The following is a 57671-nucleotide window of genomic DNA, read 5'->3' as shown; positions in this document are numbered from 1 at the left end:
ACAGCAAAATGATTTCACCGAAATTGTTTTGGAAGCTTCGGGAATAGATCATTTCGTTGTTTGTCAAGTGAAAAAAATTAAAGACGAATATTACTGCCAAGTTTCGATGCCTCTACCCAAAAAGATCGAGCAGCAGTCAATCAACTATGATGGCGACGAAATAAACCTGGTGATTGTGAGGTATCAAGATTTCTTTCACATCGTGATTGAAGTAGAACAGGTCAGTGAGGCGGTAAGAAAACGTGCGCAATCCTTAGCCAAGCTGCTTGGAGTAACTGTAGGGGTGAGTTTAATCGGGGTGCTATTGTATCAGCCAGCTTCGAATGAATTGGCTCCCCTTATCTTTGTTCCGTCTTTAGATAGCATGATCTGGGAAAGCGGCTGTGGGTCAGGTACTGCTTCACTTGGGGCCTATCTGGCTTGGAAAAAGCAAGGCGATATCGTTGCTCCCATCAGGCAACCGGGAGGCACGATTCAAGTAACGGCCAATTGGCAAAAAGAAAAAGTAACAAGTCTCAAAATTGAGGGGGCAGTCAGAATCGTGGCACAAGGCAAAGCATTCATCGAGATTCAAGATAGCAAGGGGAGAACGGAATGAATAGACGCGAACAATTGCATCAACAGTTGACTGCATTTCTAGAAAGGTTCACCCATTTCGCAGATCGATATGACGGTACCATCCATCACAGCTCGGAGTTAGAGAAGATCATCGATGAGTATTCTACTTTCATAACGGATGAAAGAAACAAAGAAGCCTGGGAGCAGATAGAACAGCCAATCGGAAACCAATTGAACCAGCTTGTGGAGAATGTAAGGAAATCCTCGGCGATTTGCGTTGCGATTATGGAGAAATATCGTGCGTTGAAGCTGCTAAAAGGGATTGACGATAAGACCGACTACTTTCAAAACATAGAATCTTGTATTGAAAAAGAATTTGGGAGTTTTCAAGTTACTGTTGATTCAAAGGTGTTGATGGTAGGCTCAGGTTCCTTTCCCATGACGCCATTATTGATTGCGAAGCGGACGGGAGCAGAAGTAGTTGGTATCGACATTGATGAGGAGGCCATCGAACTAGGGCGGAGTGTTGTAGAAAGGCTGGGAAGTGGATTGTCTATCCGCTTGGAGAAAGAGTTTGTGGAACGACTTGTTGTGACGAAGGATGCAACCCATATCATCTTTAGTTCAACGGTTGCAAATAAGTATGATCTGCTGGAACAATTACATCCATTGACAAATAACCAAGTGATCGTGGCGATGCGATACGGCAATCAAATGAAATCCCTTTTTAACTACCCCATGAGAGAGGTAGATGAGCGGAAATGGAGACTGATTGAAACCATCTTGCGTCCCGACCATGTATTTGATATCGCGTTGTACAAAAAAGCATCGGCTGCATGCTGATCTTAAAAGGAGGTTTCTATGGGTGATATGAAACGAATTTTGCTATTGGGAACAGGTCCTGCTTCCATTCAAATGGCTGTCATGTTTAAAAAACATTGGAATTGTTGCGTCGGGGTCGTTGGGCGTGAGTCTGTTCGTTCCACATCATTCTTTACTGCACTTAAGCAAAGCAATCAGCAAATTCGGGCAGATATTCAAAATGAAAAGCATCAAAAGATGGAAGGAGAATGCCAATTCGATCATGTATTCCATGGATACGGGAGCGTTACAGGGGAATGGGATACCTTCATATTATCTGTCACAACAGATGCATATACAGAGGTTTTACAACAAATAAATGATCAGGTTTTACAACAAATAAAGTGCATGGTTTTGGTTTCCCCGACCCTTGGTTCCAACAGTTTACTACGCCATTATTTAAACAGGATTGGTTCGAATGCGGAGATTATCAGTTTTTCTACATACCTTGGCGATACTCGCTGGTTCCATGATCAGCCATCAAATCGAGTGATTACGACAGGGGTTAAGAAAAAGCTTTACATCGGCTCGACGCGCGCACCCTCCCCGAATGTAAAAAGACTTTGTGAGTTATTTGAGCAAGTAGGTATTCATTTGGAAGTCATGGACTCTCCGATCGAAGCGGAAACGCGAAACATATCACTATACGTGCATCCGCCACTGTTTATGAATGCTTTCTCCCTTCGTGTGATATTTGGAGAGGAACCAATCAAAAAGTACGTATACAAAATGTTTCCGGAGGGCCCCATCACGCAATATCTCATACGCGATATGCTGGCTCAATGGAAAGAGATTACCAAAGTGGTGGAAAAGCTCAATATAAAAGGGCTCAATTTGCTAAAGTTCATGACGGATGACAATTATCCGGTGAGGCTGGAAAGTCTATCACGTGATGATATCGAAAACTTCGTTCATTATGAAACGATTCATCAAGAGTATTTATTGTTCATTCGATATACCTCACTATTGATTGATCCTTTTTCGGAGCCAGATTCAGATGGAAGATACTTCGATTTTTCTGCTGTCCCCATCCGGAAAATATTTATCAATAGAGAAGGGTATTGGGATATCCCGCGCATGCCAAAGGAAGATTACTATCGGATAAAAATAATTCAGGGCATTGCAAGATACATAGATTGCAGTTGCCCGACGATCGATACATTCATTGAAACGTACGAGAGTAAAATATCGGAAGCTGCGCAAACACGTAAGGGTGAACAGTTATCGGATGCGTTCGTTGTGCAAAGCTTTGCGGAAGATTTGAAAATGATATGTAGTGAGATTGAAAAGGGTATCGGATCAAAGAAGCCACACTAACACGTATTTTCTGGAGGAAATGGTATGACAAGAAGAATGGGATCTTTATTAAGGACGTTCATGGTCTCCGTCGTTCTGCTGGTTGGCTGCAGTAACGGTGATACGGAAAAAACGGAGTTAACCAATAAAGGGAAAGAGATCGTGTATGCCACTTCGAAAGATATTAACGATATGAACCCGCACTTTTATTCCGGCTCCATGCCAGCTCAAGGGATGGTGTACGAATCGTTGTTGGAAAATACAGAAGATGGGATCAAACCTTTGTTAGCTGAATCTTGGGAAGTTTCCGAAGACGGGAAGGTGTACACGTTTTATTTGAGAAAAAACGTGACGTTTCATGATGGAGAGCTGTTTAATGCGGAAGCAGTGAAAAAGAATATCGAAGCGGTGCAAAGCAATGCAAGCAAGCATTCCTGGATCAAGTTATCAACAAAGATCGTGGCCTGCAATGTACTCGATGAGTATACGGTTGAACTGGTCTTATCCGAACCGTACTACCCGACGCTGGTCGAATTGTCGATGACAAGACCTTATGTATTCATCTCGCCAAAAAATTTTGTGAACGGGGGAACCAAAGATGGCGTTAGTGGTTATAACGGAACTGGTCCCTATAAGCTCACTGAGCATAAAGTAGATCAGTATGCCGTATTTGAAGCGAATGAAAATTATTGGGGTGGCGCGCCTAAAGTAAAGAAAATCACAGCCAAAGTACTTCCCGCAGGAGAAACTACTTTCTTGGCATTGCAAAAGGGAGAAGTCAACTTTGTATTTACGGATGATCGAGGGGCTAATAGTCTCGATGTGGCAGCCATGAATCAATTTGTTGAATCAGGAGAACACCAAATCATTCGCAGTCACCCAATGAACACAGGCATAATTGTCGCCAATAGCAGCAAAACAGAGAGCCCTGTATATGAAAAGGCTGTACGCGAAGCGTTTTGGTATGCGATTGACAGAGAGACCATCAGCAAACAAATATTTGAAGGCACTGAACAACCAGCTAATACCCTTTTCTCTTCGAATGTTCATTACGCCAACGTGAAATTAGAGAAGCGGGGATACGATTTGGAAAAAGCGATGAAGATTTTGGAGGAGGCGGGCTGGGGTATCGGGAATACGGGCGAATTCAGATCGAAAAACGGAAAGCCATTAGCCATGAAGCTTTATTATGATGTAAATTCGTCCACGCAAAAAATGCAGGCTGAATTGATTCAACATACGGTAAAAAGGATTGGGGTCCAACTGGAGATTATTGGCGAGGAGTCTTCTTCGATTGCGAACAGAAGATCTACAGGTGACTATGACCTGCTTTTTAATCAAACGTGGGGACTCGCGTATGATCCGCAGAGCACAATCGCTGCTTTTACTTCCAAGTCTTCCTATTACCATACGACAAGAGGCATCGCGCAAGCTGATGAGCTCTATAAAAAATTGGAAGAAGTCATGGTGTCGACGAATGAGGAACATAGAAAATCGCTATATGCTGATATTTTGACCATTGTCCATGAGGAAGCCGTATTTATTCCGATTACGAATGGAAGAGTCACGATCCTGGCTCCCAAAAACCTGCAGGGAATCTCGTTTAAGCAAACACAATTCGAGCTTCCATTTGAGCGGATGTACTTTGAATAAATACGGAAAAAAGGAGCGTGCTATGGGTAGCTATATCATCAAAAGGTTCATGCTATCGATTCCTTTGGTCCTGATCGTATCGTTTGTAACGTTTTCTTTCATTCATCTATCTCCTATGGATCCTGCCGAAGTGGTGCTGCATTCGCAAGGCATCCCCACAATAACGGATGAGTTACTTGTTCAAACCAGAGCGAAACTTGGGATGGACCAACCCTTTTTGACCCGGTACCTAAGCTGGGTTGCTTCATGCTTGCAGCTTGATTTTGGAGATTCATACATAACGGGAAAACCCGTGTGGTCTATGCTAGGACCAGCCTTTTTCCATACAGTAAAGCTGACGTTAGTTTCGACATTTGCCATAGTTTCGCTGTCCATCGTTTTGGGAGTGGCATGCGCATTGAACGCAGGCAAATGGGTTGACAAATCAGTCAGAGGCGTTTCATTTTTCCTGACATCGATGCCGTCCTATTGGCTCGCCGCTCTGTTGATCTGGTATTTTTCCGTCAAGCTGGATTTGCTTCCGACAAGCGGAATGGAGTCGTACAAAAGCTATGTATTGCCCGTTGTTGTGATTACAATCAGCTATGCTGGCATCTATTTTCGAATCATCAGAAGTTCCATGTTAAGCAACATGAATGAAGACTATGTTCTCTATGCAAGGGCATGCGGCTTACCGGAGAAAAAGATCACGATGCACATTCTCAGAAATTCATTGCAGGTGGCCATTTCCGTATTTTGCATGGCAATTCCCATCATTTTGGGAAGCACAGTTGTCGTGGAAAACATCTTTGCTTGGCCGGGACTCGGTACGCTAAGCGTCAAATCCATTTTAAGCAGGGATTTTCCGATCATTCAAGCCTATGTCCTTGTGTTGGCAGTCGCTTTTATTCTGTTCAACACCGTTTCCGACATCATCAATGCGGCATTGAAACCCAAAATAAGGGATGGTCTCTAGATGAATCGATTACAACATGTGTGGAAAGACAAGGTTGCTGTCCTATCCTTATCCATTATCTCGCTTACAACTATGGCTGGAATATTTGCACCTTTCGTTGCACCGCATGATCCCGCAGAAGTACATATGGAGCTTCGATTTGCATCCGCATCATGGGAGTATCTCTTGGGCAACGACCACTTAGGGCGATGCGTTTTATCCAGACTCATTTACGCTATTCGTCCCAGCATGCTATGGGTCTTCGCTGCGCTGCTCCTATCTGTATTGATTGGGTCAATTGTAGGGGTTCTTGCGGGTTACTTGCGTGGAAAAACTGATGCCTTCTTGATGCGTGTTTGCGATGTGATCCTTTGTTTTCCGGGATATGTCATGACCCTGGCGATTATCGGCATTTTGGGAGTAGGTTTTGAAAATGTAATCATCGCCTTTGTATTGATGAAATGGGCGTGGTTTGCTCGAATCATCAGAGCGTCAGTCATGCAATATGCGGAATCCGACTATGTAAAATTCTCAAAGGCAATCGGCGCAAGCAATTTGGGAATTATGATCAGGCACATTATTCCGGTTGCATTGCCCGACATTGCTGTCATTTCAAGCAGCTCCTTCGGTTCGATGATTTTGCAAATATCAGGATTCTCTTTCCTCGGTTTAGGCATTCAAGCACCGGAAGCAGAGTGGGGCATGATGTTGAATGAAGCGAGAGAGGTCATGTTTTCCCGCCCGGAATTCATGCTAGCTCCCGGTTTGACCATCGTGATCGTCGTATCGGCCATTAACTATTTGTCTGATACGCTTCAAGTGGCTTTCGATCCCAAATTGATGACTTCTACATATAAGCAGCAAGGGTTAGTAAGACCCTCTGCCGTGAAGCTCGAAGGAAAAGGGGTGGCATAACCGGAAGATGAACATTTTGGAGGTAAATAACCTGAAAATCTGGGACAGCCGCAATGATCGAGTGATCGTTCCAAACAGTTCATTTCATGTGAAGCAGGGAAGCTGTCTGGCCATTGTTGGAGAAAGCGGAAGCGGGAAGTCGGTTACATGCAAGGCCATCATGAGATTGAATAAAGCCGGGATTCACCAAGCGGGAGACATTCTATTACGAGGAGAAAACCTCATGGAGCTCTCCGAACAGGAGATGAGGAAAAAGAGGGGAAAGCAGCTTTGCATGATTTTACAGAATGGCATGCGTGCCTTTGATCCCTCTTGCGTGGTGGGTGTTCATTTAAAGGAGACGCTAGTGGAGCATTTTGGATGGAGCCGTGACGAAATCACAACCAAAATGAAAAATGCCATGGAAAGCGTCATGCTGAAAGACCCGAAAGAGGTAATGAATAAGTATCCCCACCAGCTGTCGGGTGGAACGCTACAGCGGGTCATGATTGCGCTGGCTATCGTATTGGAGCCTGACATTCTGATTGCTGATGAACCCACGACAGCACTCGATACAATCTCGCAGTTCGAAGTGGTTGAACAGTTCCTGCAATTGCGCGATCGAATGGGCTGCTCCATGATCTTCATCTCTCACGATTTAGGGATTGTCAAATTAATGGCAGATGAGGTTCTCGTCATGAAAGAAGGAGAAATTGTTGAAAACGGGACGACCCAAGCCATCTTCTCTGAACCGCAGCATACCTATACCCGTTACTTGCTCTCCACGAAGCTGCCGATGAATGAACATTTTAAGAGGGTCATGGGAGGAGTTAGTATTGCTGAGCGTTGAGTGTGTAGAGAAATCATACAGAAGAGGTGGATTGTTCTCAAGGGAAAGAGAGCAAGTGTTGAGTAACATTAGCTTCGAATGCAAATCTGGGGAGTGTTTCGGCATCATCGGAGAAAGCGGAAGTGGTAAATCGACATTGGGAAGATTGCTCATGGGGATAGAAAAGCCTGATCGAGGTACCGTCTTGTTTGAGGGCAAAAAAGTAGAGGATCGAAAAGTAAGAACAGGGAATATCAGCGCTGTATTTCAAGATTACACTTCTTCGATCAATCCATTATATACAGTTGAGGACGCCATTCGGGAGCCTTTGCAAATAAAAAGACGGGGACGAAAAGATGTTCGAAGCGAGATTGACCATTTATTAAGTCAAGTAGGGTTGGATCCTTCCTATCGAAAGAAATTTCCTCATGAGCTATCAGGGGGGGAGGCTCAGAGGGTATGCATAGCGAGAGCCATTTCAACGGAACCGAGATGCATTCTATTCGATGAAGCAATCAGTTCATTGGATGGGTCTGTGCAAATGCAAGTGCTTGATTTACTAAAAGACTTGAGAAAACGTTACAAGATTGGCTATATCTTCATCACCCATGATATACAGGCTGCCGCCTATATTTGCGACAGAGTCATGGTCATACGAAATGGTGAGATCGAAGAGATTGTGAGGGTTGAAGAATTAAAAGATGTTCAATCCGCTTATACGAAGAAACTGCTGCAAATGACTATTGCGTAAAGGAATTGGCAATGAGAGTAAGCAGAGGATCAGAGGAAGGAGCAAGAGCTATGAGAGGGGCTCTGTCTTGGCCATTTTTACGATTATACATATTGACTCTTTTGTATTTTAGTGCGAACTCTATTCTGAATGTCATTATTCCGTTAAAGGGTGCAGAGTTGGGTGCGACCAATGCAACAATTGGAGTCGTTATGGGAGCGTATCTGTTTACAACCATGTTTTTTCGGCCGTGGGCAGGCCATATCATCCAAAAACATGGACCAATCAAGGTGCTCCGCACGATTCTTATTTTCAATGGAGCGGCTCTCATTTTATATACGTTTACTGAATTAGAGGGTTTTATTGTTGCCCGTATTCTGCAAGGGATGTGTACCGCTTTTTTCTCCATGGCCTTACAGCTAGGGATTATTGATGCGTTGCCGGACGAGGATCGTTCACAAGGGATCTCCCTGTATTCCTTATGTGCTTATTTGCCTGGTATTTTTGGCCCTCTACTCGCTTTAGGCATCTGGCAAGCGGGGGATAGCTCTTATTTTACAGTTGCCATGGTCACCATTGCGATCCTTACAGGAGTGGTGGGTTATAGCGCCAGCATCGACAAAAAAGTAGCTGAGACTGCTCCGGATCAGACAGAACAGGGAGCAACCATGCTTGGTTCTGTGAGCCAATTAGTCAAAAACCCGTATTTATGTAAATGCAGCGTCCTGATGCTGGCGGCATCCATTATATTTGGAGCTGTGACAACCTTTATACCGCTGTACGCTGTACAAATCAACTACGGGAATGCGGGAATTTTCCTGATGCTTCAAGCGGGTACCATCGTATTATCGCGGTTTGTGTTGAGAAAGAAAATTCCGTCAGACGGTAAGTGGCGTTCCTCTTTTATGATGGGAATTATGCTCATTCTTGCAGTAGCGGCGTTAAGTGTAAGCTTTTCTAGCGTGGGTGGAGCAGCCTTTCTCTACGTAGGGGCCATATTAATGGGAATTGCTCAAGCCCTTCTCTATCCTACGTTAACGACGTATTTGACATTTGTTCTGCCAAAGACGGATCGCAATGTGTTAATCGGGTTATTCATAGCTATGGCCGATTTGGGTGTTTCTCTGGGAGGAGTCATCTTGGGGCCAGTCGCTGATCATTTCTCTTATTCCTTTATGTATATGATTTGTGCAATCTTAGGCGTGACGATGATCATTTTTGCCTATGAACGAAGCAAAAAAAGTTCTGTTGGATTACGATAAGACCGATGATGTTCATTGCTAAAGCTCAATGTTAAAGGAAGAAAACGGTTATCCGTAGATCGTCGTTGGACACGGAGGAAAATATTCAGGTGGCAAGCCGAGTACATGTTAGGAGATGACACCTAGCGTTTACTCGGCTTTTTCATACGCAGATGCGAATCAAAACACAGTATCTATTTGACCATCATTTAGCGTCACAAAAGATAGGGGAAGGTACCTATTTGAAAGGTGCTCCCCGTCTTTTACGATTGGGTCATAGGGGAAATGATCTCAATATCTTTCAGTATGGAGGACCTATGATGGATCAAAGTCTGACTTATTTTGAACGCTATGGTGAAGAAGGAAAAGCGATGGATAACGGGTATCTGAAGCAAATCTTCGATCACTTGCAGGACGGGATTATTCTCATGGATCAGGAACGAAAAATTATGGTGATGAACCCATCCGCAGAGAAAATGACGGGTTGGATACGAGGAGAAAAGGTCCCGTTCTGCTCCTACTGCCAAAACAGAGAGTTGGAACCGGGAGAAGAACGATGTTATTTGCTCGCCAAACGGGAGGTTCCCTATTTTCTCTCTGCGATGCCTACCTATGAAGGACGGTACGTAGACATGGAGATGAGCACGGCTGTCATCTATGAAAATGGTGAACAAAACATGCAGGATGTCCTTTTGGTCTTAAAAGATATGACGGTCAAGAAAAAAGAAGAGGAGGTCAGAATCTCCAAGCAGGTGCTGCAAAAAACGCTAGAAGCTCAAGAAAATGAACACAAGCGCCTGGCCCGGGAACTGCACGACGGCGTAGGTCAATCCTTGTATTCTGTTTCAGTAGGTATTCAGGCAATTCAAGCACGCCTCAACGAGAGGGGACAATTCCGGGAATTCATGCAAGAGATTGTGAATGAGCTGGAAAAAGCGATACAAGATGTCAAGCTGTATTCTCTACAGCTGCGTCCGCATAGTCTCGATCAGCTGGGGCTGATTCCTACCGTACAGCATCTTGTTTCTAGCTTGAACAAAGCACATCAGGATGTTTCCATTACCTTTTCTTACAGCAATGTTAGTGATCATTTTCAGCCAAACTTGGAAATCAATCTGTACCGTGTTATCCAAGAATCCTTACATAACGCACTGAAATACGCGAAGGCCACACTCATTGAAGTCATCTTGTACAAGGAAGACGACCTACTGACTCTGCTGATTCAGGACAACGGAATCGGATTTGTGCGCGATCAGGTTCAGGTTGGTCTGGGCCTCAAACATATGGAAGAACGAGTGGATCAGATGGAGGGGACTCTTCAGATTCAATCCGTCCTCCTCGAAGGTACATCGATCAAGGTAACGGTAGCAGGACAAGGAGGGAGAGTAGAGTGATACGAGTGCTTTTGGTTGATGATCACACGATGATTCGGAAGGGATTGCGTGTGCTTCTCGAAAGTTACTCTCAAATTAAAATTGTCGGAGAGAGTCATACAGGCAATGATGCGATCCTGAAAGCCAATCAGCTGACACCCGATGTGGTGCTGATGGATTTGTCATTGCCGAACGGGTTGGATGGGTTTACCGCGAGCAAAGAGATTCGCAAGTCGAATCCTTTGGTGAAAATCGTCATATTGACCATGCATGACGAGGAGATTTTCGTCCAGGAGGCCATCACGGTCGGAGCCCATGGCTACATTTTAAAAAACAGCCATGGAGAACTGCTGTTTCAAGCCATTGTGGAGGTTTACAGAGGCAAGTGCTTTTACAAGACTTCTGTATCGCAAGAAATCATCAATCTATGGCTGAGATCGGATGCCAAGACGTTGCCTTCTGTTTTAACGCTGCGAGAAAAGGAGCTTGTCAGACTCATTGTGCTCGGCTATACCAATAAGGAAATGGCGGATAAGCTGTTGATCAGCGTCAAAACCGTGGAGAACCACAAAACGAATATCATGCAGAAACTAGGATTGGATTCCAAGCATCAATTGATCCAATACGCCATAAAAAATAGATATCTCGATCTGGCGTTTTAATGGTTTGAATCCAAAAGTAGGGGACTTCCCCTATATGGAAAAAATGTCAGCGGAATAAACTGAATAGAGAGACTGCATCTTATGAACGAACATCGTATGATTGGAAACCAAATGGTCGTCGAAGGAGGAGCTATGGCAAAACAAGTTCATTATACGGTTGTGATCGTGGGAGCAGGCTCAGCAGGTATCTCTGTTGCTGCCCGTCTCGTCCGTGCTTCCAAAAGGCTCATGGGACAAGTCGCCATCATCGATCCCGCATCCAAGCATTATTATCAGCCTTTGTGGACATTAGTCGGAGGTGGTGCCGCGAAAAAGGAGGAATCCGAGCGAGACCTCTCCTCTCTGATTCCCACAGGCGTCGACTGGATTTGCGATGCGGTCACCATGTTTCAACCGGAACAACACACGCTTAGTACGAAGCAGGGGGCCGTCATTACCTATGATTACCTCGTTGTTGCTGCCGGTCTGCAACTGGATTGGGAGGGGGTAAAGGGTTTGAAGGATGCCGTTGGGAAGAACGGCGTTTGCAGCAACTACGCATACCAAACGGTAGAAAGTACATGGGAAGCCATCCGGAGTTTTAAAGGCGGCACTGCTATTTTTACTCATCCGAATTCACCCGTAAAATGCGGCGGAGCCCCTCAGAAAATCATGTATCTGGCCGATGATTACTTTCGCAAGCTACAGGTTCGCAACGAGTCAGCGATCATTTTTGCATCAGCGAAAGGAAGTATTTTTGACGTTCCCACGTATGCCACTACCCTTAATAAGGTCATTCGTCGCAAGAACATCGAAACGAGATACAAGCATAACCTACTGGAGGTACGGGCGGATACCAAAGAAGCCGTCTTCGAGAATCTGGACACAAAAGAGCAGGTAGTATGGAAGTATGACATGCTTCATGTGACCCCTCCCATGAAAGCGCCCGATTTCATTGCAAACAGCGCATTGGCAGACACAGGAGGCTGGGTCGATGTTGATCCATTTACGCTTTTGCACAAGAGATTTCCCACTATTTTTGGCATTGGCGATTGTACGAATCTTCCCACATCAAAAACTGGAGCTGCTATCCGCAAACAGGCGCCTGTGGTCGAGAAAAACCTGCTCGCGCTGATCAGTGGGAACCCATTGACTGCCAAGTATGACGGTTATACATCCTGCCCACTCGTAACAGGGTACAACAAGCTGGTACTCGCCGAATTTGATTACAACCTGAAGCCGTGCGAAACCTTTCCTTTTGACCAATCCAAAGAAAGATTCAGTATGTACCTGATGAAAAAAGAACTGCTTCCCATCCTTTATTGGAACGGCATGCTAAAAGGATTGATGTGAGGCAGTTTTCGAAAGAAGGGGGGACATCCATTTTGCCGAACTGGAATCACTCCGGTTTCTGCTTGAGTTACTCGCGGAAAAATCAAACAAATAAATGACAGGTTAAGGGAGGAATACACGATGTTATTGCGTTACTTTTATGATGAGAAGCTGGCCCATGCATCTTATCTGGTCGGCTGCCAAAAAACCGGGGAGGCGATTGTGATCGATCCCGCCCGTAATCTGGCTCCTTATTTTCAAGTCGCCAAAGCAGAGGGAGTAACCATTGTAGCCGCCACCGAAACCCACATTCACGCCGATTTTGTATCTGGTGCCAGGGAACTGGGCGCAGTTCATCAAGCGAAGCTGTTTTTATCCAATGAGGGCGATGAAGATTGGAAATATCAATACGTGAATGGCTTGAACCATCAGCTTGTGCACGATGGGGATCGCTTTTTTATCGGAAACTTGTTATTTGAAGTCATGCATACCCCTGGCCATACGCCTGAGAGTATCTCCTTCCTTTTGACAGACCTTGGAGGGAATGCAGATCGCCCCATTGGGATCTTCACGGGAGATTTCGTCTTTGTCGGCGATATCGGCAGACCGGACTTGCTCGAAAAAGCGGCGGGAATGAAGGGGACGTCCGAGTTAGGTGCAAGAGCCATGTTCCAGTCCCTCCAAAAATTCAAGCAACTGCCGGATTATATGCAGGTATGGCCAGCTCATGGCGCAGGAAGTGCTTGCGGGAAAGCACTGGGGGCCGTGCCGTCTTCTACCGTCGGCTATGAAAAGCTCTTTAACTGGGCGATGTCACACACGAGTGAAGAGGAATTCGTTCAGGCGCTCCTGGATGGACAACCAGAGCCGCCAACGTATTTTGCCGTGATGAAACGCGTGAATAAGGAAGGCCCTGCCTTGCTAAAGGAGCTTCCTGTTGTTCAAGAGTTCTACTCGCTAGAAGCGGTAAAGGAATCACTGGAAAACGGACAGATAATTGATACGCGACCTTTCCACAAATTTGCGAAGGGTTATCTGGCGGGAACACTTCATATTCCCTTTAACAAGTCATTTGCCAGCTGGGCTGGCTGGATTGTCGATTACGATCGCTCCGTTCACATCCTGACCACCCCAGATGAGCTGGACGAGATTTTGCAAGCCTTGCGTGCTGTAGGGATTGATCATGTCACAGGCTTTATCGACAGCACCAAACTACTGGAAAGTGAAGTGTCTTCGCTCGAGACAATAGAAGAGGTAACACCGCTAGAGATTGCAGAGCGCGTGGAAAAGAGAGAGGTTCACGTAGTAGATGTACGTAATCTGGCTGAGTGGAAGGAAGGACACATTCCAGATGCACAGCACATCATGCTCGGTTCACTCGCCATGCGGCTAGATGAGATTCCTCACGATAAACCGCTTCTCGTACAATGCCGTTCCGGTGCCCGATCTGCCATTGGCGCAAGCATTCTTAAAGCAAACGGATTCAAGGATGTAATGAATTTGAGCGGCGGTATCTTACAATGGCAAATAGACGGCTTGGCAGTAGTACAACGAGGATAAAACGAAATCAAAGCGAGTCGCTGCAAAGGGTGAGCCTATGACTATCGACCTAGTGATCACACTGTTTGTTATCGGTTTCGTGGGATCGTTCATTTCTGGTCTCGTTGGAATCGGGGGCTCCATCATCAAGTATCCGATGCTTCTGTACATTCCGCCCGCCCTTGGATTTGTTGCTTACACAGCTCACGAAGTATCCGGAATAAGTGCCGTCCAAGTATTTTTTGCCACCCTAGCCGCTGTTTGGACTCTGCGCAAAGATAAGCTTATTCATTACCAGCTCGTTGTGTACATGGGAAGTGCCATTATTGTCGGGAGCTTGCTTGGAGGATATGGAGGAAAATTTCTTTCGGCAAATGCCGTCAATATCGTTTACGCCACCCTGGCCACGATTGCTGTAGTCTTGATGTTCCTACCAAAAAAGCGAGTGTACGAACGTGAACAGACGACAGAGGTTATCTTTCATAAACCAACAGCTGTCTTATCTGCTTTGATGGTCGGAGGTGCCTCCGGAATTGTCGGGGCAGCCGGCGCTTTTATTTTGGTTCCCATCATGTTGATCATCCTCAAGATACCGACAAGAGTTGCGATTGCGTCCTCTCTTGCCATCACTTTTCTATCTTCCATTGGATCGACGATAGGGAAATGGATGGCAGGGGACATATTGCTGTGGCCATCCGTGATCATGGTAATCGCCAGCATCATGGCAGCGCCGCTCGGTACGAAGGTCAGCAAACGTTTGGGCACGCGGATTCTCCAATCCATTCTTGCCTTGTTGATCCTAGCCACCACGATTAAGATTTGGGCTGACATCCTCCTATTCATACGTGTATGAAGATTTACTTTTTTCACAAATAAAATAAAGAAAAATCAATTGTCATGGAACAGCATTGACATATCCGAGTAAAATGATAAGATAAAAAAGAATTTTACAATGAAATTAAATTTCATAGAACATTCTTATCGAGAGTGGTGGAGGGACTGGCCCGATGAAACCCGGCAACCTTGGTCTGATTGACCTTACGGTGCTAATTCCTGCGGAGTTATTCTGCGAGATGAGAAGGTGGGAAACGTGCAATCGCCCCTCTTCTTTTCGGAGAGGGGTTTTCTATATTTATAATCCATAGTATTTATATCGATTTACTTTGTATTATTTAAAGGAGGAAACAACGTGCTTTATTATGCAGTCAAGCGTGGCTTTCTCATGATCGTTACGCTGTGGATGATTGTCACTGTAACGTTCGTGACGATGCACCTGATTCCAGGTGATCCATTCGCGTCAGATGCCAAAATGCTTCCAGAAGAAGTGGTGAAGAACATGCGAGCGGAGTACAACCTGGATCAGCCAATCACGGTACAGTACCTGCTCTATGTAAAAGGATTGCTGCAATTTGACTTGGGGCCCTCTATTCAGTCGAAGACGAGGGATGTGAACACACTGATTGCAGAGGGATTTCCCGCATCGGCTGTTTTGGGACTCCAGTCGTTTGTTGTCGCGCTGGCAGGTGGAATCACACTGGGAATCGTAGCGGCACTCTATCACAATCGGACCTTGGATTTCTTGTCTATGTTTGCTGCCATCATCGGGATCTCCGTCCCCAGTTTTATTCTCGCGCCACTGTTGATCAAGTACTTAGCGGTCAAATGGGAGCTTTTACCCGTCGCTGCATGGGGGAGCTGGGAGCACTCGATTCTTCCAACACTTGCGCTCGCTATCGGTCCGCTCGCCATCATCGCCCGCTTTGTACGAGCCAGCATGCTTGAGGTTTGGCAACAGGAATACATAAGCACGGCAGAGGCCAAAGGGCTTGGCACCTTTTCCATTGTCGTTAGACACGGGATGCGCAATGCCATCCTGCCTGTTCTTACCTTTATCGGTCCGCTGTTTGCCAACCTGATGACCGGAACCTTTGTGGTGGAAAAGATTTTCGCCATTCCCGGGCTCGGCAAATACTTCGTGGAAAGCATTTTTAACCGCGATTATCCCGTTATTTTGGGAACGACTGTGTTTTACAGCTTTGTGCTCATTTTTACTTTGTACATCATCGACCTGCTGTATCGGGTGATTGACCCGCGCATCAGATTAACGAGTGGAGGGAAGTAGCGTTATGGCCAATCAGGCAACACAACTGGATTCCCAGTTTCGACCAGTCGACCGAAACCGGCTTTCAGAGGAAATTCGGGAGCGCCCGAGTCTTGGGTATTGGCAGGAGGTTTTGCAGCGGGTATCCAGTAACAAGCTGGCAATGCTCGGGTTCTTCCTGCTCACAGCAGTAGTGACCCTCTCCATCATCGGTCCGGTGCTCGTTCCCCACAGCCCACATGAACAGTCTTTGACGAAAGGAAATCTGCCACTGTCGGGCGAGCACTGGTTTGGAACCGATGACTTGGGGCGGGACATGTGGGCACGTACCTGGGCAGGCGGACAAATCTCTTTGTTTATTGGTGTGGCGGCAGCAGCCATCGACCTCGTGATTGGAGTATGCATCGGGGGGATATCCGGTTACATGGCAGGGAGGAACAAGCTGGGCGACCGTGTAGACAACATCCTGATGCGGTTGGCTGAAATTCTGTACAGCATACCGTATCTGCTGGTGGTAATCCTGCTGATGGTGGTTCTGGAGCCTGGACTCGCAACAATCATTATTGCCCTATCTCTGACCGGCTGGGTGGGAATGGCCCGCCTGGTCAGAGGACAAATCATGCAGATCAAGCGGCAGGAGTTTGTGCTGGCCGCAGAAAAGCTGGGTACCTCTCATACCAAAATCATCATCAAACATCTGCTGCCGAATACGATCGGCGTCATCATCGTCAACCTGACCTTTACGATTCCGCACGCGATTTTCGCCGAATCATTTCTCAGCTTTCTTGGGCTGGGTGTGCAAGCGCCAATAGCCAGCTGGGGAACCATGGCCAACGACGCGCTAGCGGTTATGCTGAGCGGACAGTGGTGGCGGCTGTTTTTTCCGGGATTCATGATTTCGCTTACGATGTTCGCTTGCAATGCACTCGGGGACGGTTTGCAGGATGCACTGGACCCACGGATCAGGAAATGAGGGGGAGTACATCATGAAGCCTTTATTGGAAGTAGATCAGCTACGCGTCTCCTTTCGCACATACGGTGGAGAGGTGCAGGCAGTAAGAGGGGTTTCCTTATCTGTGAAGGAGGGAGAGACGCTGGCGATTGTGGGGGAAAGCGGCTGCGGAAAAAGTGTGACAGCTCGGGCATTGATGGGGATGATTCCACCGCGATCTGGTCAGGTGAAAGGTGGCAGCATTCGGTTTCGCGGGCGTGAACTGACTGGGCTGACGAAGCTGGAATGGCAGCAGGTTCGCGGCTCGCAGATCGGTATGATCTTTCAGGACCCGATGACCTCGCTGAACCCCACGATGAAAATTGGTCAACAGATTGCGGAAGGGCTGATCAAACATCGAAAGCAAACGAAGACGGAAGCAAACGAAGAGACGCTGAAACTGCTGGAGAGGGTAGGTATTCCTGAGGCGGCGAGGAGATTTGAACAATATCCGCACGAGCTAAGTGGAGGAATGCGGCAGCGTGTCGGAATCGCTATGGCGCTAGCCTGCCAACCGCAGTTGGTTATCGCGGATGAACCGACGACGGCGCTCGACGTGACCATTCAGGCACAGATACTTCGTCTGATGAAGGAATTGCAGGAGCAGTTGCAGACGTCGATCATTTTGATCACCCACGATCTGGGCGTAGTCGCAGAGGTGGCCGATCATGTAGCGGTCATGTACGCAGGCGTCGTGGTGGAGAGCGGCCCGGTGGGAGAGATTTTTGACAATCCGCGCCATCCATACACACAAGGGCTGTTGCAGTCTGTGCCACGTCTCGATGCAGGTAAAAAAGAACGACTGATCCCCATCGAAGGGACACCCCCGGATTTGTTTCGTCCGCCTGTTGGTTGCCCGTTCGCTGACCGATGCCAGTTTGCCATGGAAATTTGCCTGGAGCATATGCCGCAATCAAATTCGTTTTTCAATCAGCATGAGGCGAGCTGCTGGCTGAACGACCCGCGTGCCCGGGGAGCAGAAGCGTGGATGGTAGCAGGGAGGGAGACACATGGGTGACAACTTAGTAGAAGTTGAGAATCTCGCCAAATCGTTTGAGATTGGCAAAGGCCAACGGGTTAGAGCTGTTGACCGCGTCTCTTTTGAAATCAGGCGAGGGGAGACGCTCGGAATTGTTGGGGAAAGCGGCTGCGGCAAGTCTACGCTGGGCAGGACGATCGTAGGCCTGTACCCGGCTACTGCAGGGCGCATCCTGTTTCAAGGCAAAGACATCGCCAGGATGGATCGACGTGAGCGACGGGAAGCGAACCGCCACATGCAGCTGATCTTCCAGGATCCGCAGGCCTCACTTAATCCGCGGTTGCGGGTAGGCGACATCATCGCCGAAGGAATCGACTCCTATGGATTGGCAAAAGGAAAAGAACGAGAAGAACGCATCTATCGGCTGCTGGAGCTAGTAGGATTGCACCCAAGCCACGCAAAACGCTTTCCGCATGAGTTTAGCGGCGGACAACGACAGCGTATCGGAATCGCCCGTGCGCTTGCGGTGGAGCCCAGCTTTATCGTGGCAGACGAGTCCATCTCAGCACTGGATGTGTCCATTCAGGCGCAAATCGTCAATCTTTTAGCTGATCTTCAGGCAGAGCGGTCTATCACCTATCTGTTTATCGCCCATGACCTGTCGATGGTGAAGCATATCAGCGACCGGATTGGCGTGATGTACCTGGGGCAGATGATGGAGCTTGCACCGAGCGAGGAGTTGTTTGCCACGCCGCTACATCCTTACACGCAAGCCTTGATCTCGGCTATGCCCGTCTCCCATCCAGCACAGCGCGAAGAACGGGAGCAGATTGTACTGACTGGAGAACCACCCAGCCCGATTCATCCGCCAAGCGGTTGTCCGTTTCGCACCAGATGTCCGGTTGCCCAAGGCGTTTGCTCCGAAACAGCACCGGATTGGAAGGAGGTGAGGCACGGACACTGGATCGCTTGCCATCTTGTACAGTAGACAGAGGAGAACAAGGAGGAAATCATCATGAAAAAGGGATTGCTTACTTTTGTTGCATTGCTAGCTCTCGCTGTGCCTGCGCTTTCTGCGTGCGGCAGCGATAAATCAGCTGCATCTTCCGATCAACAGACGGGGACAGCCATCAAACAAGTCATGACCGCTAACCTGCGGGGCGAACCGTACACATTAGACCCGGCATTTGCTTCCGATACCACATCGTACTGGGTGATCGATCATCTGTATGAAGGATTGTACCGATACAGCCAAAATGGGGACATCAGCGAAGGAGCAGCCGAAAAGATGGAAGTCTCCCCGGACGGCAAAACCTACACGTTTACTCTGCGCCCCGAGATGAAATGGTCGAACGGCGATCCGGTGACGGCGCATGACTACGAATACTCTTGGAAGCGTGTGTTGAATCCACAGACTGCCGCCTATGAACCATCCGCACTCTACTACATACAAGGCGCGGAGGCATACAACACGGGCAAAAGCAGCGTGGAGGACGTTCAGATCAAGGCAAAGGATGACCGAACACTCATCGTTGGACTGAAAGATCCGATCACCTATTTCTCGAAAATCATGATGAGTCGGGCCTATCTGCCAGTGAACAAAAAAGTTGTGGATGCAGACAAAAACTGGGCGGCCGAAGCGAAAGGCATCGTAACCAATGGCCCGTATACCGTGGAGAGCTGGGACCACAATAGCCAATTGACGATCGCCAAAAGCCAGAGCTATTGGGAGAAAGAAAAAGTAACGATGGACACCATCCACTTCAAGATGGTAAATGAAGCGACCACCTACTACCAGATGTTCAAAACAGGAGCGCTTGATCTGATTGATTCCCTGCCGATCGACGTGATTGAACAGGAAAAAGAAATAGAAGAGTACAAATCATTCCCGGACTACAGCATTTATACGTACACGTTTAACGTAGAGGAAAAGCCGTTTACGAATGCGAAAATTCGTCAGGCCTTTTCCTACGCGATCGACCGGGACATCCTGACGAAAAACGTGACCAAGGGAGGTCAGCTTCCAGCGTACGGCTATACGCCATTTGGGGTGAAAACTCCTTCGGGTAAGGACTTCCGAGAAGAAGTAGCGCCTTACTATCAGTTTGATCCCGCCAAGGCGAAGCAGCTCCTGGCTGAAGGCTTAAAGGAAGAAGGCTGGACAGAGCTGCCGCCGATTACACTGAAATACAGCACCGCGGAAAACCACAAGAAGATCGCCGAAGCACTGCAAGAAATGTTCAAGCAAAATTTGGGCGTGCCAGTGAAGCTGGAGAATCAGGAGTGGAAAACATACATCGATACGTTCAAGCAGAAAAACTTCCAGATTGCCCGCATGGGTTGGGGCGGCGATTACCTTGATCCGCTCGCGATGCTGGAGCTATATACAGGGAAAAGCTCCCGCAATTTCACGAACTGGGCCAATCCGAAGTTTGATGAGCTGATCGAAAAAGCAAAGGTCGAGCAAAACGAGGAAGCACGCATGAAGCTTTTGCACGACGCTGAAACCATTTTGATGCAGGACATGCCAGTCATCCCGGTTTATTTCAATAACGAAAACTACCTCAACAGCAAAAAAATCGAAGGCATCCGCTTCAGTGTAACCGGGACACCGGACCTGCGTTGGGCGAAAAGAGTGGCAGAGTAACGTTTCATAAAATGCGGTCGCAGTCTACGATAACAAGGAGCAGTTTGCCTAGAGCAACTGCTCTTTGTTGAAACTCGTTTCCCAAATGATGAAAGTATCCTACAATAAGAAGAAACTCACGAACGAGGGGGTATAAAACAAATGACAGGAACCTTACATTCAATAGAGTTCATCAATCGCCGTCAAAAACTCGCGGAAAAAATGCCTGACCACAGCGCAATTGTCCTATTTTCGGGGGTTGTCAAGACACGCAGCAATGACGATAAATACCTGTTTTCACCGAACCGCAACTTCTATTATTTAACCGGCATTGCGCGCAGCAACCTCATTCTCATGATCACGAAACGCGCTGGCATCGTGAACGAAACGCTATTTCTTCAGCGCCCAAATGAACTGGAAGCGAAATGGACAGGGGCCGTCTTATCGGATCAAGAGGCGAAAGAGCAGTCTGGTATCGAACACTTCGACTATCTCGACGAGTGGCTGGAGTCATTTGGAACCTTTATGAGACGCTGCGAAGGCAAGTGCTCGCTCTATCTCGACCTGTATCGCTATCAATGGAGCGACGAGCTGACCCCCGCAGAGATTTTTGCCGAAGACGCGCAGAAGAAATATCGGACCCTGCAGATTCACGATGCGGGCCCATGGCTGAAAGAACTGCGTATGTTGAAAAGTCCAGCAGAGATCGGAGAAATCAGACGTGCGATTGCGATCACGGATGAAGCAATCCGTCGCATGTGGTCGCATGCACGTCCGGGAATCATGGAATACGAGCTAGAGGCGTACTATGATTTCACGTTGAAATCGCATGGTGTTCGCGAGCTTCCTTATTTACCTATCATTGGAAGCGGTATCAATGCCACGATCTTGCACTATGAAGCGAATAATCAGCGTGCAGAAGATGGTGATTTGGTCCTCCTCGACCTCGGAGCAGTATCGAATTACTATGCCGCTGATATTTCACGAACGTTTCCCGTGAACGGTCGCTTTACAGAACGTCAGAAAGCGATCTATCAGCTCGTGCTCGAAGCAGAAATCAAGACCATAGAAGCAGTCAAGCCTGGTGTCACACTTACACAACTCAATGATGTGACGAAACAAGTCCTGACAGATGGCCTGCTACGTCTCGGTCTCATCCAAGACAGCAGTGAGCTGTCCAAATACTACTATCATTCCGTGTCCCATCACCTTGGACTGGATACGCATGATGTCTCGGATTACAGTGCTACTTTGCAACCCGGTATGGTGATCACGATTGAACCAGGTCTGTACATAGAGGAAGAAGCGATTGGCATTCGGATTGAAGATAATGTGTTAGTAACAGCAGACGGATACGAGGTGCTCTCATCGCAGATCCCGAAGGAAATCGAGGAAGTGGAATTTTTGATTGGGAAAAAGGAATAGCGAACGTTTAAAAGAAGCGGTACGATGAACGCTATAAAGCTCCGGGGTTCCCCTCGGAGCTTTATAGCGTTCATTCTGGTATTTTCAGCTCCAACTGCTTGTTGTATCATTCATGTAGAATTGGAACGTAATGTTATAACGGTCTTTCACCATTCCGAAGCAGGGACTAAATTCAGTTTTTTGCAACGGGAACAACACTTGCCCTTTTTCGCTCAATTTATTAAACATTTCTTCAATCTCGCTTTGTTGCGTCGCTGTTATACAAATATTCACCTGATTTCCGATTACATAAGGTTGCCCCGGAAAAAGATCAGCAACCATCATATCATTTTCTCCAGTTTGCAACACGGCATGGGCAATACGCGTTTTCCCTTCTTCAGGCAAACTATCGGCATTCTTGCCTTCCCCGTACGTAGTTTTGAACAGTAATTTCGAGTTCAACGCTTCTTGGTAAAACTCAATCGCTTCCGTAGCTTTTCCATCCAGCATAATGAACGACGTTGTGCGCATTGACATGTAATCAATCTCCTTTTAAATGAAATGGTCCAATTTTTGCTATTTTGGACTTCATTAGCATCGTAACGTACAATAGTGACAATATTTGTCGTAATAAATAAAAAGGAGTTTATCATGGCAAAATCCAAAAGACTGATCGAGATTATGATGGCCGTCAACAAAAAGAAGTCTTTCAACGCCAAACAGCTTGCCAGTGAATTTGGAGTTTCCACGCGGACGATTATGCGGGATATGCAGGAGTTGAGCGCACTAGGGGTTCCTTTTTATTCGGAAGTCGGTCCGAATGGGGGATATAAGATGCTGAACGAGAGAATGCTGCCCCCGGTCGCTTTTACGGAAGGCGAAGCGCTTGCTGTCTTTTTTGCCAGCCATGCATTGAGGCACTACGCGAATCTTCCGTTTGAGGCGGAAACAGATTCAGTGTTGCGCAAATTTTATTCTTATATGTCAGAAGATATTCGGGACCGTATCGACCGGATGCGGGAACGATTTGATCTGGTTACGCCGATGAGACATGCAAGCACGCCATATTTGAACTTGTTGCTGGATGCTGCGATCGATCAAAAAGTGGTGCGCATGGAGTACGAATCGAAACAGGATAAGCGGTTAAGAGATGTTCAGCCGATCGGAATATATGCCAGCAACGGTTTTTGGTATTGTCCGGCCTATTGCTTTCACCGCCGCGATTTTCGCTTGTTTCGCTGTGACCGGGTTAGATCTGTTGAACTGATCGAACGGAAAGCGGTCGATTTGACGCAAGTGCATACAGGAAACTGGGACTCTTACCTTGAAGAGGAGAGTCCGGCTATGGAACTTTATGTTGAGCTTACTGCAACAGGGGTGCAGAGATGTGAATCCGAACTGTGGCCGGCGCACAAAATGCAAATTCATGTTCGAGAAGACGGCACGGGATGGCTGGGCAATCGAATCCCCACGAGCAGCCTTCCATTTTTCGGCCATTTTTTTATTGGATTGGGTACGGATGCAAAGGTAAAAGCGCCAGACGAGTTGATTCATGTTATGAGAGAAATGCTAGACAAACTAATGGCGCAATATCAGTAAAGACTGTCCAACACGAAGGCTGCTTGATTGGTCACGTTTTTGGGGTGACACGGCCCGAAAGTTCCCGTTAGCGCGAGAGTAAAAGCCCGGCTTGCACGAATGCTGGGCTTTTGCTGTCAGATCAGTAAAGATTGATAATTGAGTCTAAAACTAACTACTTTTTTTATCTTCGGACATGAAAATGATAAAGATATATCTTATGCATCTTCCAAAAATAACCATTTGATTGTAAAATAAAGCAAAACTAAAAGGGTGATCCATTATGGGGGGACTGCTAGGGACATTGCACCAGTCGCTGCGGTCAGAAATCGAACAACATCGGAGAGCACGCGGTTATACATTGAGCAAACTAGGGGATTTAACTGGTATTAATCCGGGGACATTGAGCGAGATTCTAAATGGGAAGCCGCCTCGGGCTATTACGATAAGTCAATTAGACGCGCTCGCTGAGGTGTTTGGCTACGAGCCAGGCTGGATGTATGAACTTTATCCCGATGAATGTTTATATGAAGGGAAAATTTCGCGCCCCCGATTGATACCTTACTTGATTCGAAGCGCTGAGAATGGGCGAAAGGATTGCATCGAAGCTGTTGCCTCCCAATTATTGGAGAATCCCAAAAATATCTCTATCCTTTTTACTGTGGCAGAGCAATTATATGAGGATGGAAAACTGGGAAAGGCGGTGCCATTCTATGAGTACGTAATTGAGAACGAGAAAGATAGCTACTCTACCCAGTTTGTGATGAGTCACTACCGATTATTTCAGGCAATTCTCGGGACAAATGCGGATGAAAATGAGAAGGCTGTTATTCGCTTTTCGCCATATCGAAAGCGATTACCCGAAACGGATCAATTAGATGCTTTGTTAAATTTGTCGAAGGTTTGTTTCACTTTGCAAAAATGGAGTGAAGCAGAAACCTACGCAGATGAGCTACGAGGGCTTTCCAAAATTATTTATCAAGATAAGCTGCAAAAATGCAGAAAAAATCGAACGACAGAGTTGATAAAAACAGAACGGCCGCTTGTCTACTACTACGGAATGGGTTATTTATATAAAGGATTAGTCCTACAGATGCAAGGCGCTTATTCCCAATCCAAAGAATATGTACAAGCATACGCCGATTTACATTGGTTTGAACTTCTGGACGATGAAGGGATTAGAATCGTTGAGCGGTTTACTGTCTTTGCGAGAGCGAATTTTTACACACTGGAAGTATTAATGGGGAATGAAAAAATTATTAAGGAATATACCGACTATCTAGCGGAGCAGCCTGTTGAAATACTTCCGGGTCTCGTTACGATTATGGAAGCAGCAAATAAATATCATTTTTGTGTGGATGAGGTTTTATTACGCCTCTCTGGCGATATTGCTAGATTCCATGAACGAACAATGTTGGTGAATATGGTTCAGCACCTCCAATATCGATATCAGAAAGCAAAATATGATTTTACAAAGGGACGCATTGAAAGTGGAATCAATGAAACTCTGCACTGTTTCGTTCTATCGGATTTGATGAATCGACATTATGATGCTCTGCAATGTGTACAGTTGTTTGAAAAATATCGCCATCTTGCCTCGCCATCACAAATCCTCCAATATCAAGCCATTGTAATTGGAGAGAAGAAGGCTGAAGCTACATGTATAGACGAGTACGAGTTGTAGGACGATGTATCAACAATCACAAAAAAGATGATGAGTAGAGAGGATGAAAAAGAATGAAACATGTATTCCTAGCACTTCTTCTAACGTTTGGGTTAAGCAGCGGCATCGTGTACGAACCACAAAAGTCTGACACAGCACACGTCATTAATTATCAGCATGGTGCAGATTTTTAGAAAATAGTTGATAAGATACACACAAAAAAACATCCTTTCGATAGGATGTTTTTTTCTATTCCATTTTTCCTTAGTTGGTGATTTCTTGCATATTCATTTATAGTTATTAATGTCATATTTTGTAAATCATAGGAGGTGCTTAACATAAAAGCTCTTGTAAGTTCATTAGAAAGGGACGTCTCTGTGCACCGAGGAACATCCCCGAAAAGCAAGTGCACGATCTGGGGCGCGGGAATAGAAGCAAGTCGCCACCACTTGGATCTAGAAACAAGCATCGAACAACTTCGACAGCAAATGATTGAATTGGCCGGAAAACATGGCCTTACAAGTGACGTAGTTTTGGGGGTAAGCCAGCAATTAGACAAATACATTGTGATGGCGCAAAACAACCATAAAACGGAGAGCATCTGGTAAAAGGATACACTAGCGACCTACTAAAAAATGATTGCGAAAGAGGAACCACCGAAGGATGAAAAATCCAGTACGGTGGTTCTTTTTTTATCTCGTCTCCCATGCCATCATTATAGACGGGGGCGATGAAGGATGTTCCAGGATTTCAGACTTGTTGGTGACCGTCCAGTCGCGATACAAGTGAAAGAATACGTCAAACGCTTAATAATCAAGGGTGCGCTTCAAGCAGATCAAAAGCTGCCCTCCACAAGAGAAATGAGCAGTCTGCTAAAGGTGAGCCGCAATACAGTCATTGCTGCCTACGAAGGCCTTGAGGATGACGGATTTACGTATGCGATTCCAGGAAAAGGCAGCTATGTAACTACTATGGTGGGCCATTTGGCTGCAAATAACGGAGATACGGAAGGCTCTGCCGCATGGCAAATCGACTGGAAGGCACGAATGAACGAATATGCTGTATCCGCTGTAGAACTGGACATGATGAAACAGGGCATACGCGGCAAAAAAGCAACCATTTCATTCACAAGCATCGCGCCGGATGAGCGTTTGTTTGATTTGGGGGATGTAAGGCGGGCCTTTATGGATCGGATGGCAATCGAAGGGCAGGTGCTGCTCAACTACGGCTATGCCAAGGGCTACAAGCCACTGATCGATTACTTGATGCGCTATATGGAGAATAAAGGCGTCGATGTAAGCGGTAAGGACATGCTGATTACAAGCGGGTTTACAGAAGGTTTCGACATCGTGTTGTCGGCACTTCGTCCTACTTCGCGCCGTGGAGCAGCTATTTGTGAAAATCCGACTCATCATACAGCGATCAAGAATTTGCAGCTGCAAGGATTTGAGATAACCGGCATTCCGATGGAGAGTGATGGTATTGATGTGGAGCAGCTTGAGGCGGTATTGCAGAAGCAGACAAACAGCTTCGATTTGGCCTATTTGACTCCTTCCTATCACAATCCGACAGGCATAGTCATGTCGCCGGCGAAGCGCAGTGCTGTTATGAAATTACTGATGCACTATGACATTCCGGTGATCGAGGATGGATTCAATGAGGAACTGCGCTACTCGGGAGCGCATGTTGCGCCATTAATCGCAACAGCAGGGCAAGGGAACGGAGTCATCTATATTGGTAGCTTCTCCAAGGTACTGTTCCCTGGATTGCGAGTGGGCTGGGTGCTCGGAGATAAGGCATTGCTCGACCATTTGGAAAGCATGAAGCGGGCACGCACCATTCATACCTCAACCATCGATCAATCGATACTCTATCAATATTTGCTGAATGGAAATTTCGATAAATATATCAAAAAAGCACGCATGGAATACAAGCGCAAATATGAACTGACAAAAGCCTGCTGTGAAGCACATCTCCCTGAGGCGCAGCTATCTGGCGACGGGGGCTTGCATTTGTTTCTTACCTTTCCGTCAGTCGTAAATACACGCAAGCTTCTAGAAGCTTGCACAGAACAGGGTGTCATTTTTACACCGGGGGACAAATTTTTTATTCAAGAAGGTACAGGGACGAATACCTTGCGACTCGGTTTTTCACGAGTAACGGATGAAAATATCGAGCGGGGTATTCGGATAATCGGCAAACAGGCGCGTCGCTTTCTTGAGACATAACGATTACAGACCGCACAATCATTTGGAAGAAAAATGAGGTGTCATCATGAAGATAGGCGTTATTATGGGTGGTATTTCTTCGGAGCGTGAGGTTTCTCTGAGGACTGGTCAAGAGATGATCAATCATTTGGATCGCAGTCGCTATGAGGCAGTTCCTATTGTCGTTACGCAGCGAGCGGATTTAATCACGCAGGTTCAGCAGGCAGGCATCGATTTCGCGCTGTTGGCACTGCATGGCCAATATGGTGAGGATGGCACAGTGCAGGGAGCGCTGGAGACACTCGGTATCCCCTATACAGGAAGCGGTGTACTGGCAAGCAGCCTATGTATGAATAAGCAACTGTCCAAGATGCTGCTGAAGACGGCGGGCATTCAAACGCCTGCAGGTCTTTACTGGAAGGACGTTTATGATCCACAGGCGGTGGAGCAATTGGGCTACCCGGTGATTGTGAAGCCAAATTTGGGGGGATCCAGCATTGGTGTCCAGCTCGTGCAAAATGAGAAGGAGCTGCTGTCGGCTGTTCAGGAAGCCAGTTATTTGGATCAGGGGATCTTGATTGAGCCCTATTTGAAAGGGACGGAGCTAACCTGCGCGATTCTTGATGGCGAGGTGCTCCCGATTATCGGCATTCGTTCGGCGCATTCAGAGTGGTTCGACTACCGAGCGAAATATGAGGATGGCGGCGCGGAGGAGAAGGTGATCGAGCTTCCTCCCGTTATCCAGCAGCGAGTGCGAGAGGCGGCCCTCGCCAGCTACCAACTGCTGCAGTGCAAAGTCTATGCAAGGGTCGATATGATTTTGTGTCAGGATATGCCTTATGTACTAGAAGTAAACACCTTGCCGGGGATGACCGCCAACAGTCTGTTTCCAAAGAGTGCAGCAGCGGCAGGTATGACCTTTACACAGTTGCTGGACCGTATTATTGCGAGCTCGCTACATGAGCGGAAACGGGAATGGGGGGACTCTGCAAACGGATAGCATCTATCTAGTGATCTAACACCAATAGAAGAGAAACCCTGCATGTAGTGGGGTTTCTCTTTGCTTTCATTGACTGGAGTAGTGAATGATTACCGAACACTTTACGATACGATCTCCGTTGTTTTGATAAATGTGTGGCCTGTCCGCTTTGAAAATTAGCGTATCTTCTGGCTCAACGACATAAATTTGTTCATTGACAACAACCTCTAGCGTGCCTTCGTTTACGAGAATAAATTCTTCAACCCCCGTTGTATGCGGTTCTGCGATATGCTCGCATCCTGGTTCAAGGGTTACTGAAAAAATCTCAAACTGTTGTTCAGGATTATAGGGGACAAGTGGATACACACGATATTGACCGTCATTTTCAATAATGGGGTTTACTTCCTTCTTTTTTACAATCGTAACATTCGGCTTGTATTGACTAATGAGTGAAGAGAAGGATAAGCGCAACCCACTAGCTATTTTCCAAAGGGTTGTGATGGTTGGAGCAGATTTACCTCTTTCAATTTGTCCTAACATCGTTTTGCTAACCCCTGTTATTTCAGAAGTTTTATCCAAGCTCAAGTTTCTTTCCTTCCGAATACGCTTTATGTTCTCTCCGATATTTGTGTGGAACTCTTCCATAAATGCCCTCCATTGAATTCGGACGTTATCTTACACGTATGTACGTTTGATTTCTAGAAATAAACTGTATATAGTTCGGAACAGACACTATATAGTCCAAAATATACGAAAAGAGATGCTATGTCTACGGAAAACACGATTTTTGAAAAGGTATGCCTTAATTCAAATGAAAGAGACAGATCAATACCATGTTTGGGATCGATACAAACAGGTAATCAGTTGTGATTATATTGCAGAAAAACTCCTGATCGATGACGATGGCGTCTTTCTATCTGGTACCCCATATCATGTGTCTTCTATTCAACAATGGCGTCATTGGGTACCTTCTACGGAAGAGTATTTCTTTCGCAGGATCTGGGGACCTCACCTACCAGTCGGTACACAGAAAGTCATTCCGATCAATAATATTTCTCTCTCGAAACGAAAGAATATTCCCCTCTACAAAGACAGTGTAGAACTATTCGGACAACTAGACCAACCTGTCTTACTTAAATCCAACCATAATCTTGTAGGAAACCAGAAACATTATCAGGTTGCTATGGAAGCGGGGTTAAAATTGGTCCCTGTTGCTTTTAATTAATGGAATGAAATCTTTAAGGAGGCTATTTCTTTGGAAAACCTATCATTTGCATATGATAATACCTTTAACATCCACACAGATGATGAGCGCGGAGTATTTCATACTTCTTATCGAAAAGAATACCAACTCGTAACAGGTAATATTTGCTGTAATGTCGAAGATCAAAATACCGTCATTGGAGAGGTTGAGCTGTAACTTATCGATGAAAAATGGCTTGAATCAAATGTATCTCATCTAGCTGAAAAGGTTGATCCACGGCTGTTAAAAGCAATTCGATCCGTACGTTTCCAGAATACATCAAACAGACTGCGTCGAGATCCGGATACATGCCTCGTGTATGGTCGTATTGCTGTACTTACTCATACTCAATTACAAATCTTTGAACAATATCAAAGTAAGGGCTTAGAAAACCATTCGCTGGATCAAATTATCGAGTATTTGTCTCAGGTGCTGCAAGTGTCATTTATTATTGCTCCTTCAGATAAGGAGAACAGCCAAGAAGAACACGACGCTTACAGCCAATTATTTTTAGACGCAGGTTTTGAGTACACTTGCGGAGATAAAATTCCACATCTATGCAAGAAAGTGCATTAGTTATGATGAAGTAAAGGAATTGAGAAAATGAAGCTAAAATGCAAAGACGTCATCTATGACTTGTCCAAATTAACGGAAGAGGCACGAACAAAGCAATTTGCTATTTGGCATCAGATGAATAAAAAAGACAAGCTAGAAATCTTCTGCTGCTGTAATGAGATGGCAAGCATCTATCCCCCTATGCATGTTCGATACTTGTCGCAAACAGATAAGTACATCATCGCTAATCACAGCCTAAAACAAGAAGACGATCGAGAATTGCATGATTGCTCGTGTCCATATAACATTACCTATAGAAAAACGATTAAAAACATTGGAATCAATTACGACGAACAGAAAGATATGTTCTCCGTCAATCTTTCTACCCAGAGAGATAAGGATACCAATATCAGTGAGTCGGGTACCACATCATCGGGTTATCGTACAGGTACGGGCGCCATACGTAATTTGCCTCTCAATGATCCTGTAAACCGATTGTATTACCTATTTTTAACCATGCTGGAATATCGTCGAGTGGAGATCTATCATCCTGGAGGGAGTCGAAACCTGAAGGGAAGGATATGGAACGCAGCTGAACATGTACTAGTCAATCGAAAGCTGCTAAAAGATATGCTATATATTGCTGGAACAGATGAGAGAAAGATCAACAAGAAGATTCAGCTTGTTGTAGGTTGAGGAAACAAAGGTACACATGAGCCCTTTCCAGATAAAGAACGCTCTCATCTCATTCGGATTCCCTTGCTGGCTCTTGATAAGAAGGACCATCTATCTCTTGAGGTTACGATTTCGAAAGCTGTTTACGACAAGGGGGTTCTGTTCGAACATCTTGATGTAGAGACAGGGTATTGGCTGATTTGGAAAGAAGCAACATCTCTCGGTGATTGGCCAAAGGAGAAGGAGATTGTCTTCGTTCCTGCTGATGAAACGACAGGGATTCCTGTTGAATCCGGTTTAGAACTAAAAATGCTTGCCCATCTAGTCGAAAAACAGAAGTCATTTAAAAAGCCGCTTACGCAAAATGTCATCGAATTGGACCTCGAACTTCGTCCGGATATGGTCGTGTATGGGAAAAATGATAAGATCGCACTCATAGAAGTTGCTGGTTTTGAAGATGACGTTTACCGAGAAAAGCTGGAATCGAAGCGCAAGAAATACCTAGAGAAGGGTTATCAGTATCTTCAATGGGAAGGTAAGGAGTCTCTTGAGGATTGGAATGAACTGAATAACCTATAGAAGGGCTAGCTAACAAGGAGTCTCTACAAGGTTGTCAGCTCTCTCCCGGGATGGTTCTCTTCAAACTCTGATATTTACATATCGAGATGGATCTATTTCACTTTTTGTTGTCATGATACCTGAAAGGTTTCAGGATGAAATGAGTAAAGGCCAGTTGGCTTAGAATGTAGCTCTTTGCTATGTTCCAGCCAACTGGCCTGTTTTATCAGCCGTACAAATGAAATACGCAGGAAGAGGCAGGATTTTACTCTAAGGGAATGGTTAAAGAAAGGAGAACTCGGTAGAATAGGGAGGTGAGGTGGGATTCCATGAGGCAGTTTGCATTGGTCATGTTACACGAACATTTTGGCTTATAGATGATCTATGATCGAAAGAGAAAGGTAGTTAGTAATCCGTTTACGGAGGAATCTATAAAGAAAGAAATTGGTCTAAAGATTGATGATGTTCAGAACCTAACGGTGTCGAAGTGGTCAAAAAACTTGGAGCAGCTCATTGATGATAACAATGAGGAAAAGTATGTAGTCATTTATCAATGGGGACCTAGCCTCTAACGGTAACTTCATTCCAGGACATGGGAAACAAGGTGACCTGATTTTTGAGGGTCACCTTGTCACTACACCCGAGCTCAACTCGGCTATGAGTTCAAGATAATTTATAGTCCTCTGGAAATGGATTGCTCTGCAAGAGATACGAGGCGTTTCGTGATTTCACCACCAACTGAACCGTTTTGACGTGAGCTGGTATCTGGGCCAAGTTGTACGCCAAATTCAGCAGCGATCTCGTATTTGAGTTGATCCAGTACGTTTCTTGCAGATGGATTTAAAATGCGATTGTTGTTTCTGCTAGTGTTCATGAACGATCACCTCCTTGTGTTGAGGATAATATTTACAGTGAAATCGATCTTTATACACTTCGAGATAGTATTATGTCCATAGAATAGAAAAAAGTGAGTTACCTTTTTAACAATGGTTACTAGCTTAGTCTCTTGTTGGGATATTATCGGGTTGAAGTGCGTTACAAAGTGATGCTGGCCTGCTTCCGTCACAGAGTGAGAGTTCCAATCCGATAACGAAGATTACACAGAAAACAAGTTCGATACAAGTTAAGGACGAAAATCAGCCTGTTACTATTAAAGGTACTTGGGGTACTGTCTCGAAAGTTAGTGATGGATTTACAATTGAAGTGAAATTCTTAGAAAACCAGAAAGAAGTGCTCATGAAAAGAAGAAGGCTGGTTTGCGTAAGTTCCCATTAGGGGGCTTCTATTTAAGTGATACGGAAGCTCACTTCGTTTAGATCCTTTATGTTGGTTACTACAATTTGAATTACTTTATATGTATAATATGGAATATCACATACAGCAAGTGGAACTGTCGTTTCGAAAGTTGACAATCAAAAGTCCAAAGATAAGAAAAAATAATAAGGTGTGATTTCCATATGGAGAAACTGAATCAGTACATAAAGGATATAACGAATGCTTCAGAGAATGGAAAACTAGTGTTCTTTGTAGGGGCAGGGCTTTCAACGCTTTCCGAGTACCCTCAGTGGTGGGAACTGGTCGAAAAATACCATATAGGGCTGTATGGAAAACCGAAGGATAGTAATTATTCTTCTGATGAGTATCTGAGAATTCCGCAAATTTTCTATGATGTGAAAGGTGAAGATGAGTTCGATAGAATCCTAAAGGATGTATTTTCGGTTGAGAAACCTACTAATCCGATACACGATAAAATCCTTACCATGAATCCGGTACATATCATAACAACTAACTACGATAGCTTGATTGACAAGACGTGCTCGAAACGGGGACGTTATTTCAGCGTTATTAGCGCTGAAGAGGATGTTGCAAGCGCCACTTCTCCAAGATATTTGCTGAAAGTGCATGGTGACTTTAGACGCGGTTTTAAAGGCAAACATGTGGTGTTGAAGGAAAGTGACTATGTTAATTATGAACAAGAGTACCCATTAATAAGCAACATCATGAAGACAATTATGGCAACCCATACAATTGTTTTCATAGGCTACGGCTTAGGGGACTATAACATCAATCTTTTGCTGAATTGGGTGAAAAAATTACAAAAGGACGGTTACAAAAGGCCATTTTTTATTAGTACAGCACCTGAGCCAATTGAACATAATACGGCGGTATATTATGAGAGCAAGGGACTTCGAATAATTGATGCGGCCAGACTCGTAGAGAGCGATGGGAAGGATTATATGAAGCGATACAATGCTGTCATGGATCTTCTCATTGACTCAAGAGAAAATAATCATCTTTCAGAAGATGATAAGATAATTGAGTACATACATGAAAAGCTCAGTCCTCTGTTTGTACTTCCTTGTGTTAGGAAGATTGATCTTAAGTTTGTTTTCGAATATGACTATCATTTCGAAGTTAATGGAAAAGTTGTTCCAAACAAAAACAGAGGATTTCCATATATGGAGAGGTTCTTCGAGTTACACGAGGGTGATATTAGTAATATCTCCGAGGAATCAAAGCAAAGGTTCGAAGATATCTCAGAGTTTTTCAAGAGAAATGGCATTCTTTGTATGATAAAAAGTGTAGGTAAAAGAACCAAAACACCCTCCTTCGAGATTGTAAGTCCGGCATACAATAGCAACTATGGAGAAATGGAAAAATATATAGATACTTCTTCTAGCAATCTGGAAGATGATTATAGAAACGCTTTCTTCTTGGCATGTCTTGGTAGATGGGAAGAAGCATACATCCTCTACTCTGATCTCCTTCTAAGGTCGATAGACGAATCAAATTGGTGGATACACTATCTCTCACAAATAAACAGGTATCGGTTGTATCAGTCCATCACTCAAGTAGTCAGGAACCTTAATGGGATCGGTATTCTAGTCTTTGGTAAGCAACATAAGCCATTCTCGGATGAATTCCTTACTCTTATTGATAGGGAAATGAAAAGATTCGATATCAATGATGTATTCGATGGAATGCCATATGAGTTCCAGAGTAAATACCAAATTCTTGAATTCCTTAGTGACAACGAGTATTTATACGATGATACAGTGAAGCTATTTGAGTTGACTAACAAGGTACACTCCGAAATGAACAAAGGTAGCTATTCATTTGGTTTAACATCTGAAAATGAAGTACAGTATCGTCTTAACGAGAACGTTCGTTTCCTATATGAAAACCACCTGTGGTTGGTTTCATTCAAGGAGTTCAAGCAATACGTGCGGAACTCATTAATGCTTTTGTTTGAAAAGGCGGAATATGAGCAGACTCGTGAAGTCGATGAGTTCGGGCGTGCTTTCGGAGCTGGAAGCTCAGGTTTTTGTTTGGATTACTACGACTTTGTTAATGTGGTTAAGTCATTTAGCATTGAGGATATTAAGCATATCGAGCGGAGTTGTAAGCTTGAAAGAATCGAATTCATAGATATTGGTGAGATCGAAAGCTATCTGATGCGTGTTGTAGATGAGATAGCTAAATGTTTCTCAAAGGGTGAAATGAATATTGTTTTCTATACGCAGTTCATTTCAGAAGCGAAGGTCGCGTTATATTTCGCTAGGTACGTAAATCTTTCCACAGAAGGTCTTAATAGAATTTTAAAGGCATTGTTGTTCCACATTCCGGAAAGGGATTTTGATATAGGAAAACGATACTTATGGGTTGAAGGGCTTACTCTAAGAGGAGGCCTTCCGAACTCAGCGATCACGATAATTGAGGAATTCCTAATTAATCAAGCAGACAGGCATAAAGACAGTGAGTTTTCCGAACAATCAACGAACTTCTCTTCACGGGATTTTGGAAATCTAATCTATCATTTTGAGAAGAGTTATGTCTCAAATGATTTATCGGAATATGCTCTAAGCCTTTCAGAAGATATGAAGAATCAAGTCAATTTCATGTTCCGTCTATCACCAATATTATCAATCGATGCAAAGCAACATCTGTTGAGATTAAAGAGGATCGAGGATATTGATGGATTAATCGACAGTGTACAAATTGGAGCAGTAGAAGTAGAAAGAATATCCGAATTTCAAGATTTAATAATTGAATATATGGAAAAACGAAAGTTAAATATACTTGCAGATATAGAAAATGGCGTAACTTCATTTTACTCAGAGGACTATTTTGTGATGTTCGGTAGTTTATATTTTTTAGGCTATTTAACCGGTATAAATATGGAAAACTATTTGGGCCTCTATGATGAGTATGATTTCTTCGTCGATCCTATGTCATTCAATTTCACAAAGTTCAGGCTAAAATGGCTAAAAGACTACAGTGAAGAAGTGCTTGAAAGAATTGCTGAAAATGAGTCTATACGTATTCCTATTGTTAAAATGCTTAAAGAGAGAATTAAAGATACCAATGATAAGGAGTATTTGGAAATATTCATGAAGTATTTCGTCTAGTAGTTTTCATTAAATTTGCAATACAATAAAGGGTACCCAAAATGGGTATCCTTAAATTTCTCCGTTATGACCGATAAGGGAGCCTTATCATAAAGTAGGAAAACAATTTTTTGAAAAGCTTCCACACCTGCTAGTCGATAATAGTTTTATGATTATGAAAAAAAGGGGGAGACAGAGATGCCGAAAAAAACAAGAATCGAAATCCCTAAAGACGTAGCAGCAAAAGTAATGTTTTTATCAGATCGAACATGTTGTGTTTGTGGATTGGGGAAGAAACCTGTACAAATTCATCATATCGACGAGAACCCTGCTAATAATAACCCAGATAATTTGGCAGTATTATGTCTAGATCACCATAATGAAACGATGATAAAAGGTGGTTTTGGACGAAAGTTAAATGCTGACCTGGTAATTTATTATAGAAATGAGTGGCTCAAAACAATAAAGAAAAAAAGAGCTAATATAGTATTAGGAATTGTGCAAACTCAAGCAATGAGTAATAACTTTAGTGCGAAGTGGCACTCGAAAGCCAAAGTTGAGCTATGCTCGACTCCAAATATCATTAATCACTTTTTTTCGATTGCTCCGAACTTTCATGGGAGAGATCCTGAATTGCAAGGTATTCGCAGAATGCTTTTAGCTGGTGGTGTTGCCTTCATCACAGGAATGGCAGGAATCGGAAAGACACAACTGGCTGTACGCTATATAAGCATGTTCAAAAATCAATATAAGATGATATGTTGGGTTCGGGCAGAAACCTACAGCTCGATGATGAAAGATTTGCGCCGTTTTTGGCAGGAGATCGCGAATGACGATGACAAAGAAACCTATGATGATTTCTCGCTTCTTGGATATGTTCGTAATTGGATGGAGCAGAACCACGATTATTTATTTATATTCGACAACGTGAAAACAGAGAGTAAAATTTCGCTCCTTCTACCTTGCATGAAGCAGGGGCATGTTATCGTGACAAGCCAAAATGAGCTTATCGAACATGCTAGCGCGCATTTGCCTCTGAAGCCATTAACAAAAGATAAATCGCTAAAATTACTCGTCCAGTTAACGGGACGCGAGGAAGACGATTATGCGGTGAGCATCATAGAGTATTTTGGAAGGTTGCCCTTATCTATCGTGCATGTAGGTGCATTTATTAGTCAGTCGAATCGAACGTACGAACAAGTCTATCATCTTTTGTTAAATCGGCCGATAGAAGTTAAGAAGAGAATAGGAACCGCAACTTCCGCTGAGAGCAGCTTTGAGAATCTGATTGACATGATTCTTCAAGAATTGGTAAGTATTCATCCAGAAAGTTTGGATTTTTTAATCCTCTTATCATTTTTGTCTCCAGATTGCATATCCCTAGAATGGTTCGAGAAGCAGTTGGAGATCTCCCAGCTCGTATCCGTATTCGAAGATGAACTATTGTATGACGATGTACGCCTTGCACTTCTTAAGTTCTCTTTCATTAATCAGAGCGCCAATACGAACACGATAAGCATGCATAGGCTTTTGCAATCTACTATCCGAGAGAGATTGTCGTTCGAAGAAAAGAGTGATTGGCATCGGCAGATTACGAGTCTATTTAATCGATTAATGTTACGAGAGACGCTTAACCCTTCCGATTATCGTAAACTTGCTGACTTGGTCGAGCATATTCAAGCATTAGCCGAATATTACGAGGAAGATATGATGGATATGGAGTTTTTGACTTTGCTTAATAATACCGGGAATTACTTAAATGAAATTGCTCGATACGAGGCAGCTTTCTCCCTATTCGAATATGTCTCCAATCAGTATAAACGGATATCGGGAGTTGAAGAGACGGACGAAGCTAGGATACTAACCAATATGGGACTTGCACTAAAGCATCAAAATCAATATCAGAAAGCTTCTGTTTACTACAGTCAAGCGTTACGTATTCTAGAACAAGGAAATCATACGGAAACCTTGGAATTTGCTACTTGCTTAATGAATGCCGGACGTCTGGATATGGATCTGGGTCATTACGATCAATCCCATGACAAGCTAATACGTGCACTCGAACTGGCAGAACAGTTCTTGCCTGAATACGATTCTTTATTCGTGAATTTTTTGAATAATTACGGATTAATTCTTCAACGCCTGAATAAAAAGGGTGCTTACCAATATTTTATAAGAGCATTAAGGCTCCTGAAGCGCGTAGAACATTTGGATACTGTGATGGCTGCCGTCGTTTATAATAATTTATCGTGTGATCTTATGAAACGTGAGAAACCGAGATGGTCGATCTCGGCTTTGCAGAAATCTCTGAATATCGATATTGGCTACTATGGAGACAAGCACCCCGTTCTTGCATACCGGTATGATAATTTAGTCAATTCATATTTATCTATCGGAGATCATCGCGCTGCAATGCGGAATTTAAAGGTCGCGTATAAAATTAGAAGGAAATATTTCGAGTTGGACCATCCGAAGATAGGCATCCTCTTCCTGAAATATGGTTACGTATTGATCGCAAGAAATAAGCTTGAAGAGGGGAGGAAATGGGTTCTTCGTTCGTTGAATATCGACGAACAGTTTTATAAGGACTCCTTTCATATAGAGCTTGAACCCGCGTTAAATCAACTAACGTCCATCCAAATGAAGTTAGTGAAGAAGCTGATAGATCAGGAGAGTAGAGATTTGGATCATTTAAAACAAATGTGCAGGGAGGGGGAAAAATATGTACGAAGGTCTTTAAAGATCAATTATTTAGGAGAAAAGGTTGCTCTTCTGAACTTCTTCCAAAGAACGGAGCGTGACATCCGAAAAGGTAAGATTCACAGCCATTCTGCTCAAAAACAAGCTATAAATATGTATATAGAATTTAAGAAAAATGGAAGTATGGTAGCCAAAATTTTGGAGTAGGGATACCCGTTTATCGATAATTAAATTATTAACAAAAATAAAGTAAGTCTGCCATCGATGCTGAACCAATATCCGCATTTCCATGTTCGAACTCTCCTGTTACTTTTTTCTTAGGCAAACTTGTTAACATAAGACAAATGACTTAAAATTGGTGGGAAAGTACAGAATAGTATCAACAACACAATATGTGCACTGGACATACCGGAGCGAGTCACTTTGTCATTATTGGGCAAGGTGAGTCGCTCTTTTTATTTTTTTGAAATTGTGACACAAGATAGGTGGTTACTAAACGTGAAGAAGGTAATGATAGCGCTCAATGCCTCCAAGGATCTTTACGATTACATTGTCAAGGTAACGACTGAATCACACTATCTGCCGATCCTTGACGATCCTACCAATGTCAGAAGTTTGGTTCTGAGTGATAGACTTCTAGGGGACGATACGCGTGAGCTCCCACAGGGGCGGGATGCAGCTCTGCTGCAAATTATGAAAGCACTGAGGCAATTGCAGATTCGTGTAATTTTCATTTCTCTATCCCACCCCCCACCTAAAGAAGGAGATGGATTTTTAGGGGAAATGGTCCATCTCGGTATTTATGATATTTGGTACCAAAAAACAATCAATCAGGAAAAGTTTGTTTCTCACTTTTTAGATGAGAATCGTTTGGATTATAAAGATGTCGACTATCTCAGTAATATGAGTCGCGGATTTTCGTGGACCCCGCTTACTCCAGCTGCTACAGATCCAAATCTCACCGACTAGGAACACTCTGACGATCCATCTACTAAGCAGGATAATGAACGTGGACCAACTTCTACAAATCATGAACCCAAACGATTGTATACAAAAAAGAGAAGGTCGTGGTAGAGGAAATCGTAGAGAGGTCGTTCGTGTGAATGATAGCATCATGATAAAGCCTCTCTTGATCGTAGTAGGTAGCTTGAACGCAACAGGTGGATCGGGAGCATCAACGGTTTGTCATGCTCTTGCTACAGCATTAACCCAAATAGGTCCATACACAACAGTCATTGAAGCCTATATTAAGTGTTCATCAAGCGATTGGTAATACTCCCATGGAGTCAACAACTACCTGGCTTTTTTATATTGTCACTTGAATCTCAAGCTACATGAGGTTTTATAATTGGCTAAAGGGGTGTTGTAACGTGCACGCAAAGGCGAGGAACAGATTAGACAACACACAAAATCAACAGAACGATCTAACAACAATGGAAGCGAAGTTCTCCATAGGACAAGTGGCGAAAATGACAGGATCTTCTGTACCCACTGTTCGATATTATGACGAGATTGGCCTGCTTTCACCTGCTGAGATAACACCTGGAGGTCATCGTGTTTATACGGCAGAGGAAATATGGCGGTTAAAACTGATTCTAACCCTTCGCTATTTAAACTTTGGAATTGATGAGATTAAGAGAATGTTAGCTGGGGATATCCCTGTTGATAGGGCGATAGAATGGCAAATCGAAGCTTTGGACATCCAAATGCGTACGCTTGCCAGCATGAAGTCTATTTTGGAACAAACAAAGCAGAGTGAGGATGGCAATGATTCTCTGAGCTATATGCACGAGCTAATTGAATCGATTTCCGCAAATGCATTGGAACGAGAAAAGTTTATTTTAGAAAAAATGTTTTCGTCCGTTTTTCCTGAACAATTTCCGGTTGAATGGCGAGAGATATTTTTACTAGGGGTTAACGTTTCTTCGTTGCTGGAAGGCAATCTTTCGGCAGCGCAAACGGCTGCATTAGATGAGTTGGAGGCAATGTTTAATGATCCGCAGATTGTCCGGGAAATGAAGCAGGATGTTATGTCCTTCCTGGAAGTAGTTCACCTGCCTAAAATCAGCGTGGAGATGTGGACTGCCAGAATACTTAAAAACCATAAACAGCTGTTGAAAGCAGCGGAGCAACATGCAACTCCAGACAGCCCTGTCGTACAGGCGAATATTCAAGAGTATGTGTTGCTCTTTGCGGATGTTGACGAACTCCCTGTCCCGCAATCATTTTTCCGTCGATTTGCAGAATGGTTGCTTTCAAGCCAAACCGAAAATCTCGAACGCTTTAGAAGAATTTGTTTAATCCTGTACCCAGGTCTGCAAACGTATATGAAAACAAATGAATTATTCTACCAAGGAGTACAGTGGAAGCTTCAACAACTGGACAACGAGTAAATGTACGCTTTGTTACAGCTTGCGAAGGAGGTGAAATCATCTGTCATCATCGGAAGTTCTTTCCAAAAGAAAAGGGTAGGGGTGGCATGCTGACACATGAAAAAAAACAACCGAAAAGCGTACAGTGTCTTTTTAGGGGGATTTGTCACGCTATGTCTGTTCCTGGTGGTTGGTTGTAGCACGCAAACAACTGTGCCAGCCGAGCAACAGGAGAGTGCCAAACCTAAATCGGGCGGAACCATTACAGTAGCGTACCCTTATGAACCGGATACGTTAGATGCTCACATGTCTGCTGGATCTGCTGGGGTCTATACCTGGTTGCTCGGTGGGTCGCTACTATATAAAGATCCTGCCTCAAACGAATACAAGCCCTCTCTGGCTAGTGACTATAAAATTTCTGAGGATGGCAAAACGTGGACCTTTACCATTCGTTCCGGGATTACCTTTCACGATGGAACAGCGCTGACTGCCAAAAGTTTTAAGGAAACCTTTGATCGTGCTCTTAATCCGCAGACAAAAGCAAAAACAGCCGCTGAAGTAATGGCTCCAATAAAAAGTGTCAAAGCGCCAGACGATCAGACCCTCGTTCTCGAACTACACGAACCCAATACTGCCTTCCTCGATTCACTAGGGAATTATATAACACAGCCGTTATCATGGAAAGCGATTGAAAAGGCTGGGGAGGATTACGGCAGGAGTCCTGTGGGAGTAGGGCCGTGGAAGTTTGAGAGCTGGAATACGGGCGAAGGTGTCACCTATGTTAGAAATGAAGCTTTTCAGTGGGGAGAACCATATTATGAAAATCAAGGTCCTCCAAGAGCAGACAAACTTGTCATAAAAGCGATTGCTGACAGCCAACTCAGGTTGTCAGCGCTAGAGAGCGGTGCTATCGATGTAGCAACGGAAATACCTGTAAAAGACGCGATTTATTATCGGAATAATTCGAAATATCAAGTGATAGAACGCTTACGTCCTGGACTAGGCTTATTGATGGAAATGAATTTGAAGAGACCACCGTTTCAAGATATTCAAGTACGCAAAGCATTTCATATGCTCGTCAATAAAGAAGCCATTGTCCAAGCTGTTACGCAGGGAGAAGGCGAAGTGGCTCATATGCCGTTATCTCCATCGACGCTAGGGTATGACAAATCCTTAGAAAAGTACGGGTACGCGTATAATGTGGCCGAAGCAAAGAAATTGTTGGACGATGCTGGTTGGAAAGTAAACGGAAGCGGTGTGAGAGAAAAGGACGGTAAACCACTGAGTCTGAATTTACTCAGTACCGCAGATTTTGACAAAGAAGCCCAATTGCTCCAAGCCATGCTGGGAGAGGCTGGTATCCACATAATGATACAGAATCTAGAAATAGGAGGGTACATGCAGGAAGTCATCAAAGGAAATTTTGATGTAACGTTGATATCGGGCGCCTATGATGATCCTGATATTTTATACTTTTATTTCCATTCCAGCGGTGCCTACAACCTGTCTGGTGTAAAAGATGACAAGCTGGACGCACTCCTTTTGAAAGGGCGTACAACCTTTCAGACTAATGCCAGAAAGCAAGTGTATATGGATGCACAAAAGCAACTCATTGAGCAAGCGTATGTTGTCCCTCTCTATTACGATAAGGCATTTACTGTCATAAATTCCCGGATAAAGGGAGTAAAGTGGACATCTGTCATGCCGACATATAATGACAGCTGGATCGAGAACTAACTACATGTAAACAAAGGAGAGAAACATATGCAAAATAACGGATGGATTGATTCTTTTGAACAATATGCCCAAAATTGGATAACCAAAAGTCAGGTTCCTGGTGTTTGTATGGGATTAGCAAAAGATGGTCAAATCTTCTATAGTAACGGATTTGGCTTCCGTGATGTGGAACGGCAGTTAGGAGTTACAATCGATACAGTATTTGGAATTGGATCGATAACAAAATCCTTTACCTGTGTGGCGGTCATGCAATTACAAGAGGCGGGCAAGTTATCCGTACATGACCCTGTTGTCAAATACTTGCCGGAATTCCGTCTGAAAAATCATGATGTGGGGCAAATCACGATTCATCATTTTATGACGAATACCAGTGGAATTCCCCCCTTGCCCACATTTTTGGCAAGTGTGATGCGAAGCATGGACGCGAACGAGGTAGAAGACCTTCCATTGATGCAAAACCAGACAGATGAAACGGTCCCAATCGATACGTACGAAGACCTGATGAGTGTAATCTCTACATTAGATTTAGAGCTTCTAGGGCCACCAGGCACGGAGTTCAGTTATTCCAATGACTGTTTCGCCTTGCTGGGAGCGATCATTGAACGCGTCAGCGGGAAGTCGTATGAGGCTTATGTCAAGGAGCATATCATCGATCCAATCGGGATGGAGCACACGAGCTTTTTTCTGGAAGAGCTAAATGGCTATGAGAATATTACAAAGCTGTATATCATGCGAGACAGAGGCGATCACAAGGAAGTGCTCTCATCTCCGAACTGGTGGGATTCTCCCGCTTCTCGGGCGGCAGGATTTATAAAATCAACCGTGCGGGATATGTTGAAATATACGGACATGTTCTGCAAAGGTGGGCTTACCGCACAGGGCAATCGTATCCTGACACCGGAAAGTGTACAACAAATGATGACCCCTTATTTTCCGACTGATATGGCACCTGGTCAATTTTACGGGTACGGCTTGGTCATAACGACTGACTACTACGGAAAAACGCTTGTGGAACATAGTGGTGGTATTAAAGGGGTAACGGCTCAAATGTGCTTCTTTCCCGAAACAGGACTGGCCGGAGTGGCACTGTCCAATATAGAATTGTCGCCTGTTGTGGCGGTTATGGTGGGTGCGTTAAATAGTCTGGAAAACCGCCCTCCGGAATCCTCTCATCTGGTTAGCAAGATTGATTTCCTAACCGAGGAAACTATGGATCAATACGCAGGGGATTATCAATCGAGTGAGTTTGGGACATTGCCGGTCCGATTGGAAAATGGTCAACTGGTGCTCTCCTTTTTGGGAGAAAACTACGTAATGAGGCCATTTGGGGAAGATATCTTTGTAGTCCGGGCTTTTGGAACCGATTTCTCCGCACGGTTTATCAGGGATGGAAATAATGAGATTGTTCGAATGGCTTTTGCTGGAAGGCAATTTACGATTCAAGATAAAAAAACGAGTGGAGGAAACGAAAAATGACCCAGCAAGCCAACGTAAGTGATGCGAGATGCCGCCAGCTTGATGAGCTTTTTTCTACGATTGCTGAAAAAAACAATTGGAGCGGCAACATCTTGATTTTGGAAGAAGGGAAACCTTTTTATCAAAATTCCATAGGAATCGCCAATCTGGAAACGGCTGAGAGATTGTCACCGCATACGGTATTTGAACTCGCATCAGTTTCCAAAGCATTTACAGCAATGGGCATCATGATCTTGCAAGAGCAAGGGAAGCTCGACTATACAGATAAAGTGGATAGCTTCTTTCCAGATTTCCCGTATGCCGATATTACTATTGAGAACCTACTTGTGCACACATCCGGTTTGCCAGATTACATGGAATTGTTTTCGAAATCTTGGGACAAAAAACAAATTGCTACAAATCAAGACATACTCGAACAGCTGATCAAGCATCGACCCGACGTGTTGTTTCAACCCAATGAAAGGTATGAGTACAGTAATACTGGCTACGCTTTATTGGCGTCTATTGTAGAACACGTAGCTGAAATACGATTTGCCGATTTCTTGCAGCAACACATTTTTCAACCACTAGGTATGCAGCACACGAAGGTGTACAACCGAAGATATTCTCCTGAGCTAACTCAGCAATACGCCTATGGATACGTGTATTCTCCTCAATCTGAAGCAATCGTGTTACCGGATGAATCAAGTGAGCACGATTTTGTCATTTATCTGGATGGCATTCAGGGAGACGGTGCGGTCAGTTCAACACTGGATGACTTGCGTAAGTGGGACAGAGCTCTCTACACAGAAAAGCTGGTCAAAAAAGCGACACTAGAGAGAGCGTTTTCCCCAGTGCAGCTTAACGACAATAGTCTATCAAATTATGGATATGGTTGGCGGCTGTGTGAAGATCAGGTGACAGGAAAAGTTGTGCATCACGGCGGAAGCTGGCCGGGGTATCGAAGCTGGCTAAGACGGTACATCCAAAAAGATAAAACAATGATTTATCTCACGAACGTGGATCAGGAACGGGAGTGGACAGAAAAAGTAATAGAGGCAGTCGAGAATATTGTTTTCGAACAACCGTATATCATTCCGTAGTCATTGTTAGTTATAGAGTAGAAAAAAGAGGAGCCGTCACCTACGGTTCCTCTTTTTTCAATCTACACAAGCATTTTTTTCACCAACTGTGTCCGGTTACTGACATCCATCTTTTCAAAAATCGATTTCAAATGCTTTTTTACTGTGACTTCGCTCAAATACAAGCGGGCAGCGATTTCCGCGTTCGTTATTCCCTCAAGAACAAGCGCGGCTACTTCCTGTTCCCGTGCCGTTAGCATGCTCATGTCTAGCGTTGTAACTATGCCTGGAGATGCAGGTGGACGAGCAGATGGAACTGCTTCTTCTTCCAGGCGTAAATCCGCATCTAATCCAGAGCGTTTGAGCAGCTTTTGCAGGTAGGAGGACAGATGCTGGCCTTGCGTATCACGAAAAAATACGAGTGTGGGTGTTACTCCGTCGTAGTTGGTGTGGGTGGCAAATTCAGCAATATCAAATCCCAAACTTTCATGGGCGGCTTTGAAAAAAGGAAATGGGGCAGGTGAACACAACAAAAACTCTCCAGTGAACATCAAGCCGTGGAGCATATGGCCAATGGCTGTATGTTGGGAAACATCCTCGTAATCGTCTTGGTGAATCGTGTGAATGAACCAGCCAGCCCTTGTGTGTTCTGGTACCCTGAACCGTTCTAGCTCTAGTGTGGATAGGGCAGTGAAATAGGAACGGGAGCCGGAATGTTCCATGAGGTAAGGAAGGGTTTTTTCATTGATGGGAACAACTGCGGCAAGCGCCGAGAGCGCTCCGTTTTCATTGCGCAGAACGCGAAGTACGTCATATCCCAGTGAGAATAGACGGTCATGATCAAGCCAATTCAATGGGTACAAGGTTTGCTCCGCTGTCAGGTGAAAATCAAAATGGCGGTTTGTATGCGGATCAAATAGTTTGATCGTTTTAGGGGAGGGAGAGTGCCGCTGATTGCGGATATACTCCAGCAGTTCTTCCCGATGACCAGTGTGGATCGATTCGAATGGTTTGGGTAATGGATCGAACCAATTTAAAAAGGCGCGAATGAGTGCGTCACCCAGAAAGAAGGTCAGCTCCAAAGCCTCTGGTGTGCGGACCGAATGGGCTGACTTGGTAAACTTCTCATAATAGTAGTGAACGGCACGCTTCTGCAAATCTCCAAAATGCAGCGGAGTACGTGCCCGCATATCCTGGGCGATGGCTTCTCTCATCAAGGAATGAATCGTCCAGCCGCTGTCCACTTTCCGTACAAACGAAAATCGAATCAGTTGGAAAAACTCGGACGCCGTAATTTCCCTTTTCAATAAAAAAGACAGATTATCCTGATTGAAGTGACGCAAAACGGCAGCAGCTTCCACGAGCGGACGCAAATGGTCGCCGGGAACTTCTCGTAGCCATTGACTTACGACAAATGGCAGCGTGTCCATTTCCTCATGAAAAGCACCGATTCCTTCTTGATCTTTCGATTGCAAGGTAAACGAAAGCAATGAAAGGGTAAGGGGATGCCCTTTGGAGCGACGCCACATTTCTTGGATGGTAGGCGGTTCAAAAATGTGACAGTAATGCGCATACCGCTCGACAGCTTCGTAAGCAAGATGGGGCAAAGGGACCCTACTTATGAAGTGCCGCCAACCGGGTGAAAGAAGCCAAGCTTCAGACAGCGGATGCCGACCTGCGATCACGATCAGGATATTCGCGCTTAATCGTTTGAAAAAATATTCGCGGAGCCAATGGTCCAAGCCGTCCAAGTTCTCGTAAATGTCGAGAAAGAGGACGAGTCTCTGATCTGCTGCCTTTTCATTCAGCTTCGAAACACATTCCTCCAACAATTGGGCGGGATGCAGCTCTTCTCTCTTATGATAAACGTGCAATGCCTGCAAAATATGTAGGCAAAAATCAGAGGGCGTGTGCCAAAATTGTTCGCTATCCATAGAGAGAGTAGCTGCTTGATGTAGATGAGCTTGCCGCTTAAGCTCGTCAAGCAAATAGCTTTTTCCTACGCCTGCGGTCCCGAAGAGATTCATGATTTTTTTGGAGCGCCGCTCATCCGCAAGCAACTTCAAAAAATGAAGGACTTCCTCGGTTCGTCCTACCAACAGACGACTTTCCAGATCTTCAAGACTATCCTGATAATTCATCGCATCACCTGCTCCATCACAAGGTTTTACCTTTTTCTTCCTACGATTTTACTACGCTTCTTTTATACTGAGTACTCCTATTTATCGCACGGGTATCCTTTTGGATGTATCCTTTCGAGTAATATCGACCCCCGTATTCTCGGTGTTAGGATGAAACAGGCGAGTCAATACGAAAGGATGGAGGGAACATGTCAAAGCTAAGCCGCTTGGGTCACATTTCCTTATATGCGCATGATGTTCGCAGATTGGCCTCTTTTTATGAAACCGCACTTGAACTAGCAGTGGTGAACCATAGCGACCAAACGGCATGCTTGGCGATTGATCCGCAATCAGGCCGGCACGATTTGCTCATCCTGAACAATCCGCATCATGTGCATCTGGCATTTTGGGTAGATACGTTGGATCACTTCAAGGAAGTGTGGAGGAGGCTGACGGATCACGGGATTTTGGCAACTGGTCCGTATGTGGAGAGCGAATATGCACGTTTTTCTTTTCTGGATCCGGAAGGCAATCATGTGGAGATCATATGGGCGCATCGAGGGGAAACACCCCCTCCACACAGAAGAAAAATCAGCTTTCGGGAGTTAGAGGAATTCGGCGTTTGTCAAGAATGATCATCCGTGCAATAGAGACTGGCTCGCACAAACTATTTCATTCATGGTGATAAGGGAGAGGAAAAAAGAATGTCAACTTCTACAAACACGTTCAATACAGGGGGAAATACGCTCGGGATTACGACTATGGCTGTTAATCCGGCTTCTTTTCAAGCAGCACCTCAAATGGTTCAGGATCGAATGACGTATCACAAAGCGGTGCTGGAGTCATTCGGGATTACTTCCCTGACCAGTCTAGGGTCGCTCAAGATCCGTGGGACAGTAGTACCTCAATCGGGGCTGACGAAACCAAGCCCTACGCTCGTCAGCGGGAATACCCTGATTCAGTCTGCGTATCAAATCGACGCAGCCAAACCAACACCAACCTTGCAAATGTTGAGCGGAAAAGCGGAACTGTTGCAAGCAATCCCGTTTCCTAAAAAAATGACGGCTACATTAGCAGTACCATCTCCTGCTTCGCCCTTGAATATTTCGGTAGACACTGCCTACTGGGCCGCATCGGAAATTTATATCGAGGATGGAACGAATGTCATTTTGAAATATCCGCAGCGTTACTTGATCATCATCGCCGAAAAGTTGACGGTCGGACAGAATGTTACGTTTACATGGGAGCGTCCTTACCGCTATGTACCAGCCAAACGACAAAAGCCAATAACACCGCCAGATGCACCAATGTCTTCGACGCTCTCAGGCATTCCGGGGACACCTGGAACATCAGGATTGCCCGGAGACCGTGGATTCGACGGGGCTGCGGCTCCTGAACTCGAATTATGGGTCCTCAATATGGCAGGACGTCCTCATTTTGACTTGAAAGGGCAAGATGGCACACAAGGTGGCCCTGGGCAAGACGGAGGAGATGGTGGCCGGGGAGGAAAAGGCAAACCAGCCGAATTGGATTGGGCAGGATTTTGCAAAGCCGGAGCAGGAGCAGGTGGAAACGGAGGACGTGGCGGTGCAGCAGGCTACGGCGGCCCAGGAGGCAATGGAGGCGCTGGTGGGCGGTTGGCCTTGTACGCACCACAAACCATCATCGAAAATTATTCGAAGGGTTTTGCGATCACGATTGAAGGAGGCAGCCCAGGTGCAGGCGGAATCCCCGGCAATCCTGGTGCGGGCGGACCAGGTGGGGCTGTGGGTGACAGCAAGAATGCAAAATTCGGTACAGCATGCGGTCCCGGTCCGAGAACGGCAGGTCAACCGGGAGAGCAGGGTTCATTCGCCGATGCCGGTCGTGTCGGATATGCGGGGGGCAGATTGTCTGATCCTGTCAGCTTTCAAGCCATTGACGCAGATGAATTCAGACGCAAGCTCTTGGAGCCGTCGATCAGCCATGTCTCTCCGCTCTATGCATTCGCTGGTGATACAGTGACGCTGGAAGGGAGTCGTTATACTAAAACCGATGTCGTTCTAATCGATGGAATGGAAACGAAAACCCAGGTAGTAAGTGATACCATGCTTCATTTTGTCTTACCTTTCGTAACAGGAGGCTCCCATACGCTCCAAGTACGGCAATCAGATATGACTCTTTCGAGCAAGGCATCCGTCTTCGTAAATCCACGAGTAATTTCTGCCCAGCAGGAAAATCAAGTGAAAACACGGGTGAGACCCGGACAAAAAGTGATCGTGAACGGAAGCGGCTTTTCCGAAGGGACACTCGTCTTGTTAAACAACCAAGAAATGCCCGATGTTCGGATGATAAGTTCGACGCAAATGGAATTTACTTTGATTCGACCTGCCGAGGTGGAGAGCAATCCAGCGGGTGAGCAGGTGACTTTGAAAGTGCGGCTTTCCGATGGCACACCTTCCAATGAAATTCCACTGACCCTAGAAACCTTCCATATGCTCGTGATGGGCGATTCCGTGAGCTGGGGGCAAGGCTTGCAAGAACATAAGAAGTTTTATTCCATCGTGGGAGCAGCCGTTCAGGCCAGAGAAGGAAATATCAAGCAATATACACAAGTACTCGCTCATTCCGGCGCCATCATTGGAGAGGGTAAGCATGACATAGTGGCCCCGGTAGACGGCGAGGTACCTAAATCATTCCCGACGATCCTGCAGCAATGTGCGTTTTTCCAAGGTGCGGCTGAATTGGTGGATCTGATTCTATTAGATGGGGGCATGAACGATGTCGATGTTCGGACAGTTCTGAATCCATTCCATCCAGCCGACTTGGGAAAATTACATTACGACTATTTTTATGTGAGTATGAAGCAATTGCTGGTCGATGTAACGAATAAATTTACACAAGCGAAAGTCATCGTTACCGGTTATTATCCCCCTGTGTCTGAAAAGAGCGATATGACTGCGGTGGAAGCACTGTTGATCGGTGTAGGGGCCATTGTTGGGGGAGTTGGCGGCGGTGCAGCCGGAGGAATGCTCGGGCTGGCTGAGTTGGAAAAGGTATACAAGCGCTGTGCCCAGCTAGAAGCAGAATCAAAGGTCTACCTGCGAAAAGCGATTGATGAGAGGAATGCGGAGCTAGGACAACAACGTATCTTTTTCGCCGATCCGAATTTTGGTCCGGAGCATGCAGCCCTTACGGATGACCCGTATGTATTCGGCATCAATTTGGATTTAACACCACAAGACCTGATCGCGGCCGAACGACTCGTCTCCTGCACAGAAGCTGGGTGCACGGGCCTGGATTTTGAGATTTGCAAGCGTGCCTCCATCGGTCATCCTAATCAAAAGGGAGCCCAGGCGTATGCGAATGCAATCTTGCCTCTTCTGTAATTAAGCAAAGAAACATAGGATGATTGTCACTGAAAAGCTGTTAGAGGAACTGATGTTCCCTAACAGCTTTTTCATGGTACAATGCAAATATAAGTAGAACTGAATGCTATCGGAAGGGATGATAGGTATGAGTGAGTCTAATCAGGAGTATATCGTAATCTCGGGTGCGAGGGAAAACAATCTCAAAAACGTATCCTTGCGTATTCCCAAGCGAAAGATTACGATTTTCACCGGTGTATCTGGATCGGGCAAGTCGTCAATCGTCTTCGATACGATCGCCGCAGAATCCACACGCTTGCTGAATGAGAACTTCAGCATGTTCGTGCGCAATTTCCTGCCCCGCTATCCGCAGCCGGATACAGACGCGATTGAGAACCTGAGCATGGCGGTTATCGTGGATCAGAAGCGACTGGGCGGTGGTTCTCATTCCACGATGGGCACGATTACTGATATTTCTCCCATTCTCCGATTGCTCTTCTCCCGAGTAGGTCAGCCAAATGTTGGACAAGCGAACATGTTCTCTTTTAACGATCCACAAGGTATGTGTCCCGAATGCAACGGGATCGGTCGCAAATTAGGCGTCGACCTCAGCAAGGCAGTGGACATGTCCAAGTCGTTGAAGGAAGGGGCAATCTTGCTGCCGGACTATAAGGTGGACGGCATGGAATGGAATATGCTCGTTCAGACGGGCTTCGATCCTGGCAAGAAGCTGAGCGATTATTCGGATGAGGAGCTTAAGCAGCTATTGTATGCCAAGGCGAGGAAAGTAGAGATGCAATTCGCCGGGAAAGCCGTGAATATTACTGTGGAAGGCGTCCTTGAGAAGTTCACCAACAAATACATCAAGCAGGATGTAAAAACGAAATCTGAGCGTACACAAAAAGCTGTTGCGCCATTCATCTCCGAAGGTCCTTGTTCCAGCTGTCATGGTGCGAGACTCAATCAAGCTGCACTCAACTGCAAAATCAATGGCTTCAACATTGCGGAGATGTCCTCCATGGAGGTCGGTCGTCTCATCCGCGTTATTCAGGAGATTGACGATTCGGTTGCCGCACCGATGGTCAAGTCGCTGACGGAACGGTTGCAGCATCTAGTCGATATCGGACTGGACTACTTGACGCTGGATCGTGAAACGGATACCTTGTCCGGCGGCGAATCACAACGCGTCAAGATGGTGAAACACCTGAGCGGCAGTCTGGTGGATGTCACTTACATTTTCGATGAGCCCAGCGTTGGATTGCACCCCCGTGATGTACACCGATTAAATGAATTGCTTCAGAAGCTGCGTGACAAGGGCAATACCGTCATTGTCGTCGAGCATGATCCCGATGTGATTAAGGTGGCAGATCATATTGTCGATGTCGGGCCTCACGCCGGTAGCCACGGTGGGACTATCGTGTATGAGGGCAGCTTTGAAGGACTGCTGGAATCAGGGACACTGACAGGCACCCATATGAAGCGGCCGCTCCAACTGAAGCAAGATTCCAGAAAGCCTTCGGGCAAGCTGACCATCGAGGGTGCCACACTGCACAACCTGCGGAACGTGAGTGTAGATATACCAACTGGAGTGCTGACAGTCGTTACGGGTGTTGCAGGCTCAGGTAAGAGTACACTGATTAACGAAATATTCCTCAGCAAGCATCCGGATGCGATCGTCATCGACCAATCGGCGGTAGGTGTGTCAACACGCTCGAATCCTGCGACCTACACAGGGATTATGGATGATGTGCGCAAGGCGTTTGCTTCCGCGAACAAGGTCAACCAAGGCTTGTTCAGCTTCAACTCCAAGGGGGCTTGCGAGAACTGCCAAGGTCTTGGTGTTGTGTATACAGACCTTGCATTCCTTGAAAGTGTAAAGCTACCGTGCGAAGTATGTGGAGGGAGACGGTTCAAGGAAGAGGTGCTCGCATACAAGCTGAACGGAAAGTCCATTGCCGAAGTGCTGGAGATGACTGTGGAGCAGGCATTGGAATTTTTTGAGCAAAAAGAGGTTGTGCGCAAGCTTCAGGCGATGAGTGATGTGGGGCTGAATTATATTACACTCGGCCAACCGCTCAGCACGCTCTCGGGCGGGGAATGCCAGCGTATCAAGCTGGCTAGCGAGTTGCACAAGAAAGGTAGTATTTACGTGATGGACGAACCGACGACTGGCTTACATATGTCAGATATCGGTCACCTTCTGGAAATCATGAATCGCCTCGTAGATACCGGCAATACGGTAATCGTCATCGAGCACAACCTCGATGTAATCAGCCAAGCAGATTGGATTATCGATATGGGACCAGATGGGGGCAGCAACGGCGGTCAAGTGATCTTCGAGGGAACACCTCCGCAGATCATTCATGCAGAGCAGTCGATCACGGGAAGATACTTGAAGCAGTAAGCTCCTATGTCATAACGGATACAGATCTCCTCATGGGAAACCGGAGGAGATTTTTGTTATGCCGAAACCGATGTCAGAAAATAAAAAATAATCTTGACATTAAATCGGGCGATTAGTAAAGTGGTGATTACAGGCAGCCTATCGATCGATCGATCGACAAAACCCAAAAAAGCAGATGAAGTAACCGCGACAAGTAACTGAACATGAGAGGCTCTCGTTTCCAGCAATCATCAGTAGAAAGGAGCGCGCTTTTTTGACGAAAGAAAAAATATTTCAAGCTGCATTACGGCTATTCGCAAGAAAAGGTTTTGAAGCAACCAGCATACGCGATATCGCCCTAGAAGCAGAGGTAACTTCCTCCACCCTCTATCATTACATGAAAACAAAAGAGGATCTGCTCGTTGCCATCATGCAAGAAGGGTTACAGACCCTTCTCGGAAATGCAAAGGAAGTGCTCGCTGAGCTTGAAGCACCCGAACAACAATTGGCAGCGTTTGTCCAGCTTCATGTTACCAGCCATGCCATTGACAAACTAACAGCGCTAGTAGTAGATACCGAGTTCCGTGCCCTGACAGGAAATACCCGCGAAGAAATAGTCAGGCTGCGCAGTGAATATGAGCAGCTCTGGCTGCGTATTTTAAAGGGCGGATTGGAGAGGGGTGTATTTACGATAGAAAATACCAAGCTTGCCGTCCTTGCTATGCTTCAAATGTGCACGGGCGTCGCCCATTGGTACTCGCCCGAGGGCCCAAATTCATTGGAAGAAATCAGCTTGAATTTTTCCGATATGGCGCTTGCACTCGTTCAGGCAAAGCGAAACGGTCAGCAACTGACTGTCACCGATTTGGATCTACCTACACCCGCTCGTTTTTTTATGAAACCATGGCTAGGGGCTGCTGCGTATGAACATTCTTGATGCCCGTGTCCGCTTGCCACAGCAGTTCCGTGAGGCACGCCTAGGTGAAATGCAAAATGAGTACGTTGCTCAATATGATGCGGTGTTACAAGTAAGATCGACTATGGCAAAAACGCTCGACGATTTGATGCAAGAAATGAAAGAATCAGGAGTCGACCACGCCATTATGCATGCAGAATACGAGTTCGGCGAGGATGGGGATGCGCTGAATGAAGCATTGGCAAAAGTCATATCCGTTCACACCGAGCTCTTCTCAGGATTCGGTACGATTTCAATGGAGCATTTCAGACCGATGCGCGCTGTCCAACAAGTGAGTCGCATCAGAGAGCTGGGCTTTCTGGGAGTAAACATCCAGCCTGCATTTTTTGAGATGCCCATCGATGATCGCAAATTATATCCCGTATACGCAAAGGCTGCCGAGTTAGGCTTGGCAGTTGCCATTCATACGGGAATTAATTATTCAAGGATTCATCCCATAAGGAATGAACACCCGCTGCTGCTGGATCAAGTCGCCTGTGATTTTCCGGAATTAACATTGATCGCGTGTCATGGAGGGTGGCCCTGGGTGCCTGAAATGGTTGCCGTAGCGCGCAAGCACCCTAATGTTCTTATGGATTTGGGCGGGCTTTCTCCAAGATATTTGGGGGTGCAAGGAGCAGGGTGGGAGATGATGTACAGGTTGGCAAATAACCTCTTGCAAGATCAAATCCTCTTTGCAACAGACTGGCCTGTATTTCCTCTGAAACGCGCCATTGCAGAATGGAAGGAATTAAGCATAAAGCCCGAGGTGCTTGAGAAGGTGCTCGGTTCGAATGCGAGAGCATTGTTTTCCAAAATAAAGGCGGAGGTAAAAAAGAATGATAACACGTAAGGCGGTGGTAGAGTGTGAGATCCATCAAGAGATAGGCTGGATTCACCTGAATCGTCCGGAGAGGTTAAATGCGGTGATTCCTCAATTGGTAGAGGAGCTGTATGGATCGCTCGATAAATTGGAACGGGAAGGAGTAAGGGCAGCAATACTGGCTGGCCGCGGGAATGCTTTTTGTGCAGGACATGATTTGCGTCATGAAGAAAAGCCTGAAAATGAGGCTGAGCTTCGTCTTAATTTACAGAAGATTCAGGATATAACACGAAAGATTCAGCGTGTTCCTTTTCCGGTGATCGCTGCGGTCCACGGGTATGCATTAGGAGCAGGGTGTGAGTTTGCGCTCGGATGCGATTTGATCATCGCCGCTCAAGATGCCGAATTCGGCTTTCCAGAAGTGAGTGTGGGACTTAGTGTTACCGGAGGGATCTCGCATATCCTTCCCATCACGATCGGACTGGTCCGGGCGAAAGAATTGCTGTTCTCGGGCGAAAGGTTCGGTGCATCGCAAGCACTGCATCTAGGACTCATCAACAAGGTAGTGGATCATGCAGTGTTAGCTGAAGAAGCTGACAAGTGGGCGAAACGGTTAGCTGAGCTCCCGCAAGTAGCACTGGCAAAAGCCAAATTTGCGCTAAATCGCGGGGCACAATGCGATCTGGAGGCAGCTTTTGAATTGGAGATCGAGCATGCGCTGGCAACCGTGCAAACGATCGAATCCAAGCAGGCGGCCGAAGAGTTCCGAAAAAAAGGATCGGTATAGAGAAGGAGGGCTGAAACCTTTTGGACATGCAAGAAATCAAGTCTTTGACGGCACGAGCAGCCAAACGATGGGGAGAAAAAATTGGGCTTGTCTTTGATGAATGGAATGAAGAACTGTCCTTTCAGGAGATAGAAGACCGTTCCAACCAAATAGCCAACATGCTCCAAGTGTTGGGCGTAAGCTATGGGGATCGGGTAGCCGTCATGCTGAGGAACCAGCCGGAATTCCCCCTTACCTGGCTGGCGTTGGCAAAACTGGGCGCGACGATCGTGCCGATCAATGTAAATTACAAAGAGTACGATGCACAGTATATCCTCCACCACTCCGAATCAATCGTTATCGTAACTTCACAAGAATTTTTATCCCTGCTACAGAAGATCAGACCTTCTTTACAAACCCTCAAAACAATCCTCTCAATAGACCAATCAGACGATCCCAACGATGTCGATTTCAGAGCGATGTGTGAAACAGCGCCCACGACTCCAACAACGCTTCCCGTTTTTCCTGAAACTTTAGTCAACATCCAATATACTTCCGGCACGACAGGCTTACCCAAGGGGTGTATGCTTTCACATGAATATTGGCTCACCATAGCAAAAAAGGTGGTGGAGCAGCATCCCCATTTGACCCATTCAGATGTACTGTTAACGGCGCAGCCCTTTTACTATATGGACCCTCAATGGAATTTGCTGGGTGCGATCGCTGTGGGGGCAAAGCTTGTGGTTCTCGATCGATTTCATCCCTCTACATTTTGGGAGAAAGTACGGCAATATAACGTTACCTTTTTCTACTGCCTGGGGATCATGCCCACGCTAATGGTCAAAGCACCACGCTCGCCATTAGACAGGGAAAATAACGTTCGCACCATCTTTTGTTCGGCCATTCCCCCGCATCTGCACCGCGAATTGGAAGAGCGATGGGGCGCGCCATGGTATGAGGTTTTTGGCATGACAGAGACAGGTGGAGATATTTCGGTAAAACCACAGGATCATGACCGATTGCTTGGAACAGGTTGCATCGGAAAACCAGATAAAGACCGGACCGTCCGCGTTGTTGATATTCACAACCGCCCCGTCTCGAGGGGCGAGGTTGGCGAGCTCCTCCTGCGGGGTTTGGGGATGATGGATGGCTATTTTAAAGATCCTGATGCGACTTGCGCTGCCTTTCAGGGAGGGTGGTTCCACACCGGAGATTTGGTGCGGATGGACGAAGACGGATACATCTATTACGTCGGAAGAAAAAAGGAGATGATTCGCCGGAGCGGGGAAAATATTTCGGCTGCTGAGGTTGAGGAAGTCATGAAAATGCATCCGGCCGTGCAATATGCTGCCTGTCTTCCAGTGAAAGACGAATTACGCGGGGAAGAAATCAAGGCATACGTGGTAGTAAAAGAGGGCCAAGTGGTGCCTCCTCATGAGTTGATCGCTTATTGCACCGAGCATCTTGCTTACTACAAGGTTCCACGATATTGGGAATACCGCAGTGAATTGCCTCGTACCCCATCTGAGCGTATAGCCAAGCATGTACTGGCGAACGAAAAAGCAGATCTTCGCATCGGTTCCTACGATCGCATTGATGATAGCTGGAGATAACATGCAAACGGAGAGGAAGATATAGATGAATAGTTGGGTAAAGGTACTGAAAGAGCTGACAGAGGCTTCCGGAGTTCCCGGACAAGAACAGGAAGTGCGAGAATTAATGCACACGTACTTGGAACCGCTTACAGAAGAAGTGTTCACAGATAATCTGGGAAGCATAATCGGTCGGAAAACAGGCATGGCCAATGGCCCCAAAATCATGATGATGGGCCATATGGATGAAGTGGGGTTCATGGTAACGCGTGTCATGAAGGATGGATTCATCGCCTTCCAGCCGCTTGGTGGCTGGTGGTCGCAGGTGATGCTGGCACAGCGCGTGAACATTAAAACACGCAAAGGGGACATTGTCGGCGTAATCGGGTCAAAACCGCCACATTTGCTGTCTTCGGAAGAACGAAAGAAAGTAGTTGAAATCGAACGGATGTACATCGATATCGGAGCATCCGATGCAGAACAAGCAAAGGAGCTGGGTATTCGCCCAGGT

Annotated in this window: 50 protein-coding genes and 1 riboswitch (2 of these 51 cut by a window edge); of the genes, 46 read left to right on the top strand and 4 right to left on the bottom strand. The window is 45.6% G+C overall.

Annotation, left to right across the window (positions count from 1 at the left end):
- The 20 genes from HP401_RS00445 to HP401_RS00350 form a co-directional block, all read left to right on the top strand.
- On the top strand, window positions 1–598 hold the 3' portion of the coding sequence (locus HP401_RS00445; protein WP_173603667.1) for a histidine racemase CntK family protein. The gene continues 260 nt to the left of window position 1, outside the view; only the last 598 of its 858 coding nucleotides appear in the window; its start codon lies off the left edge, out of view; the stop codon is at window positions 596–598.
- A complete protein-coding gene (locus tag HP401_RS00440; RefSeq protein ID WP_173603666.1) occupies window positions 595–1401 on the top strand; it encodes a methyltransferase domain-containing protein in 807 nt (268 codons plus the stop codon). Before HP401_RS00445 ends, HP401_RS00440 begins: the two co-directional genes overlap by 4 nt.
- An 18-nt stretch (window positions 1402–1419) precedes the next feature.
- The gene (locus HP401_RS00435; RefSeq protein ID WP_173603665.1) at window positions 1420–2736 is read left to right on the top strand and encodes an opine metallophore biosynthesis dehydrogenase; all 1317 of its coding nucleotides are present in this window, start codon (window positions 1420–1422) and stop codon (window positions 2734–2736) included.
- A 24-nt stretch (window positions 2737–2760) separates the two neighbouring features.
- Window positions 2761–4368 (top strand): staphylopine-dependent metal ABC transporter substrate-binding lipoprotein, encoded by a 1608-nt coding sequence (gene cntA, locus HP401_RS00430; protein ID WP_173603664.1) that lies wholly within the window; start codon window positions 2761–2763, stop codon window positions 4366–4368.
- Window positions 4369–4390: 22 nt separating this feature from the next.
- The gene (opp1B, locus tag HP401_RS00425; protein WP_173603663.1) at window positions 4391–5323 is read left to right on the top strand and encodes a nickel/cobalt ABC transporter permease; all 933 of its coding nucleotides are present in this window, start codon (window positions 4391–4393) and stop codon (window positions 5321–5323) included.
- A complete protein-coding gene (gene cntC, locus HP401_RS00420; protein WP_173603662.1) occupies window positions 5324–6217 on the top strand; it encodes a staphylopine uptake ABC transporter permease subunit CntC in 894 nt (297 codons plus the stop codon). It begins immediately after the preceding gene.
- Between the two features lie 7 nt (window positions 6218–6224).
- Complete coding sequence (gene cntD, locus HP401_RS00415) at window positions 6225–7046, top strand: staphylopine uptake ABC transporter ATP-binding protein CntD (RefSeq protein WP_173603661.1); 822 nt, start codon at window positions 6225–6227, stop codon at window positions 7044–7046.
- On the top strand, window positions 7033–7776 hold the full coding sequence (locus HP401_RS00410) for an ABC transporter ATP-binding protein (RefSeq protein ID WP_173603660.1): 744 nt from the start codon (window positions 7033–7035) through the stop codon (window positions 7774–7776). The genes cntD and HP401_RS00410 overlap by 14 nt, the downstream gene beginning before the upstream one ends.
- A 50-nt stretch (window positions 7777–7826) precedes the next feature.
- The gene (gene cntE / locus HP401_RS00405; protein ID WP_173603659.1) at window positions 7827–9017 is read left to right on the top strand and encodes a staphylopine family metallophore export MFS transporter CntE; all 1191 of its coding nucleotides are present in this window, start codon (window positions 7827–7829) and stop codon (window positions 9015–9017) included.
- Window positions 9018–9316: 299 nt separating this feature from the next.
- Window positions 9317–10390, top strand: coding sequence for a PAS domain-containing sensor histidine kinase (locus tag HP401_RS00400; protein WP_173603797.1), 1074 nt, complete (start codon window positions 9317–9319; stop codon window positions 10388–10390).
- The gene (locus tag HP401_RS00395; RefSeq protein WP_173603658.1) at window positions 10387–11031 is read left to right on the top strand and encodes a response regulator; all 645 of its coding nucleotides are present in this window, start codon (window positions 10387–10389) and stop codon (window positions 11029–11031) included. Before HP401_RS00400 ends, HP401_RS00395 begins: the two co-directional genes overlap by 4 nt.
- A gap of 132 nt (window positions 11032–11163) precedes the next feature.
- Window positions 11164–12363, top strand: a complete 1200-nt coding sequence (locus HP401_RS00390; protein ID WP_173603657.1) for an FAD/NAD(P)-binding oxidoreductase — start codon at window positions 11164–11166, stop codon at window positions 12361–12363.
- A gap of 120 nt (window positions 12364–12483) precedes the next feature.
- Entirely contained in the window at window positions 12484–13902 is a 1419-nt protein-coding gene (locus HP401_RS00385; RefSeq protein WP_173603656.1) for an MBL fold metallo-hydrolase, read from the top strand.
- 37 nt (window positions 13903–13939) lie between these two features.
- The gene (locus tag HP401_RS00380) at window positions 13940–14734 is read left to right on the top strand and encodes a sulfite exporter TauE/SafE family protein (RefSeq protein ID WP_173603655.1); all 795 of its coding nucleotides are present in this window, start codon (window positions 13940–13942) and stop codon (window positions 14732–14734) included.
- A 122-nt stretch (window positions 14735–14856) separates the two neighbouring features.
- Window positions 14857–14961, top strand: a riboswitch (SAM riboswitch).
- Between the two features lie 109 nt (window positions 14962–15070).
- Window positions 15071–16003: an ABC transporter permease gene (locus HP401_RS00375; protein WP_173603654.1), complete on the top strand. Its 933-nt coding sequence runs from the start codon at window positions 15071–15073 to the stop codon at window positions 16001–16003.
- Between the two features lie 4 nt (window positions 16004–16007).
- Window positions 16008–16955, top strand: a complete 948-nt coding sequence (locus HP401_RS00370) for an ABC transporter permease (protein ID WP_173603653.1) — start codon at window positions 16008–16010, stop codon at window positions 16953–16955.
- Between the two features lie 13 nt (window positions 16956–16968).
- Window positions 16969–17991, top strand: coding sequence for an ABC transporter ATP-binding protein (locus tag HP401_RS00365; RefSeq protein WP_173603652.1), 1023 nt, complete (start codon window positions 16969–16971; stop codon window positions 17989–17991).
- Window positions 17984–18940, top strand: coding sequence for an ABC transporter ATP-binding protein (locus HP401_RS00360; RefSeq protein ID WP_173603651.1), 957 nt, complete (start codon window positions 17984–17986; stop codon window positions 18938–18940). Before HP401_RS00365 ends, HP401_RS00360 begins: the two co-directional genes overlap by 8 nt.
- Window positions 18941–18967: 27 nt before the next feature.
- Complete coding sequence (locus HP401_RS00355) at window positions 18968–20599, top strand: peptide ABC transporter substrate-binding protein (RefSeq protein ID WP_173603650.1); 1632 nt, start codon at window positions 18968–18970, stop codon at window positions 20597–20599.
- A 141-nt stretch (window positions 20600–20740) separates the two neighbouring features.
- Window positions 20741–22003, top strand: a complete 1263-nt coding sequence (locus HP401_RS00350; protein ID WP_173603649.1) for an aminopeptidase P family protein — start codon at window positions 20741–20743, stop codon at window positions 22001–22003.
- 84 nt (window positions 22004–22087) lie between these two features.
- Here HP401_RS00350 and HP401_RS00345 read toward each other — a convergent pair whose 3' ends face one another.
- Window positions 22088–22519 carry a VOC family protein gene (locus tag HP401_RS00345; protein ID WP_173603648.1) on the bottom strand — a complete coding sequence of 144 codons (432 nt, stop codon included), beginning with the start codon at window positions 22517–22519 and terminating at the stop codon, window positions 22088–22090.
- A gap of 114 nt (window positions 22520–22633) precedes the next feature.
- Here HP401_RS00345 and HP401_RS00340 point away from each other — a divergent pair, with 114 nt between their 5' ends.
- From HP401_RS00340 to HP401_RS00320, 5 genes are all read left to right on the top strand, one after another.
- Window positions 22634–23581 carry a helix-turn-helix transcriptional regulator gene (locus HP401_RS00340; protein ID WP_173603647.1) on the top strand — a complete coding sequence of 316 codons (948 nt, stop codon included), beginning with the start codon at window positions 22634–22636 and terminating at the stop codon, window positions 23579–23581.
- A gap of 262 nt (window positions 23582–23843) precedes the next feature.
- Window positions 23844–25244 (top strand): helix-turn-helix domain-containing protein, encoded by a 1401-nt coding sequence (locus HP401_RS00335; protein ID WP_173603646.1) that lies wholly within the window; start codon window positions 23844–23846, stop codon window positions 25242–25244.
- A 356-nt stretch (window positions 25245–25600) separates the two neighbouring features.
- Window positions 25601–25831 carry an aspartyl-phosphate phosphatase Spo0E family protein gene (locus HP401_RS29750; protein WP_173603645.1) on the top strand — a complete coding sequence of 77 codons (231 nt, stop codon included), beginning with the start codon at window positions 25601–25603 and terminating at the stop codon, window positions 25829–25831.
- 129 nt (window positions 25832–25960) lie between these two features.
- Window positions 25961–27451, top strand: a complete 1491-nt coding sequence (locus HP401_RS00325) for an aminotransferase-like domain-containing protein (protein WP_173603644.1) — start codon at window positions 25961–25963, stop codon at window positions 27449–27451.
- Between the two features lie 46 nt (window positions 27452–27497).
- Entirely contained in the window at window positions 27498–28430 is a 933-nt protein-coding gene (locus HP401_RS00320) for a D-alanine--D-alanine ligase (RefSeq protein ID WP_173603643.1), read from the top strand.
- A gap of 66 nt (window positions 28431–28496) precedes the next feature.
- Here HP401_RS00320 and HP401_RS00315 read toward each other — a convergent pair whose 3' ends face one another.
- A complete protein-coding gene (locus tag HP401_RS00315) occupies window positions 28497–29054 on the bottom strand; it encodes a helix-turn-helix domain-containing protein (protein ID WP_015891143.1) in 558 nt (185 codons plus the stop codon).
- Window positions 29055–29220: 166 nt separating this feature from the next.
- On the opposite strand from HP401_RS00315, the gene HP401_RS00310 reads away from it, so the two are divergent.
- The 5 genes from HP401_RS00310 (at window position 29221) to HP401_RS00290 (ending at window position 31461) form a co-directional block, all read left to right on the top strand.
- A complete protein-coding gene (locus HP401_RS00310; protein WP_173603642.1) occupies window positions 29221–29634 on the top strand; it encodes a ParB N-terminal domain-containing protein in 414 nt (137 codons plus the stop codon).
- A gap of 30 nt (window positions 29635–29664) precedes the next feature.
- Complete coding sequence (locus tag HP401_RS00305; RefSeq protein ID WP_173603641.1) at window positions 29665–29829, top strand: hypothetical protein; 165 nt, start codon at window positions 29665–29667, stop codon at window positions 29827–29829.
- 138 nt (window positions 29830–29967) lie between these two features.
- Window positions 29968–30228, top strand: a complete 261-nt coding sequence (locus HP401_RS00300) for a hypothetical protein (RefSeq protein ID WP_173603640.1) — start codon at window positions 29968–29970, stop codon at window positions 30226–30228.
- Window positions 30229–30255: 27 nt separating this feature from the next.
- Entirely contained in the window at window positions 30256–30903 is a 648-nt protein-coding gene (locus tag HP401_RS00295) for a hypothetical protein (RefSeq protein ID WP_173603639.1), read from the top strand.
- Between the two features lie 63 nt (window positions 30904–30966).
- Window positions 30967–31461 carry a hypothetical protein gene (locus tag HP401_RS00290; RefSeq protein ID WP_173603638.1) on the top strand — a complete coding sequence of 165 codons (495 nt, stop codon included), beginning with the start codon at window positions 30967–30969 and terminating at the stop codon, window positions 31459–31461.
- 652 nt (window positions 31462–32113) lie between these two features.
- Here HP401_RS00290 and HP401_RS00285 read toward each other — a convergent pair.
- Window positions 32114–32314 (bottom strand): alpha/beta-type small acid-soluble spore protein, encoded by a 201-nt coding sequence (locus HP401_RS00285; RefSeq protein ID WP_173603637.1) that lies wholly within the window; start codon window positions 32312–32314, stop codon window positions 32114–32116.
- Between the two features lie 583 nt (window positions 32315–32897).
- Here HP401_RS00285 and HP401_RS00280 point away from each other — a divergent pair.
- The 8 genes from HP401_RS00280 (at window position 32898) to HP401_RS00245 (ending at window position 45195) form a co-directional block, all read left to right on the top strand.
- Complete coding sequence (locus HP401_RS00280; RefSeq protein WP_173603636.1) at window positions 32898–35849, top strand: SIR2 family protein; 2952 nt, start codon at window positions 32898–32900, stop codon at window positions 35847–35849.
- Between the two features lie 177 nt (window positions 35850–36026).
- A complete protein-coding gene (locus tag HP401_RS00275) occupies window positions 36027–38735 on the top strand; it encodes a tetratricopeptide repeat protein (RefSeq protein WP_173603635.1) in 2709 nt (902 codons plus the stop codon).
- 291 nt (window positions 38736–39026) lie between these two features.
- Window positions 39027–39497, top strand: coding sequence for a hypothetical protein (locus tag HP401_RS00270; RefSeq protein ID WP_173603634.1), 471 nt, complete (start codon window positions 39027–39029; stop codon window positions 39495–39497).
- Window positions 39498–39537: 40 nt separating this feature from the next.
- Window positions 39538–39801, top strand: a complete 264-nt coding sequence (locus HP401_RS00265) for a hypothetical protein (protein ID WP_173603633.1) — start codon at window positions 39538–39540, stop codon at window positions 39799–39801.
- A 97-nt stretch (window positions 39802–39898) separates the two neighbouring features.
- Complete coding sequence (locus HP401_RS00260) at window positions 39899–40921, top strand: MerR family transcriptional regulator (protein WP_173603632.1); 1023 nt, start codon at window positions 39899–39901, stop codon at window positions 40919–40921.
- 96 nt (window positions 40922–41017) lie between these two features.
- Window positions 41018–42637 (top strand): ABC transporter substrate-binding protein, encoded by a 1620-nt coding sequence (locus HP401_RS00255; protein WP_173603631.1) that lies wholly within the window; start codon window positions 41018–41020, stop codon window positions 42635–42637.
- 27 nt (window positions 42638–42664) lie between these two features.
- Window positions 42665–44113, top strand: coding sequence for a serine hydrolase (locus HP401_RS00250; protein WP_173603630.1), 1449 nt, complete (start codon window positions 42665–42667; stop codon window positions 44111–44113).
- Window positions 44110–45195 (top strand): serine hydrolase domain-containing protein, encoded by a 1086-nt coding sequence (locus HP401_RS00245; RefSeq protein ID WP_173603629.1) that lies wholly within the window; start codon window positions 44110–44112, stop codon window positions 45193–45195. Before HP401_RS00250 ends, HP401_RS00245 begins: the two co-directional genes overlap by 4 nt.
- Before the next feature lie 62 nt (window positions 45196–45257).
- Here HP401_RS00245 and HP401_RS00240 read toward each other — a convergent pair whose 3' ends face one another.
- A complete protein-coding gene (locus HP401_RS00240) occupies window positions 45258–47315 on the bottom strand; it encodes a LuxR C-terminal-related transcriptional regulator (protein WP_173603628.1) in 2058 nt (685 codons plus the stop codon).
- Between the two features lie 188 nt (window positions 47316–47503).
- Here HP401_RS00240 and HP401_RS00235 point away from each other — a divergent pair, with 188 nt between their 5' ends.
- From HP401_RS00235 to HP401_RS00200, 8 genes are all read left to right on the top strand, one after another.
- Entirely contained in the window at window positions 47504–47929 is a 426-nt protein-coding gene (locus tag HP401_RS00235; RefSeq protein ID WP_173603627.1) for a VOC family protein, read from the top strand.
- A gap of 69 nt (window positions 47930–47998) precedes the next feature.
- A complete protein-coding gene (locus HP401_RS00230) occupies window positions 47999–50662 on the top strand; it encodes an IPT/TIG domain-containing protein (protein WP_173603626.1) in 2664 nt (887 codons plus the stop codon).
- 127 nt (window positions 50663–50789) lie between these two features.
- A complete protein-coding gene (locus HP401_RS00225; RefSeq protein ID WP_173603625.1) occupies window positions 50790–53045 on the top strand; it encodes an ATP-binding cassette domain-containing protein in 2256 nt (751 codons plus the stop codon).
- A gap of 253 nt (window positions 53046–53298) precedes the next feature.
- Complete coding sequence (locus HP401_RS00220; RefSeq protein ID WP_173603624.1) at window positions 53299–53961, top strand: TetR/AcrR family transcriptional regulator; 663 nt, start codon at window positions 53299–53301, stop codon at window positions 53959–53961.
- Window positions 53948–54832 (top strand): amidohydrolase family protein, encoded by an 885-nt coding sequence (locus tag HP401_RS00215; protein WP_173603623.1) that lies wholly within the window; start codon window positions 53948–53950, stop codon window positions 54830–54832. The genes HP401_RS00220 and HP401_RS00215 overlap by 14 nt, the downstream gene beginning before the upstream one ends.
- Window positions 54819–55589, top strand: coding sequence for an enoyl-CoA hydratase/isomerase family protein (locus tag HP401_RS00210; protein WP_173603622.1), 771 nt, complete (start codon window positions 54819–54821; stop codon window positions 55587–55589). Before HP401_RS00215 ends, HP401_RS00210 begins: the two co-directional genes overlap by 14 nt.
- Before the next feature lie 26 nt (window positions 55590–55615).
- The gene (locus HP401_RS00205; RefSeq protein ID WP_254456968.1) at window positions 55616–57181 is read left to right on the top strand and encodes an AMP-binding protein; all 1566 of its coding nucleotides are present in this window, start codon (window positions 55616–55618) and stop codon (window positions 57179–57181) included.
- 25 nt (window positions 57182–57206) lie between these two features.
- Window positions 57207–57671 carry the 5' portion of a M42 family metallopeptidase gene (locus tag HP401_RS00200; RefSeq protein ID WP_173603620.1) on the top strand. Its footprint extends 615 nt past the window's final position, so only the first 465 of its 1080 coding nucleotides appear in the window; its start codon is at window positions 57207–57209; the stop codon falls past the right edge of the window.

It is taken from the genome of Brevibacillus sp. HB2.2, from assembly GCF_013284275.1.
Taxonomy (GTDB): domain Bacteria; phylum Bacillota; class Bacilli; order Brevibacillales; family Brevibacillaceae; genus Brevibacillus; species Brevibacillus brevis_D.
The sequence above is the reverse complement of the archived record's forward strand: the minus strand, read 5'-3'. Positions and strand labels throughout refer to the sequence as shown.

Bases quoted from the DNA above. Each gene is read 5' to 3' on its own strand.
- HP401_RS00440 (WP_173603666.1), top strand. From the start codon at position 595: ATGAATAGACGCGAACAATTGCATCAACAGTTGACTGCATTTCTAGAA.
- HP401_RS00435 (WP_173603665.1), top strand. From the start codon at position 1,420: ATGGGTGATATGAAACGAATTTTGCTATTGGGAACAGGTCCTGCTTCC.
- cntA (WP_173603664.1), top strand. From the start codon at position 2,761: ATGACAAGAAGAATGGGATCTTTATTAAGGACGTTCATGGTCTCCGTC.
- opp1B (WP_173603663.1), top strand. From the start codon at position 4,391: ATGGGTAGCTATATCATCAAAAGGTTCATGCTATCGATTCCTTTGGTC.
- cntC (WP_173603662.1), top strand. From the start codon at position 5,324: ATGAATCGATTACAACATGTGTGGAAAGACAAGGTTGCTGTCCTATCC.
- cntD (WP_173603661.1), top strand. From the start codon at position 6,225: ATGAACATTTTGGAGGTAAATAACCTGAAAATCTGGGACAGCCGCAAT.
- cntE (WP_173603659.1), top strand. From the start codon at position 7,827: ATGAGAGGGGCTCTGTCTTGGCCATTTTTACGATTATACATATTGACT.
- HP401_RS00400 (WP_173603797.1), top strand. From the start codon at position 9,317: ATGGATCAAAGTCTGACTTATTTTGAACGCTATGGTGAAGAAGGAAAA.
- HP401_RS00390 (WP_173603657.1), top strand. From the start codon at position 11,164: ATGGCAAAACAAGTTCATTATACGGTTGTGATCGTGGGAGCAGGCTCA.
- HP401_RS00385 (WP_173603656.1), top strand. From the start codon at position 12,484: ATGTTATTGCGTTACTTTTATGATGAGAAGCTGGCCCATGCATCTTAT.
- HP401_RS00380 (WP_173603655.1), top strand. From the start codon at position 13,940: ATGACTATCGACCTAGTGATCACACTGTTTGTTATCGGTTTCGTGGGA.
- HP401_RS00370 (WP_173603653.1), top strand. From the start codon at position 16,008: ATGGCCAATCAGGCAACACAACTGGATTCCCAGTTTCGACCAGTCGAC.
- HP401_RS00365 (WP_173603652.1), top strand. From the start codon at position 16,969: ATGAAGCCTTTATTGGAAGTAGATCAGCTACGCGTCTCCTTTCGCACA.
- HP401_RS00360 (WP_173603651.1), top strand. From the start codon at position 17,984: ATGGGTGACAACTTAGTAGAAGTTGAGAATCTCGCCAAATCGTTTGAG.
- HP401_RS00355 (WP_173603650.1), top strand. From the start codon at position 18,968: ATGAAAAAGGGATTGCTTACTTTTGTTGCATTGCTAGCTCTCGCTGTG.
- HP401_RS00350 (WP_173603649.1), top strand. From the start codon at position 20,741: ATGACAGGAACCTTACATTCAATAGAGTTCATCAATCGCCGTCAAAAA.
- HP401_RS00345 (WP_173603648.1), bottom strand. From the start codon at position 22,519: ATGTCAATGCGCACAACGTCGTTCATTATGCTGGATGGAAAAGCTACG.
- HP401_RS00340 (WP_173603647.1), top strand. From the start codon at position 22,634: ATGGCAAAATCCAAAAGACTGATCGAGATTATGATGGCCGTCAACAAA.
- HP401_RS00335 (WP_173603646.1), top strand. From the start codon at position 23,844: ATGGGGGGACTGCTAGGGACATTGCACCAGTCGCTGCGGTCAGAAATC.
- HP401_RS00325 (WP_173603644.1), top strand. From the start codon at position 25,961: ATGTTCCAGGATTTCAGACTTGTTGGTGACCGTCCAGTCGCGATACAA.
- HP401_RS00320 (WP_173603643.1), top strand. From the start codon at position 27,498: ATGAAGATAGGCGTTATTATGGGTGGTATTTCTTCGGAGCGTGAGGTT.
- HP401_RS00315 (WP_015891143.1), bottom strand. From the start codon at position 29,054: ATGGAAGAGTTCCACACAAATATCGGAGAGAACATAAAGCGTATTCGG.
- HP401_RS00310 (WP_173603642.1), top strand. From the start codon at position 29,221: ATGAAAGAGACAGATCAATACCATGTTTGGGATCGATACAAACAGGTA.
- HP401_RS00295 (WP_173603639.1), top strand. From the start codon at position 30,256: ATGAAGCTAAAATGCAAAGACGTCATCTATGACTTGTCCAAATTAACG.
- HP401_RS00285 (WP_173603637.1), bottom strand. From the start codon at position 32,314: ATGAACACTAGCAGAAACAACAATCGCATTTTAAATCCATCTGCAAGA.
- HP401_RS00280 (WP_173603636.1), top strand. From the start codon at position 32,898: ATGGAGAAACTGAATCAGTACATAAAGGATATAACGAATGCTTCAGAG.
- HP401_RS00275 (WP_173603635.1), top strand. From the start codon at position 36,027: ATGCCGAAAAAAACAAGAATCGAAATCCCTAAAGACGTAGCAGCAAAA.
- HP401_RS00255 (WP_173603631.1), top strand. From the start codon at position 41,018: ATGAAAAAAAACAACCGAAAAGCGTACAGTGTCTTTTTAGGGGGATTT.
- HP401_RS00250 (WP_173603630.1), top strand. From the start codon at position 42,665: ATGCAAAATAACGGATGGATTGATTCTTTTGAACAATATGCCCAAAAT.
- HP401_RS00245 (WP_173603629.1), top strand. From the start codon at position 44,110: ATGACCCAGCAAGCCAACGTAAGTGATGCGAGATGCCGCCAGCTTGAT.
- HP401_RS00240 (WP_173603628.1), bottom strand. From the start codon at position 47,315: ATGAATTATCAGGATAGTCTTGAAGATCTGGAAAGTCGTCTGTTGGTA.
- HP401_RS00235 (WP_173603627.1), top strand. From the start codon at position 47,504: ATGTCAAAGCTAAGCCGCTTGGGTCACATTTCCTTATATGCGCATGAT.
- HP401_RS00230 (WP_173603626.1), top strand. From the start codon at position 47,999: ATGTCAACTTCTACAAACACGTTCAATACAGGGGGAAATACGCTCGGG.
- HP401_RS00225 (WP_173603625.1), top strand. From the start codon at position 50,790: ATGAGTGAGTCTAATCAGGAGTATATCGTAATCTCGGGTGCGAGGGAA.
- HP401_RS00215 (WP_173603623.1), top strand. From the start codon at position 53,948: ATGAACATTCTTGATGCCCGTGTCCGCTTGCCACAGCAGTTCCGTGAG.
- HP401_RS00210 (WP_173603622.1), top strand. From the start codon at position 54,819: ATGATAACACGTAAGGCGGTGGTAGAGTGTGAGATCCATCAAGAGATA.
- HP401_RS00205 (WP_254456968.1), top strand. From the start codon at position 55,616: ATGCAAGAAATCAAGTCTTTGACGGCACGAGCAGCCAAACGATGGGGA.